We start from the raw sequence: 56,407 nt of genomic DNA on the forward strand, positions 1-56,407 counted from the left end.
CTTAGTCCTCCGTTTCCTGAACATAACGGTGGACCCGTTCAGTTGGGGAGGCTCAAGGATGGGCAACAGTGCGAAAGAATACTTGTATAAGAACTTGTATCTGCTAGCCCGCTTTTTTGACCTTAAGAACTCGCCGCTTACGACCAAAAAAACTTACAATTAAAAGAAGGATGCAGGAAATAGCCGAAACAAAAGATCCGATCTTCTCACTGATATGAAGTGGAAGGTAGACGAATATTTCTCCATCATCGAAACCATTTTCGGCTGCCAAGATATCCAGTGTCCCAAATTTCGGATTAGGCTCAATTTCAAGCGCAATGCCATTCTCAGTCTCGGCCCTCCACAAGCTCCAGTATTGTATAGGCAATACTACTCTGTAATCATCTTGCCTCGGCCTCACTCGCAAGTGTCTCGACGAACGAACAATTTCCAGTGGCCCGTTTTCTACGCCCTGCACTTCCTTGGCAAAGACCGATATTTCTTGAACAAGAACGTCAAAGTCTATCAACTCTAGGCTGTCTACTTCCAACCGGCTTTCAAGCGCAGAACGCAGCTCAGGACTTAGATATTCACGGGCTCCGTTCCAGGAAACCAGTTCCGCCTCAGCATCCAGACCTATCGAGTTTTGACTATTTTCGTTCTTTATGGCCAACAACAGAACTAAGTTCAACGCAACCATCGCTATCAAAGCACCAAGATGTGCCTTTGTGTTTTGAGAAAAATGAGCGGCAATGGCCGAAATGCTCAAAGCGACCGCGAGGTCCGAAAAGACGAGCAAACGCCATGGGAACTGAACTTTGGAAAACAATTCAATCTGCCAAAACAGTTCCGCCAACGACGTATTGAGCGCCAAAACCAATATGATAGGCGCAAAGGTCCAGGTTCGTAGAACGCCCCGCGTTATAGCATGTGAAGCAAGGACCAAGGGCAAATAAAAGAAAAATACGAAAACAACGTATTTGGTGTCTTGCCCACTTGGGGTTTCTCTTCCCCAACCTAAAAGCCAATTTTCGGGGCTGAAATACGCTTTGAATAAAATCGCAGATGAAACCGAATCCAAAAGCACTATAGATGGCAGCCAATAGAAGCAGGAAAGTAGCAGTCCCAATGCTGACCAAAAAATTACATTCGTTAGAAATTTTCCCGTTGAGGTGACTGTTGCAGCTCTAGAGAAGGATATCAGCAGAACAATTGTTCCAAAAACAGGAACTGCCAATACCGCAGTCGGTAAATGGCTAAGCGAAGTTCCGGCTACCCCTAGGGCCAGAACCCAACCAAACCCCTCATTTCTTCTTAGTTTCTCTACGCCAAGCGCAACTACAGGAATAAACAAAAAAGCTGTGAGCTCTCCGACGGCTTGCCTTATGAACCAGTCTCCCAAGAGGTGATAGGGCAATAGCGAATAGGCCACAGCTCCCACGGCCGAAGGCCATTTTCCAAAAAAACATCTCGCAAAAACGAAAAAGGTGAGCGAACTCAAAATTAGTATGAACACCATACCAACAGCAATTTGAGTTACCAAAGCGCACTCTGAACAAATGGCAGAGGTGGCGACTGAGATGGGCCAAAAGGGCAGTGGCGCATAAAAAAAGAAGTCGTGCCCTCCAAGCCCAGCCCACATTTCAGGTAAGTGTCTGGGCAGCCAGTTTCCTTGGTCAAACTGTTGAGAATATTGGGTGAACCACGCAAAATTATAGATTTCGCTGTGCCCCTGCGGAACTCCGACGAAAATCATGATAGCAGGCATGATCAACGCTATTGCAACTAGCACTACGACTTTTTGCAGTTTACTTAACAAAAACACTATATTCAAACGAGCTTGTTAGGCGGCGCAAAACCATTATCTTCAGGCGCATCGTGCCAAATATTCGGAATAAAGCAACACTTCATCGACGCCTCACAACTTTTTGGCTTGCACCAATGAAGCATCCGAAAGCGATTTTTGTCACTCCGATTCTCGCGGGTAGGCAACGCTCAAACACGCTCCTTCGCTGCGCAATCCACGCAAAAAGAAATTCTGTTGCATTCAAGGTTTGATGCGAATGACCATCCCAAAAGGGTCGCAAGTTTTCAGACTAAGCTGAAGGACGCTGAGATGGAAAGAGAACAAAGAAAAGGCGACAACATGTTCGTCCTTCTAGATGAAATCAATTCGAAACCTGGCGTATTCAGTTCCTACACCGCCAGTGCACTTTGGGCTGACGAGTACCGATCCAAACAGATGCTGGAGTTTCACCTGAATGAGGCCATCAATTTATCGTCTAGAAAAGCCGACTTCATTGAACGATCTTGTGACTGGATTATAGACCACTTTGAAATCGGAATGGGTAAATCGGTATGCGATTTCGGGTGTGGCCCAGGTTTGTATACGTCTCGCTTCGCAAAATCCGGTGCGCAAGTTACAGGTTTAGACTTCTCAAGAAATTCTATTCAATATGCCCGCCGACAGGCTGAACTCACCAAGCAAAATGTCGACTATGTTGAAATCAATTACCTCGATTTTGAAACGCCCAGTCGCTTTGATCTGATCACGATGATCATGTGCGATTTTTGCGCTCTTGGGCCCGAACAGCGGTCCCGGCTCCTGTCAAAGTTCAGCACCCTACTAAAGGACGGCGGATCTGTTCTATTGGATGTATATTCGATGGCAGCATTCGATCAGCGTGAAGAATCTAGAACTTATGAGAAAAACCAGTTGAACCACTTCAGGCACAAGGAAGATTACTACTGCTTTCTCAACACCTTCAAATACGACGCTGATTCCGTTGTGCTGGACAAATACAGCATCTTTCCTGAAAAGAGCGAACCGGAAACGGTCTATAACTGGTTGCAATATTTCAGCCCCAGAGCTTGTCGACAGAGCTTTCAGCAGCAGGGCTCGAAGTTACGAATTTCTACGGGGATGTGTCAGGTCAAGCTTTCTCGGGACAGCATCCCGAGTTCGCAGTTGTAGCATCAAGACATACAAAGGGAAGACGCCATTGGTGAATTGGCATGTCATAAGCCGCAATATAGCGACCCTTTCGCAAGTGCTTGGTATCCATTAGAGCCATGTGGAGCACTCACAAACTCCGCACCCTAGGCCGTCGATACAACCCCGCAGGCCCAACAACCAACTCATGCAGCGCCCAGACTAACGCGTCGACCCGGTCGGGCGAGCCCTGACCTTCGAATCCACGCGCGGTCATTTGGCACATCTGCTCCTCCAGCGCGTCCAGCCCGGCCAAATGGCCCACCCGCCCCTGCTCATAAAGCGCCGCCACAGGCTCGGCCCGCGCCACCTTGCCGCGTGAGGCCCGCACAGCGCGGAACGGGACTAGAGGGTCCACCTGCCGGACGACCTCTTCCACCAGTTGCCCGCCCTGATTGACCTCGGCCACCAGCCGTTCGGCCCCGAACTCATCCATCGCGTCAATCGCCGCCTGCGCCCAGCCCGCAGGACCAACGCCCTGCACAGTGCGGTCGGCCAGCACATAGGCGCACCATTCCTCAAGCGGCCCCTGTAGTTGCGCGCCGACCACTACGATACCACAGGCATCCGCATGCGCCCCCGCTGTCACCGCAGGGTCCAGTGCCACTACGATACGATCCAAACCGGGCACTTTATCTACCCGCGCCGCATCCAGCATCGAGCCTGTCCACAACGCGCCCTCAGCATCCGAGAGCAAAACCCCATCCAATTCCTGCCGCCCCAGCCGCGTACCAGCATAGCGCGCGCGTACCTCGGCCAGAAACGAGTCCGCCAGATTGGCCCGGTTCGCCTCGGTCGGCGCGTGGGTCTGCACGGTGGACGGAGAGGCCAGCAAATCCTTCAAAACCTTCACATTGCGCGGCGTGGTCGTCACGCAGACCCGCGGCCGCTCACCCAGACGCAAGGCAAACTGCAACATATCCCAGGTCTCTTCGGCCTTTTTCCACTTGGCCAGTTCGTCTACCCACGCGGCATCGAATTGCGGGCCGCGCAGCCCTTCGGGATCATGCGCCGAAAACGCCTGCGCCTCGGCTCCGTTGGGCCAGATCAACTTGCGTTCCGATGCCTTCCAAACAGGTCGACGATCCGAGGGCGAGCATTGCAAAATCCCGCTATCGCCAAAAATCATCACGTCGCGCACCTGATCAAATGTCTCGCCCACCAACGCCACCCGACTGGCCTCTCCCCTGTCCAGCGGCTTAGCCCCTTCGACCATCGCACGCACCCACTCGGACCCTGAGCGCGTCTTACCTGCCCCGCGTCCACCCATGATCACCCACGACCGCCAGTCCCCCTCGGGCGGCAATTGATGCGGCAGCGCCCAAAACTCGAACAGGAAAGGGAGGGCACACAGCCCCCCCTCCCCGATCTCACTCAGAAATCTGTCCCTCACCGCAGCATCGGCGGAGGCGAGCCAGCCTGCACCCGATTTCAAATCGAGCGCGCTCAAGGTCGAGCGCATAGCCCCCTTGGGCAATTCCGGCTTGTCTGTGATGTTGTTCGACAAAGCTTATCTCCACTTTCTGGCAACTTCGGATCAGCCCCTCTAACTGACCCAGTTGCTTGCCTGCTCCGGCAAAGTCTGCATCCTCCCCGGCACCGATCTGCCTGCGCAGTTCTTCCGCTGCTTCGCGCAGATCGCGAATGGATCGCTCAAGCGACTGCAACAAGTCAGCCGTCTGGGTAATCCGCTCTTCCGGGGTAATCAAAGTCATGTGTGCCTGTGACCTCATGCGTGAGTTTTCTCCGCACGAGAGAAGCAAAAATCGGCCACCGGGCTTACCCGCGGCCGATACCCACCTCTTCTAGCATGACACCAAGTCTAAGATAATAAGTTCGTAAAGTCAAATAGTTACGCAACACTCACGCAACAGGAACCGACCTGTAATTTAACTATTTCTCAAGACCTTCCACCTCTGGGTCACGACCCGCCATATCCTTGATAACCAGCACACCGATTGGGAAACTCGACAATTACACAGCGGTAAACTTGACATTCCCTCGCCAAACACGCATGTGCCCCGAAACACAGCGCTGCCGCGTGAGCATAGATGGTCGTATTCGACCTCACAGCGCCCAAACCTCTCCAGTTCCCCTTCACGCAGGGTTCTTGTTGCGATGGCCGGACGGCACAGGGCTCGCCTGTGCGTCCCGAGGCTTCGCGAAACCCTGTAGGCTCGTGCAGTGCGCACGTGTCGATGTATTTGTTCGTGGCTAATAGGCGGCCACGGATTGAAAAGGATGATTACTTGTTCGACTTTGACATGCTGGGCCTTGCCCCGGCCCTGAATGACGCGCTGAAACGCGCAAACTTTACGCAACCCACACCGATCCAGAATCAGGCCATTCCGATGGCGCTGCAGGGTCACGACATTATGGGGCTGGCGCAAACCGGCACCGGAAAAACTCTGGCCTTTGGGTTGCCGCTGATTGATCACCTGCTGGCGCAACCCGGCAAACCTGCCCCCAAGACAGCCAAGGCGTTGATCCTTGCGCCGACGCGTGAGCTGGTCAATCAGATCGCGGAAAGCCTGCGAACCCTGACAAAAAAAACAAAAATCCGCGTCGCAACCGTTGTGGGTGGTCAGTCCATCGGCAAGCAGATTTCCTTCCTTGCACGCGGAACCGATATCCTTGTCGCAACACCCGGTCGCCTGATTGATTTGATGGAACGCGGCGCAGTTGATCTCAACTCTGTCCGCCATCTGGTGTTGGACGAGGCTGACCAGATGCTGGACATGGGGTTCATTCACGCCTTGCGCCGTATCGCGCCCGAACTTGGCACACCGCGTCAAACCATGTTGTTTTCCGCCACGATGCCCAAGCAGATGGAGGAAATCAGCCAGACCTATCTGACGAACCCCCAGCGCATTCAGGTCTCTCCTCCGGGGAAGGCGGCTGACAAGATCACACAGTCGATCCACTTCCTGAGCCGGGCGGAAAAGCCCGCCAAGCTGCGCGAGATTCTGTCTGAAGACGCCGATGCTCTGACATTGGTATTTGCGCGCACCAAGCATGGCGCAGAGCGATTGATGAAAGACCTCGTCGCTGACGGCTTTAACGCGGCCTCCATTCACGGCAACAAAAGCCAAGGCCAACGCGACCGTGCAATCAAGGCGTTTCGCGCGGGTGAGATCAACGTGCTTGTGGCAACTGACGTGGCCGCGCGCGGCATCGACATTCCCGGAGTGGCATATGTAATTAACTATGACCTGCCCGAGGTGCCCGACAACTATGTGCACCGGATTGGCCGCACCGCGCGTGCAGGCCGCGAAGGTGAAGCTATTGCATTCTGCGCGCCGGATGAACTGGATCAGTTGAAGCAGATTCAAAAGCTGATGAAGATCGAAATCCCCGTCGCCAGCGGCACAATGCCCGAGTTTGCAGAGCCCAAAAAACCGCGCAAACGTGGCGGGTTCCGCCGTCGTGGGCCAAAGCCACAGGCAGCCAACGCGTCGGCCAAGCCCAGGTCAAACCAGCGTCGGCGGCAGAAAAGAAAACCGGCCGCATGAATTGAAAAAGGTGCCGCAACACGCGGCACCTTTTTTAGTTTCCTGAACTTTGGCGTTCGGCTTCTATCTCACGCCATTTGGCGACATTACGGTTATGCTCGTCCAACGTTTCCGCAAAAGCATGCCCGCCTGTACCGTCCGCAACAAAGAACACATAGTTCGTGTCTTCCGGGGCTACGGCGGCTTCCAGGCTTGCTAGACCTGGACTTGCAATCGGAGTTGGCGGCAAACCGTCAATTACATACGTATTCCAAGGCGTTGCGCGGCGAAGTTCGCTCCGACGCAAGCCGCGACCCAAGGTCCCTTGACCTTTCGTTACGCCGTAAATGACGGTCGGGTCTGTCTGCAACTTCATGCCACGCTCAAGGCGGTTCACGAAAACACTGGCCACCTGTCCACGCTCATGCGGAACGCCTGTTTCCTTTTCGATGATCGACGCGAGAATTAGCATTTCTTCCGGGCTGCTGATTGGCAGATCATCCTGTCGCTTTTCCCAGACCGCGTTGACGCGCAACTGCTGCCTGTCCTGCATACCCTGCAGAATGGCGTTCCTGTCAGCGCCGCGTACCACATCATAACTGTCGGGTGCCAACATTCCCTCTGCAGGAATTTCGGTAACTTCCCCGGTCAGCGCATCAATCTGCTTCAGCCCTTCGACCACCTGCCACGCGGTAACGCCTTCGGCCACCGAAACCCGATAGCGCGTATCAGCGTCATTGCGTTTCTCGGTATAGGCCGCGGGTGCCTCCTCTTCGGCGACATCGAATGACGCAATCTCATCAAAATCGAGCGTTGCGGGATTCAACTCACGCACCCGAGTCTGGATACGCGTCACACCAATGCGGTACTCAATTTCGGACCCGCAGGTACTGGCACCGCTACGCGTGATTTCGTCGATGATCTGCTCCATCGACGAGCCTTCGCGCACCAGGAAACTGCCCGCTTTCAACTGCGGGGCTTTGTCCGTGTAATCTGCCGCCATACGAAAGATCATCGCGCTACTGATCGCGCCCTGATCCTCCAGTTTCTGACTGACTTCGGTCATGTTGGACCCGCGCTCGACCTGAAGGCAGATCGCGGTTTCCAGTGGGCCTTCGTTTTTGTAGCGCGACTGCCCCCAAAGAATAAGTCCGCCCGACAAGAACAGGCCGACCACCAGAACGGTCAGCATATTGGACGCCAGAGCGCGCCACATTTAGCTGGCCTTTCCGAAGATCACGCTGGCATTCGTGCCACCAAACCCGAACGAGTTGGACAGTGCCACGTTGATCTCACGCTCTCGCTTGGCGTTCGGAGCCAAGTCGATAGGTGTTTCAACAGCGGGATTGTCCAGATTGATCGTCGGCGGGGCCACCTGATCCCGGATTGCCAGGATAGAAAAGATCGCCTCAATCGCGCCAGCAGCCCCAAGCAGGTGGCCTGTGGCGGATTTGGTCGAGGACATGGTCGCGTTTGCGGCGTGTTCGCCTAGCAAACGTTCAACTGCGCCCAGCTCAATTGTGTCCGCCATGGTCGACGTGCCGTGCGCGTTAATATAGTCCAGATCCTTTGGCTCCAGCCCGGCACTGCGCAGCGCGGCCTGCATTGAACGCTCTGCACCATCACCATCCTCGCTGGGGGCGGTGATATGGTAGGCGTCACCGGACATGCCGTATCCCAACACTTCGGCATAAATCTTCGCGCCACGCGCCTTGGCGTGCTCGTACTCTTCCAGAATGACGATTCCGGACCCCTCACCCATGACAAACCCGTCACGATCAACATCGTAAGGACGGCTCGCGGCTTTGGGGTTATCTGCATATTTGGTCGACAGCGCCTTACAGGCATTGAAGCCCGCGATGCCGATCTCGCAGATGCAGCCTTCGCCGCCACCTGCGACCATGACATCGGCGTCTCCTGCACGGATAATCCGGCTTGCGTCGCCGATTGCGTGGGCGCCTGTCGAACATGCAGTCACCACCGAATGGTTCGGCCCCTTGAAACCGTGGCGGATGGAAACCTGACCCGAGGCCAGGTTGATCAACGCGCCGGGAATAAAGAAGGGGGACACCCTGCGTGGCCCCTTGTCACGGATCAAGTTCGCCGTTTCCGCAATGGATCCCAGACCACCAATCCCCGAACCGATCAGAACACCGGTACGTAGGCGCGCCTCTTCATCTTCGGGAAGCCAATCCGCGTCCTTGCAGGCCATTTCAGCAGCCGCGATCGAATATAGAATGAAGTCTTCAACCTTACGCTGCTCTTTTGGCGACATCCATTCATCGGGGTTGAACGTCCCGTTTGTTCCATCGCCGCGGGGGACTTCGCAGGCATAGGTCGTCGTGACCCCACTTGCCTCGGCGTCGAACAGCGTGATTGGTCCCGCGCCGGATTCTCCATCCAACAGCCGTGACCAGGTTTCCTCGACCCCGCTGGCCAACGGAGTGACCAATCCCAGACCGGTTACAACGACTCTGCGCATGAAGTGCCTCTTGCCTGCTTCGTGTTTAAGAAACGCTCATACCCCGTGCCGGGGTGCGGGGGCAAGAGCAACAGCAAATTCTGCGTTGAACACCTGACGCTGCGAAAGGCAAAGAAATGCCGAAAGCGGTAACCCCAAGCCTAAAAAATAATCCGCCCCCTCAAAATAGATGAGGAGGCGGACAGAGGATTCGGACTTATCTTACTGAAATTCCGCCACGGGCTCATGAGCCGCGCTTGCGACGCTCAGGGCTTCTGACAAGTCAATTGTCTTGCGGAACAACGCCCGACCGACAAGTGCACCCGAGATATTGGGGATGTAGGCCAAACGAGAAATGTCATCCGCAGTACGCACAACGCCGCTTGCGATGATAGGCGTACGAGACTTTTCGGCCAGACCCGAGATCAAACCCAACTGCGCCTCAACGTCTTCCATATCGCTGTCGATATCGGTCACGAGAATGGCGGCGAAAGGCGTGTCGGCGAATGCCTCAATAAATGCCTCGGGGGTAAAGGCGCTCTGACTGCGCCAGCCCTCGGTCATGACCTGACCCTGCCAGACGTCCACGGCCAAAACGATCTGGTCCGGATGCAGCTTGGCAAGCTCTTTGACCAGATTGGGGTCCCAGGCCGCCAAGGTACCGATCACGATCCGCCCGGCGCCCTTGTCGATCCAATATTCAACTTGCTCGCGGGTCCGCATGCCACCCGCCAACTGCACGGGAATCTCTGCCGAACGGATAATCTCTTCGACCAGTTCCGAGTTCGTGTCGCGCCCTTCGATTGCGTCGAAATCCGTCAGGTGCATCCACTCAGCTCCGGCGGTGGCCCAGCCATGCGCCGTTTCTGAAGGATTCACATGCCAAATCATCGCCTCGTCCAAGCGGCCCTTGTCCAGCGTAACGCACCGGCCGCCCTGCAGTTCCATCGTGGGGTAAATCCTCATGAGCTTGCTCCTCCGCCCAATCAATCTGGAAATTCAGAATATCATAGTCAGAGAACAGGGGCCGCGTTCTTCCAGTTTCGGCAAACTACGGGCAATTTGCGGCATCGCACCTTGCGTTTCAGTGGCGCATAGGAGGTCCGTTTCGACGCAAAAGATGAACGGGTGAACCTTGGAACTCGCTTTCTCTGATCAACTTGTACCCCAGCTTTTCCGCCAGCTTCTGAGAAGACGAATTTGAAGAATTCACCAATGCAACCAATGGCCCAGGCATAATTCGATCAAACCAATCATGCGCGGCCTGCGCCGCCTCCAAGCCCAAACCCCGACCCTGCGCTTCGGGGGCCAGAACCCATCCAGCCTCAGGAAAACTGTCAAAGTCGTCGCCCAAGGCACGATTTCCATAGAAAAACCCCGCCTGCCCGATCATCTGACGATTCGATTGTTGAATGACCGCCCACTGGCCAAATCCGGCCATTTGCCAGTGCCCTGCGTTTCTAAGGAACGAATCCCACGCTTCGCCACGGGATCGAGGCGTGCCGCCGATATGGCGCACGACACAGGGGTTGCGCCAGATTTCGGCGAACCGGTTAAAATCCTCGGGCCGCATGCCGCAAAGCGTCAGACGTGCCGTGTTGATCATCGGGGTGGATCGTATCATGCCCTGCCCGCTCAGATATTTATGCCTCGCCCAAATGGTTGCGTAGGAATATCACGGCTGACAAGCAAGAATTCCGCTGGGGCACAAAAAACGGCGCCTCCGTTGCCCGGAAGCGCCGCTTTTTACTGAATTCGAAGGTCTTAGGACGCTTCAGAGATGAACTTGACGGCGTCGCCAAAGGTCTGGATGGTCTCGGCTGCGTCATCGGGGATTTCGATGCCGAACTCTTCTTCGAAGGCCATGACCAGTTCAACAGTGTCCAGGCTGTCCGCGCCCAGATCGTCGATGAAAGAAGCGTTTTCCGCTACTTTGTCTTCTTCGACACCCAGGTGCTCAACAACGATCTTTTTAACGCGATCTGCGACGTCGCTCATGTCTATTCCTCATTCCGTTTCAGGGCGTAGTGCCCGGTTCTGCCCTTGCCCGCTCAGGCTGGCTTTGATTTGCCCGATCCGGGCGGTTAAGGTCCCCGATTACCGGGAAAGTAGAAGGCCGACCATGTGGCCGACCCCTGCATTTATGCGCCGCCTATAGCACAGACAACGCCCGAGGCAAACGCTTTCGCACCTGCCCCGATCCGCGCTCACAACATGGCCATACCGCCGTTAACATGCAAGGTGGTTCCGGTAACATATCCAGCTTCGGGGCTGGCAAGATACAGAACCGCCGCCGCAATTTCCGAGGCATCCCCCATGCGACCTGCAGGAACCTGTCCCAGAATTCCCGCCTTCTGGTCGTCTGTCAGCTTGTCGGTCATTGCGGTCGTGATGAACCCCGGTGCCACAGCGTTCGCTGTAATCCCGCGGCTGGCAACCTCATAGGCCAGAGACTTGGTCATACCAACCATTCCCGCCTTGGACGCGGCATAGTTCGCCTGACCGGGGTTGCCCGTGGCCCCCACAACAGACGAGATGTTGATGATCCGGCCCCAACGCGCCTTCATCATGCCACGCAGCACGCCTTTGCACAGCTTCGCGGTCGAGGTCATGTTGACGTCGATCACACTCTGCCATTCCTCGTCCGACATACGCATAAACAGGTTGTCGCGGGTAATACCTGCGTTGTTGACCAGAATATCGACCGACCCCATTGCATCGGCCGCCTGCTTCGGCAGGGCTGCCACAGCCTCGGGGTCACTCAGATTACAGGGCAGCACATGGGCGCGACCACCCAGTTCGCCAGCAAGGGCTTCCAACGGCTCAACCCGAGTACCCGACAGCGCAACAGTCGCGCCCGCAGAATGCAAAACGCGCGCGATCTCACCGCCAATCCCGCCCGAGGCACCGGTGATCAGTGCGTTCTTACCTGTCAAATCAAACATTCGATTATCCTTTTCATACGCATCCAGCGATGCGCTGTGTCTTACGATTCGGCCTGGGTCACATTCTGCACGTCATCCGGCGTGCCAACAGCTTTACCCGCGATCGCGCGGTCGATTTTGCGGATCATGCCCGACAAGGCTTTGCCTGCCCCGATCTCCCACGTTTCGGTCACGCCCTGCGCGGCCATGTACTGAACGCTTTCGCGCCAGCGGACCGAGCCTGTGACCTGTTCGACCAGCAACTGGCGGATCAGATCCGGGTCACCAACGGCCTCGGCGCGGACATTGGCGATCAGCGGCACGGCAGGCGCCTTGATTTCAACCCCGGCCAGAGCTTCAGCCATCACATCCGCCGCAGGCTGCATCAACGCGCAGTGGAAAGGCGCGCTCACCGGCAACATCACGGCACGCTTGGCACCTTTTTCCTTGGCAATTTCAGCAGCGCGTTCCACAGCGGCCTTCGCGCCCGAAACCACAACTTGCGTCGGATCGTTGTCGTTTGCAGCCTGACAAACCTCACCCTGCGCGGCTTCGTCGGCCACAGCGCGGACGGCATCCAAATCCAGCCCAAGGATCGCGGCCATTGCGCCCTCGCCCACTGGAACAGCGCTTTGCATCGCTTGTCCCCGGGTGCGCAACAGGCGCGCCGTATCCGAAACAGACAACGCACCAGCCGCTGCCAGAGCAGAATACTCGCCCAGCGAATGACCCGCCACACATGCGGCATCCGTGACGGAAACGCCCTCAGCCTCCAATGCGCGCATCGCTGCGATCGACGTCGCCATCAATGCGGGCTGTGCATTCTGGGTCAGAGTCAGTTCAGCGATATCGCCTTCCCAGATCAGGCTGCTCAGCTTTTCGCCCAATGCCTCATCGACCTCGTCGAATACCGCCTGCGCGGTGGGATACGCCTCGGCCAGAGCCTTGCCCATTCCGATGGTCTGGGCGCCCTGCCCGGGGAAAACAAATGCGCGTGTCATTGCAACCTCTTGGATGACGTTAGGTTGCGGCGGGGTGTAAACCGTGTGACCGCGCGGCACAAGCACTGCCTTGGGTCTGCGCCTTGGCACCATAGCTGTGCGCGGCCCGCTATTGTGTCCTGACTGTATGGCGATAGGTTGATCAAAGCGATACTACCTCCGGAGCATCAGATGTCCGCGACGAATACCTTCTCCAGTTATGGCAGCGTCACAAAGACCTTTCATTGGCTGACCGCCCTGTTGATTTTGACCGCCCTACCGCTGGGCTGGATCGCAAACGACATTGCCCATGCCATTTATGATCCGACGGTCCCAACCACCGAGGACGACATCGCGCGGGCTGCTCGTCTGTTTTCAATGCACAAGACTGTGGGCATCACGGTTTTCTTCGTCGCGCTCGCCCGTATCCTTTGGGCTTTCTCACAAACCAAGCCCGGCCTCTTGAACGCCGATAACAAACCCGAAGCCTTCGCCGCCGAGACCGTTCATTGGCTTCTCTATGGGTCATTGGTTCTGGTCCCTCTGACCGGTTGGGTGCATCACGCAGCGGCGGAAGGTTTTGCGCCGATCCTGTGGCCGTTCGGGCAAAACTTGCCATTCGTTCCAAAATCCGCGCATCTGGCAGAGCTCACAGCCAGTCTGCATTGGCTGTTCGTCTGGACACTTGCGGGATCTCTGGTCCTGCACATTGCCGGGGCGCTCAAGCACCATGTCGTCGACAAGGACAGCACCCTTCGGCGAATGCTGCCGGGCAACGCAAAGGCACCTGAATCACCTGCGCAACATCACTCGGCCATTCCGGCTTTTACAGCACTGGCTGTCTGGGGCGCAGTTCTGATCAGCGGATGGAGCATCGGTGCATTCGACCATCATTCCCACGCCGACACCGACACCACCGAACTGGCCGAGGTACAATCCGACTGGCAAGTTCAAGAGGGCACCCTAGCCATAACGATCGCACAATTGGGCAGCCCCGTGACAGGTCAATTCGAGGAATGGACCGCCGCCATCGCGTTTGATGAGCCGGAACAGCCCGGGCTAGCCGGGTCAGCCGAGGTGACGATTGCTATCCCATCGCTCAGCCTTGGCACTGTCAGCGGTCAGGCCATGGGCGCGGATTTCTTTGACAGCGCGCAGTTTCCAACAGCCCAGTTCAAAGCAGACCTGTACAAAACCGAAACCGGGTATGAGGCACGAGGGCCCCTGTCAATCCGTGACAAATCCGTAGATGTCATTCTGCCATTCACGCTGGACCTTGAAGGCGATCGCGCAACCGTCAACGGGCAATTAGAGCTGAACCGTATGGATTTCGACATTGGCACATCACAGCCCACCGAAGAGTCCTTGGGCTTTGCAGTTGTTGTCTCGGTGGATCTGACCGCGACACGCGGCGAATAATGAAAAACCGCCGGAGCTTATGGCTCCGGCGGTTTCGCATTCGATATCTAAGGTCGCCTTAGTCGGCTTTCTGAGCCTCAACGGAAATGCGCACCTCAACCTCATCACCAACGAAAGGCGCGAATTGGCCAAGGTCGAACTCGCTGCGCACAAGTGTCGTTGTTGCGTCGAAACCCGCCCAAGGCTTGCCAGCCATCGGGTGTTCGCCAACCTGATTGAGCTTGGCGTCCAGTACAACCGACTTGGTCACGCCATTCATGGTCAGGTCACCTGTGATATTCGCAGTATTCTCGCCAGTGACCTCGATACCAGTCGAGGTGAATGTCACCAGATCACCTTCAGCTGCGCCAAAGAAATCCTCGGTCATGAAGTGATCTTCGCGCGGCTTCCAACCTGTGAACATCTCGACAACAGGCATGGACACGGTCACGCTCGAAGCTGCCGGGTTTTCCTGATCAAACATGATCTCGCCTTCAAAACCCGAGAACATGCCGTAAGTGGTCGAAAAGCCAAGGTGGTTATAGCTGAAGATGACTTGGCTGTGGCTGGGGTCCAGAACGTATTTTTCAGCGCTCGCAAACACCGAAGTCGCTGATACGGCCAGTGCAGCAGCAAGAAGTGTGGATTTCATGACAATCTCCGCAATGTTATGGATGCAAACCTGTTGGGTTGCTCGATAACGAAAATGTGCTGCCCAAGGGCGGCACACAAGTCTTATTCTCTCACAACATCTGTTCCTTTTTGAACAGAGTGGAAATCACGCGAAGATTGTTACACTTCCGCTCAATTGACCCTTGAGCGCTCGGCTGACATCCGCCGACTGCAGCGGCAACTTCATCAGCAGGCTGCCATCGACATCGAAAAGCTCAACCTGATCGTCGGAAAATTTGGCACCACCCAGTGTGTCATAGCTACGACGCAGTACGGTCTGAGGGCGTCCGTTTTCGTTCTTTTGCAACACCCGAACCTCGCGGCGGATTGGGTCGAAATAGGCATCAGGCCGCGCATCCAGAACCTGAATTGTCAGCAGACTGACCCCAACGATCAAGAAAGCAAGCGATGCAACCAGTTTGATTGGCCATACTTCCGCAGCCATGACCGAGCCCGGTGCCAGCCACATCGAAAAGGACATTACAATCAGAAAGGCGCCTACAACGCGGGCCAGAACCATCCGCACCTTCCAGTTGGGGGCGAAAGTGATGAGGACTGGAACTGATTTTTCAAAAGCCGCGTTGCTCGCGGACTGTTCAAACGTATTCGTATTAATCGCGGTCATTTTTCTCACCCTGTTTTCAGGTTGCCGACTTGGGTCCGGTGTGTGGTCCGGTTTTTGTCCCGGTATGCAATTCAATTTCGAATTGAAAAGCGTCAGGAATTGGGCAACCCAAAGGAAATAGCAGGACTTCACCATGGCATATGTGACGGGACTTGCCCCCCGGCCATAAACGTGTATACGGGGCCATCCTTCGCTAATCGTATGAATCGCGCAGCCTCTCGTGGCAGGGTCGCGAAGGGTTGAATGGCCCCGCCTTTGAAGTGCGCCTTGATATAAACAGGAGTGCACATGCCACTGTATGAGCATGTAGTGATCGCGCGTCAGGATCTGTCCAACGCGCAGGCAGAAAGCCTTGTCGAACATTTCGGCACCGTTCTGGCTGACAACGGCGGCAGCGTCGTCGACAGCGAGTACTGGGGCGTCAAGACGATGGCTTACAAGATCAACAAAAACCGCAAAGGCCATTACGCCTTCCTCAAGACTGACGCGCCTGTGGCTGCGAAAGACGAGATGGAGCGCCTGATGCAACTGCACGACGATGTTATGCGCGTTCTGACCATCAAGGTCGACGAGCATGCCGAGGGCCCTTCGGTCCAGATGCAGAAGCGCGATGAGCGCGAAGGCCGCCGCGAGCGCCGCTGATCAACGCCTGACGAAAGGACATAAACCATGGCCGCAAAACCATTTTTCCGCCGCCGCAAGGTCTGCCCGTTCTCGGGTGAGAACGCGCCGAAGATCGACTATAAAGACACCCGTCTGCTGCAGCGCTACATCTCTGAGCGTGGCAAGATCGTTCCCTCGCGCATCACCGCCGTTTCGGCCAAAAAGCAGCGTGAACTGGCCCGTGCTATCAAGCGCGCCCGCTTCCTCGCCCTGCTGCCCTACGCCGTGAAGTAAGGAGAGACTGACATGCAAGTTATCCTGCTGGAACGCGTTGCGAAACTGGGTCAGATGGGCGACGTCGTTGACGTAAAGCCCGGCTTTGCCCGCAACTTCCTGCTGCCCCAAGGCAAAGCCCTGAGCGCATCGGACGCCAACATCGCGTCGTTCGAAGCCCAGAAAGCACAGCTTGAAGCACGCAACCTGGAAACCAAGAAAGAAGCTGAAGCGCTGGCTGAAAAGCTGGACGGTCAGCAGTTCATCGTGATTCGCTCGGCATCGGATGCTGGCGCGCTGTACGGCTCGGTCACCCCGCGTGACGCCGCAGACGCCGCGACCGAAGCTGGCTTTACCGTCGACAAAAAACAGGTCGCTCTGGTCGCCCCGATCAAAGAGCTGGGCCTTCATGCGGTTGCAGTCAAACTGCACCCCGAGGTCGAAGTTGAGATCAAGATGAACGTCGCCCGCTCGGAAGAAGAAGCCGAACTGCAGGCTTCGGGCAAATCGATTCAAGAACTGGCGGCTGAAGAAGAAGCCGCCGCAGAGTTCGAGATCGCCGAGCTGTTTGATGATATTGGGTCCGCTGCGTCTGAAGACGAAGATCTGGTGGCCGAAGAAGCTCCGGCTGAGGAAGAAGACGAAACCAAAGCCTGATTTTGGTAGTCTAACCCATGAAAAGGCTGCACGGTTCGTGCGGCCTTTTTTTGTCGGCTCGTTTTACGGGCAAAATTCGGCCAGATTTTTCACCTACGCTTGCAGTCTGACGATTGATTCCTATCATCACGCCCAGAATGACCGGAGACCTTTTATGCCCCTCCTCCTACGACGCAGCGTTTTGGCCATGCTGCTTGCCGCCCCCCTAGCCGCTTGCGGTGGCCCTGAAACGCCAACCCGCGCCCAGTTCGATCCGCCGCTTTACCCCAACGAAACGCCCGAACTGCGTGCTTCGATCAACAAATGGGCCGATCATTATGAATTGCCGCGCGAGCTTGTCCACAAACTGGCAATCCGGGAAAGCACCCACCGCCCATGGGCGGTAAACCGGCCTTATTATGGCTTGCTCCAGATCCTTCCCGCGACTGCAAGGTCAATGGGATATACCGGTACCCCCAAAGGCTTGCTTGATGCGGATACCAATCTGGAGTTTGCAGGAAAATACCTGCGAGGCGCTTGGCTTTTGTCTGACGGCGATCAGCAGCGTGCAATCTTTTTGTACGCGAAAGGGTATTACCCCGAGGCGAAAGCGCGCGGGATGCTTGTTGAGACCGGCCTGAGGTCAGAATAGCGGCGTCGCGACAAGCAAAAATCCACCGACAGAATGTCACGTTGGCCCTTTGTTCGCAGCTAATTCACTGCGACACACCTGCCGAAGCCTCACAAATTGCTTGCCCTTCATGGCATAGGTGACACAACGTATGATTTAGTATGGACAGATATGGCTTTTCTTTGGGGAAAGAACTGCCGCCACAAAGGTTGGACAAGTGAAACTAATAGACTTGGCCGCGATCGACCATGAGGAGAAGTCGGCCGCCGACATATTAAATGCCGTCTGCCAGGAGCTCGGCTTTGACTATGCGTCTTACGCCACGTTCAATCCCGTCAAGGGGGATGTGCAGGGGTACGCGAACTATCCCGATGAATGGAAAATTCACTATGGGAACCAAGGTTTTCACCATTTTGACCCCACCCTACATCAATCCCTCCTCAGCATCGCACCTGTGGATTGGAGCCGGTTCCATCACGACGAAAAATTCCACACCGTATTTCGCGACGCGCATGATTTCGGGATTACGTCCCGCGGATTAACGGTGCCGGTGCGGGGGCCTTACGGCGATTGTGGGCTGCTAAATGTTACCCGGGACTGCTCGGATGACGAGTGGGAAAGGCTGAAAAGACATATCATGGGCGATTTGCAACTGGCCGCGGTGCAAGCCCATGACACGGTCATGCAATCCGGCCTGTTGGCCAAAGCGCTATACCTGCCCGCCTTGTCGACGCGGGAAAAAGAAATCCTGCAATGGGTCGCGGAAGGTAAGTCTCAGCAGGACATCGGCGACATCCTTTCAATTTCGCATCGTACCGTTGAAGTACACATGCGGTCTGGTCGAGAAAAGCTTGGGGCCTTGACGACTCCGCAGGCGATTGGGCGCGCAATTGGTCTTGGTTTGATAGCTCCTGGTTAACAAAACCACAAAACCCTACGGGATACCCCCAATAGCCTAAGATTCGAACATGGTTAATTTTGCCTCCACGGTAACCAGACTGTAGGGGGATGGATATGATCATCGTAATTGATGGTATCAACCAACATAAATTCAAAGATGTCCTTGATGAAATGTACCAATTGCGGGCGCGTGTATTCGGCGACCGGTTGGGATGGGATGTAAACATTGAAAACGGGCGCGAACGCGATCAGTTCGACGATTTGCACCCTGCACATGTTGTCAGCATCAACGACGATGGGGATGTCGTTGGCTGCATGCGGCTGTTGCAGACCACGGGGCCACACATGCTGTCCGATGTGTTTCATTCGATTTTGGACGGTGAACCTCCGATCCGCAGCGCGCAGGTCTGGGAAGCCACCCGGTTTTGCGTCGACACCAAAAAGTTATCGCATGGTCGTGGCAAGAACACCGTTTCATATGTCACCAGCGAAGTCATGATCGGCTCTTTCGAATATGCGATGGCCGCCGGGGTATTGGACTCTGTTGCCGTGATTGATCCCGTCATGAACCGGGTTCTGCAACGGTCCGGCAACGCACCATACGACTATGTCGGCACTGCCAAGCCGATGGGTAAAGTGGTCGCAATGGCGGCGTTGATGGATTGCTCCGAAGAGCGGATTTCAGGAATTCGGGACTACGCGGGTATCAAACATGATGTCTTTCTAAGCGACGAGGCTGCGCTGGATCTGTTCGCCGGAACGAAAATCAAGCCAAAGCAGGCTGCAAACTTCGACCGCAAGCCACTGACCCAATTGGAAAAATATTCTGTGGAACAGATGAAAGCCGCCACAACCAAAGCAGAGGTCAAATCCGTTCTGCAATTGATTGAAACGCTGTCCGCGAGTTTCACGCCAGAGCAAAAGATCGCTCTGCTGAATACCCCCCGTGCTTTAGCTTATGAGGCCTAACCCCCTTACCTCATTCAACTAAAGCCACTCAAGCGGAGCCGTCATTACCAGACGGCTCCGCGTTTTTCTTTGCCCACCCAAGATGGGCGGAAAAGGATTACTCCTCTTCCAGAGCCTCGACAGCTTTTTGCAGGTCGTCTTTGCTGACTTCTTTGTCAGCCACCTGAGCCAACTCGACAATGTAGTCGATGACTTTGTCTTCGAAGATCGGCGCGCGCAGTTGCTGCTGCATCTGGGCGTTCTGCTGAACGAATTCAAAGAACTGACGTTCCTGACCCGGGTACTGACGTGCCTGGTTCATAATCGCCTGAGTCATCTCGGCATCAGTCACCTCAACCTCGGCTTTCTGGCCCAGCTCCGCCAGCAGCAGGCCCAGACGTACGCGACGTTCAGCCAGCTTGTTGTGCTCGTCTGTAGGCTCGATCTCACCATGGTCGTGGCCTTCCACGTCCGGGTTTTCCTCATGCCAAAGCTGATGCGCGATCTGTTTAGCTTCGGCTTCCACCAGCGACGGTGGCAGGTCGAACGAAACCTTCTCGTCCAGCACGTCCAGCAGCGCACGTTTCATCACCGCGCGCGAAGCACCCGCATATTCAGCTTCCAGACGCTCGGCGATCTGTCCCTTCAGGGCTTCCAGATCTTCGGCACCGAACTTAGTGGCCAGCTCGTCGTTTACTTCGGCTGCGACAGGCTCTTTCACTTCTTTCACAGTGCAGGTAAAGACAGCCTCTTTGCCCGCCAGATGCTCGGCACCGTATTCTTCGGGGAAAGTGACGTTGACGTCTTTTTCTTCCTCGGCTTTCACACCAACCAGTTGATCTTCAAAACCAGGGATGAAGCTGTTGGAACCCAGAACCAGCGGGTAATCTTCGGCCGAGCCACCTTCGAATTCTTCGCCGTCCACTTTGCCGACAAAGTCGATCACGACCTGATCGCCATCCTTGGCTTTTGAACCCTTACGGCGCGCTTTGAAGTCTTGCGCGGTTTCGGCCAGATTGTTCAGTGCTTCTTCGATGGCCGCGTCGTCGGCTTTGACGACCAGCTTTTCCAATTCAACCGATTTCAGGTCAACTTCGGGGATCGCAGGCAGCGCCTCATAAGACATCTCGACATGGACGTCGTCGCCTTCTTTCCAGTCCTCGTTGGTCATCTTGACCTCGGGCTGCAGGGCAGGACGCTCACCGCTGTCTTCAAAGTGCTTGTTCATCGCACCGTCGATGCTTTCCTGCATCGCTTCGCCCAGCAGGCGCTGACCGAACTGCTTTTTCAGCAGCGCCATCGGCACCTTGCCTTTACGGAAGCCTTTCATTTCGACTTCCGGCTGCGCTTCGGTCAGCTTTTCGTTGACCTTTTCATCCAGCTCAGCGGCGGATACGACGATGTTGTAGCCGCGTTTCAGACCTTCGTTCAGCGTCTCGGTAACCTGCATTATGGTAGTCCCCATAGGATTCGGGGCGCGCAAAACGGCGCGCCGGGCAAATTTGACGCCTTCTATTTGTCCTGTAGCCCGCGTGCAAGAGGCAAAGCCGGGATCAACCTTGTTTTACCGCCGAAAAGGGCAAAAAAACGCCCCGAAATGCGCTGGGACGTTTCAGGCCGTTTTACAACAGATCAGAAGCGCCAGCGCGCACCCAAGGCCCAGGCTTCGTTGTTGTCAAAATCCACAGTTCCATCGAAATCATGGCTGCGATATTTCAGGTAAGCATCGGTATTGATGCTGTCGATCCGCTGAACGACCGCGATCCCCCAGGACTTGGTGCTGGACCCTTCATTATTGAAGTCAGAACCGTCGAAATAGTCGATGCCGATCCCGGTTTGCCCCCACGAAATCCAGTCGTCTTCATAGGCAACCTTGGCATACCAATAATCGGGGTCGCTTGCGCCTGCGGCTGTGTCATCACGTGTACCCAAGGCCGCCGTAAAGCTAAATCCGCTGGGCAACAGAACAGAGGCCGACCCGATCGTGTCCTTCCGCTCTCCGGAACTGTCATCGAAATCACGTACCGCGTAAGCAATGCTTGCGGCGAACTCTACCCCGTTGGCAAAGGTGTTCCCGTATGAGACCGCGAGATCGTAATAGTCATCATCATCGCTGTCGGACAGGATATTCTGGCCGTATGCGATGGCCGCAGAAAACCCGTTGAAATCCGGGGTGTCATAGCGAATTCTTCCCCTGCGACCACCGTCGAAGTTGCTGGCTGAATCGCCAACCGTGATCGCACTCAGCAGACCGTCAGGCTGCCTGTAGAAGAACGCCCCGTTTTCATCGTTTGTGAACGAATAGAGCGTCGTACCGACATAAGACAGATCAACTTCGGCAGCGCCGTCCGACGCCATGCTGCCCTGTCCTGCCGAGAATTTTCCATAGCTTCCCCGCAGCGCAAAATCCACGTGGCGCAGATCTTCTCGTGACCAACCATCGTTGTTGGTTCCATCCTGGTTGGCCGAACCTGTGCTGGGCAGGCCAAGGCCGGTTTCGAACCAGAACGTAAACTCGTTGCTGCCATAGGGTTGCATCAGACGCAGCCCAACGCGGCTGTTCGACAGATCGTTGTCAAGCAGGCGCGTTTCCGTTTCCTCGCCATCGTCAACAGAGACAATCACCGGGTGGAATTGCCCGTATAACTCGACATATCCACCACTGTTATTTTCATACTTAAGCTCTGCCACAGCAGGCGCTGCTGCAGACGCCGCCAAAACAGTTGCCACTGAACTAAGCACAATTCTCTGGGTCATTTCACTCACCATGAAAAATTCCGGTTTCCGGCACTGCCCAATCGCGCACCAATCCCCATTTTTTCACAAGCATCCAGCCATTCAGATCAAGTCGCGTAAGTCGAGCGCAACCGCTGCAACCAAACGCCTGTAATATTTATATTATTTAAAATCTCAAAAGGTGTTTCGTTTATTCCCTCCCTACGCTTAAAGAGTGCCGCCCAGCCACGCGTGTTGCAAACATTCGCTGCTGATCCGCAATGCTTCGGTAAGCCAATAGCCGCCGAGATTGATTACGCTCGGCCAAATACCGCCGAAACAATCACATATTCATTTTTTTAAAAACGCAAGGCAATTGTTCGGACAAATCCTCTGCAATCAGCCCGGGACCGAATGTCAGCGCGCATTCAACATGCAACCGGGCGGCAAATTCCGCTGCCTGCATCGGGTCAAATCCCCGCGCCAAAAGCCCTGCGATGAACCCTGACAGCACATCCCCCGACCCTGCCGTCGCCAGCCAGGGCGCCGCGCGCTCATAGAATGCCCCGTTGATCGAGCACCTCCCGTCCGGAGCAGCAATGACTGTATCCGGCCCTTTGAACAACACGACACATCCCGCCCTTTCGGCGGCTTCGCGGGTGGCGTCTACTTTGGAATAGGCCGGGCCTGTGGTCGGGGTGGCTGCCAGTTTCTCGGCAATATCCGGGAACAGCCGCGCGAACTCTCCCCCATGCGGGGTCAAAACGCAATTTTCATGCAGAAGGGTAAACAAGGCCGCCGGATCATCCGCAAAAGCCGTCAGCGCGTCAGCATCCAGCACCGTTCCCCGCCTTGCCTCAAGCGCAACCGGTACCAATTCCCGCGCTCGCTCAACCCCAATACCGGGACCAAGACACAAGGCATTCAGACGTTCATCCCTCAGCACATCGGACAATCCGTCCGCCCCTTCGACCCGCCGCAACATGATCGCCGTCACCTGCGCCGCCACTTCCATCTGAGCACCCGGAGGAACACCCAGCGTCACCAACCCCGCCCCAATCCGCAAAGCCCCCCGCGCAGCAAGCCGCGCCGCGCCAGTCTTGGCTGGACCACCTGAGAGAATAAGGGCGTGACCGTGGGTGTATTTGTGCTGTCCAGTCCACTTGCCGTGGAATCCCCTACTTGCAGGATCAGACGCCAACTGAACAATACTCTTGGCATAGGCGGGCTTTAGGCCGATATCGGAAATCACAAGTTTACCCGAAAGCCCCGGTCCTCCGCCATAATGACCATCTCCCATCAAGAAAAGTCCCAGTTTTGGAGAGTGAAACGAAACGGTCAAATCCGTTGGCAGAGCGCCGAAATTCATTCCGGAATCGCAGCACAGCCCGCTAGGGCAGTCCACTGCTACATATTTCGGCCTGCGATCCTTTGGATGAGTACCGGTGACCGTTGGAACGAACCCATTCCATGTTCGATATGTATCATCCGGCATTGATCTGGTTATTCCTGTCCCAAACAACGCATCGACAACTAGGTCATGCTCTTGCTCATCCAAAATGTCCTCGATTTCTTCATCATCCCAATCATGAACGACGTTGGAGACTGACCAATTTGCAAAATTCTTCTTTGCATCCGGCGGCAGCTTCTCGGCGTCCCCATACAAAAACACCTCAACCTGCCACCCCAGCCCATGCAACAGCCGCGCCACGACAAACCCGTCACCGCCGTTATTTCCCGGCCCGCACAGCACCACAGCGCGCAGCGGATCCTCTTCATCTGGCCCCAAATATCCCGGGGAGCGCGAGGGGCTGGCCCCTCGCCTGCCCAACTCCGGCCATTCCTCGAAAATTGCCTCGACAACACCCTGCCCGGCGCGCTCCATCAACTCCAGCCCGGTGACTTCACCAGACTCAATTGCTGCCTGTTCAATGGCCTTCATCTGCGCGGCGGTCAGTAATTCCGTCATCTCAATCCCCCAGTCGATTCAATACTGATTACTTTTTGTGCAAGTCGATCAAAATTTAACCGACGCACTATTTTCTCTTCACCCAAACAGGGGCAATTACGCAATCAGATTGCCGACCGATCTTAGACGTGGTCAGTCCCAATCTGACAAGAGTTAAAGGGAGCCCGGGATGAAGAAGATCGAAGCGATCATCAAACCGTTCAAACTCGATGAAGTGAAAGAGGCATTGCAGGACGTCGGCGTCCAGGGCCTCAGCGTGATCGAGGTGAAAGGGTTTGGTCGTCAGAAAGGTCACACCGAACTGTATCGCGGTGCGGAATACGTGGTCGACTTTCTGCCCAAGGTGAAGGTCGAAGTCGTTTTGGACGACGATCAGGTCGATGCTGCCATCGACGCCATCGTCTCAGCCGCTAAGACCGACAAGATCGGCGACGGCAAGATCTTTGTCTCGCCCGTTGAACAAGCCATTCGCATTCGGACCGGTGAGACCGGCTCGGAAGCACTGTAATCGAACGCACTCAAATCAGAGGAATAGAAAGTATGAGCAAGGACGCAGTTCTTCAGCTGATCCGTGATGAAGACGCAGAATACGTCGACATCCGCTTTACCGACCCGCGCGGCAAGCTTCAGCACGTCACCATCATGTCCGATCAGGTTGACGAAGACTTCCTGGAAGAAGGCTTCATGTTCGACGGTTCGTCGATCGCTGGCTGGAAGTCGATCGAAGCATCGGACATGAAACTGATGCCCGACACCGAAAGCGCTTATGTCGATCCGTTCTACGCGGAAAAGACCATCTGCCTGCACTGCTCGATTGTTGAGCCCGACACCGGCGAAGCCTATGAGCGTGACCCGCGTGGCACCGCCCAGAAAGCCGAAGCTTACTTGAAATCTTCGGGTATCGGCGATGTGGCTTACATGGGCCCCGAAGCTGAATTCTTCCTGTTTGACGACGTCCGTTTCTCGAACAGCATCAACAAGGTATCCTACGAAGTTGATGCAACCGACGCGTCGTGGAACACAGACACCGAGTACGAGATGGGCAACATGGGCCACCGTCCGGGCGTCAAGGGTGGCTACTTCCCGGTGAACCCGGTTGACGAAGCGCAGGACCTGCGTTCGGAAATGCTGTCGACCATGAAACGTCTGGGCATGAAAGTCGACAAGCACCACCACGAGGTTGCGTCCTGTCAGCACGAACTGGGCCTGATCTTTGACAGCCTGACCAAACAGGCCGACGAGCTGCAGAAGTACAAATACGTCATCCACAACGTTGCACATGCCTACGGCAAATCGGCCACCTTCATGCCGAAGCCGATCGCAGGGGACAACGGCACCGGTATGCACGTGAACATGTCGATCTGGAAAGACGGCAAACCGCTGTTCGCTGGCGACAAATATGCCGACCTGTCAGACGAAGCGATCTACTTCATCGGCGGCATCCTGAAGCACGCGAAGACGCTGAACGCCTTCACCAACCCGTCGACCAACAGCTACAAGCGTCTGATCCCGGGCTTTGAGGCCCCCGTTCTGCGCGCCTACTCGGCCCGTAACCGTTCGGGTTGTGTCCGTATTCCGTGGACCGAAAGCCCGAAAGCCAAGCGCGTCGAGGCCCGCTTCCCCGACCCAGCCGCGAATCCCTACCTGGCGTTTGCTGCGCTGCTGATGGCTGGTCTGGACGGCATCAAGAACAAGATCGATCCGGGCGAAGCCATGGACAAGAACCTGTACGATCTGCCTGCCGAAGAACTGGCCGACATCCCGACCGTTTGCGGTTCGCTGCGTGAGGCTCTGGAAGCTCTGGCATCCGATCACGACTTCCTGCTGCAGGGCGACGTGTTCACCAAAGACCAGATCGACGGCTACATCGCACTGAAGATGGAAGAGGTCGAAACCTACGAGCACACCCCGCACCCGGTAGAATACGGCATGTACTATAGCTGCTGATCCGGATTGGGTTTACATCTACAAGGGCGTCCGTTCGGGCGCCCTTGTTTCATTTGGGGCGATCTTCCAGACTGGGACGACAGGAGGAGATCGCATGGACACTGAATTTTCAGACTTCGTGACCACCACCGAAGAGTTAGAGCAGATAACCGGCGCTCCTCTGCCTCAGGTTATCGCCAAAGAGCTGCTTGCGCTGGATCAGATGTGTCGTGACTTTATCGCCATGTCTTCCTTCTGCGTGATCGCTTCGGCCAACCCCGACGGACATTTGGATGTTTCACCGCGCGGCGATCCGGCAGGTTTTGTTCACGTGTTGTCGGACAGTTTGATCGCAATTCCCGACCGGCCCGGCAACAAACGCGTGGATACGTTTCACAATGTTCTGAAAGACCCCCGCGTTAGCCTGATTTTGTTTGTTCCCGGCAAGATGGAAACACTGCGGATCCGCGGTACAGCCCGTATTTGCGCGGACCCTGCGTTACTAGGGAAAATGGCGGTGCAGGATCACCCACCCAAACTTGCCCTGCTGGTTGAGGTTCAGACCGTTTTTGCCCATTGCCCCAAATGCGTCATCCGATCAGGCATCTGGCAGCCAGACGCTTGGCCCGACTCGTCGGACCTGCCCAACATCAACGCGATGATGGTCAAACACGCGAAGATCAACAAAACGCCTGATGAGTGGTTTGAAAGCCTGAAGGGAACAGGTGAACTGGACCTGTATTAAACTTCTTTGCGCATCGGGGAATACGGCATAGGCTTGGATACAGTATTTCAGCCGACCGGATTTTGACCGTGCTTCGATTAGCCTTCATCCTTGCCATGTCGCTTCCAACGATTGGCGCAGCAGCGCCCTGCGGAAATACCGGCGCAGGTTTTGAGACGTGGAAGTCCGACTTTGCCCGGACAGCCAAACGCGCCGGAGTGAAAAAGCGGGGGCTGCAAGCCTTATCCCAGACAACTTACGCGACGCGCACCATCGCTGCTGATCGCAACCAAAAGAGCTTCAAGTACTCGCTGGACAAGTTCATGCAGGTGCGCGGCGCAAATGCGATCGTCGCACAAGGCCGCAAACGCAAAGCCCGGAACCCACAGTTTTATGCAGCTCTTGAGCGGCAATACGGGGTGCCGGCGGGTGTACTGATCGCGATCCACGGTATGGAAACCGGCTTTGGTAACTTTATGGGGGACAGTCAGGTAGTGTCAGCAATAACGACGCTTGCCTATGATTGTCGCCGATCCGAGTTCTTTGTTCCTCATGCCATCGGCGCCCTTAAACTGGTCGATCAAGGCAGCATTACGACAGCGACACAGGGGGCGAAACATGGCGAATTGGGGCACACGCAGTTCCTGCCCGGTAACGCTCTGACATATGGGGTCGACGCCACAGGCGACGGCAAGGTCGATTTCTACAATATGACTGACGCATTGGCCTCAACCGCCAATTTTTTGCGCAAGAAGGGTTGGAAACCTGGCCGGGGCTATCAGCCCGGACAACCTAATTTTGCCGTCATTCAACAGTGGAACGCGGCCACTGTGTATCAGCAATCTATTGCGATCATGGCCGCCCGAATCGACGGCTGAAGGCGCCACAATTTCAAGCCAGACCTCCTCAATTCCGCCACATTGCTGCCATATACATTAAAAGGCCCCTAAAATGCCTAGGTTTCCAGAGCGTAATCAATCTTGGCGTTTTCTGATTTTTTTCCATTTTCGCCTAAATCTGCCCAATATCGCTTGGTAAATTTGTTTGCACGACGGGATGCGACAAAGGAAAAAGCAGTGACACCGAAGCACAGCTACCATGGCGGTCTGCAATTCAACGGTAATACCGATGGCGCGATCGAGCGGTTCGCAGCAATCGTCGCGGCCACGCTGGAGGACTACGGTCATCTGGTCGAGCGCAAGACCGTTCGGGACACGACCGAAGCCAGCATCGTATCCAGCCAGTACCTCGTGCGCATGACTTTGGACACGCAGGTTGTTCAGACCGAAGACCGCTTTGAACGTATGGATCGTGCGGCGGGTTTGAAAACCATTGAAAGACCCGCTGTAACGCTGCCTGAAAACCGGCTTACAATCACGATCAGCCCGGTATCCGCCCTGTTGGACGACAGTGAGATCTCCGAGCTTATGCTGGTTGTGATCCTGTACCGTATGGTCGACATTTGTGCGACACAGCGGGTTGAATGGCTAACGCCCAATACCGTACTGACAATCGAACAGTTCCTGAGTGCCTTTGACACTCTACCGCCCGCAAAAAAGCGGAATAGAAAACAGATTTTCGAGGCAGTTTCCGGCCCTTTCGCGGGGCAGAAAATTAATGAAGAAGTCCTGGACGAGCCACAAAAAACGGCGCTGAAACCAGCAGCCCGGCCGATCCAGTTGTCGGATGAGCAGTTGCTCAGCATCGCTTTTCGGACAGAAACAGAAACAACCGAGCAGTCATCAGATCGGGACGACACGCCCCCCCTCGACCACGACCAACCCAGTGATATCCTCCGGCTTACAAGCTGGGGGCTCACGGGTGCCGTGGCTAGTGTGTCGGTCCCGATTGCGGCGTCCATGACCGCTGTGAACCTGATCAGGGGCGAAGACTTTCGTCTGAACACGCAGGTACTTGCCTATACGGTCGCGATATCCGCTCTCAGCACAAGCGGTGCGTTCGCCGGCGTTGCCAGCGCCTTGGGCATGTAGTTCACACTCCAAAGACCCTCCTAGGAGGCCCCGCCATCAGGCGGGGTTTTCCATTTTTGGCAGGCTGCTTGCCTCCAGAACATAGGTATGAATTGAAAACACCACCGCTCGGGTCTTGGGCAGTCGCAATAGGGTTTGCCGTTCACTGCGTAAATACCGGGCGTCGCCGGGCGTCGTTGTTTCGCGCCGTGCCTTTTCACTTCGGGGTTGGTGCAACTCGGCATCCTCATACCACAACGCATTGAACCGCCAGAGCGGGCGGTCAGGTTGAATCCCGTCGAACAAACGCTGGACACGACGCGCGATATTCTCGTCATAACTCGCAACCGGCACGTGGATATCGACCAAGGGACGCATGAACTTTTCGGACAAGCGCCAACTGGCAGGAAAACACAGAATTGCACCCGTCAGTACATGCTCATCCCCATGTTTTTGCAGAATGCAGATGTCCTCTTGAACCAGGCGGCACAAAGTATCCATCGGATTTTTATGGTCGACCGACACCTCTTTGCCATCCGGTCTAACGACGTGATCCGAACACCCCGGATAGGCGTGTTGCAGCACGAGGTCCAGAACCTCCTGCGCTGCGGGTTCGGCGGAAGTATCCAACGCCAGAACATCGTCGCGCCTTTCCCTTAGCAGGGCTTCCCGGTGCTGCATCTGGGCGGCAAAGGCGTCATCGCGGTGCAGCCAAGTGTCCAGCGACGTTGGCTGAATGCCCGGCAAAGGCCGGGGGGTCAGCGGGTCATAAGGGATCGCGTTTTGCAGTATGATCGTCATGAGATTCACCTATCACCAGAAGCCCTCCCTGTCGGTCAAAAAGCGACGAACAGGTCGTCGCATTTTTTCCAGACGAGACAGTAATGTTTCTCCACGGTTTACGAACAAGCAGGGAGGCCCAACATGAACGAACACTATCGGGACAACCGCAAGATCGACCCGACAAAAGGAGCCACTCTTGGGGACGGCACCCCGAACGATTTGGACCGGATCGAGATCGGCCCCACCCAACTCGCCTTCGCCGAGTGGGAGGCAGCGGGCCTGAGCCTACCCAACCTGAGCCAGATGCGAGAGTTTAGGTGGAAACGTTTGACGCAAGCAATCGTGGACCGGGGGTATGGCGGTTTGCTGATGTTTGACCCCCTCAACATCCGCTATGCGACCGACAGCACGAACATGCAACTTTGGAACACGCATAACCCGTTCCGCGCGGTTCTACTGTGCGCCGATGGCTACATGGTGATCTGGGACTACAAAAATTCACCGTTCCTTTCGACGTTCAACCCGCTGGTGCGCGAGCAACGATCCGGTGCTGATCTGTTCTACTTCGACCGAGGCGACAAGGTTGATATCGCAGCAGATGTGTTTTCAAACGAAGTACGTGTGTTGATCGAAGAGCATGGCGGCGGCAACAAGCGGCTGGCAGTCGACAAGATCATGCTGCACGGCCTGCGCGCGCTTGAGGCACAAGGGTTCGAGATCACGGAGGGCGAAGAGGTCACCGAGAAAACCCGCGCGATCAAAGGCCCTGATGAAATACTGGCCATGCGCTGCGCCAACCATGCCTGCCAAACCGCCGTGGCCGAGATGGAGAAATTCGCCCGCGCCAATGTGGGCGATGGAAAGACGTCCGAGGATGACATTTGGGCCATTCTGCACGCGGAAAACATCCGACGTGGCGGTGAATGGATTGAAACCCGCCTGTTGGCCTCGGGGCAACGCACGAACCCGTGGTTTCAGGAATGCGGGCCTCGGATCACGCAAAAGAACGAAATCATCGCCTTTGATACCGACCTGATTGGATCTTACGGCATCTGCATCGACATCTCGCGCACTTGGTGGGTTGGGGACAAGAAACCTCGGGCCGATATGGTCTATGCCATGCAGCACGCGCACGAGCACATCATGACCAACATGGAGATGCTGAAACCCGGCGTGATGATCCCCGACCTGACCGCCAACACCCACAGGTTGGACGACAAATTTCAGGCTCAGAAATATGGCTGCCTGATGCACGGGGTCGGACTGTGTGATGAATGGCCGCTGGTTGCTTACCCGGACAAGGCGGTGGAAGGCGCTTATGATTACCCACTGGAACCCGGCATGGTGCTATGCGTCGAAGCCGCAGTCGGAGAGGTTGGTGGTGACTTTTCAATCAAACTCGAAGATCAGGTTTTGATCACCGAGGATGGGTACGAAAACCTCACCACCTACCCGTTCGATCCGATGCTGATGGGACAAAGCTGACCCCTTAGCCAGGCCAGTTTGAACGCCGCACATTGCCGTGCCAGTCTTCGACTTCCGTGCCAACCGACGGGGTCACCAAAGGTTGCGACGAATACTGACCGGCAGCGAAGCCGATAATCCCGGTCAGGACAATCGCGATCAAAATGTCAGGACGCGGGGCAAATCCGCGTGATGCTGTGATGATATGCGCCATGATACCCTCCTTGGCTGCAAACTAATGACAGGCAAAAGATGAGGGTGAGAGATCAATTTTAAAAACGAATATTTATTCGCATCAACATCACAAGCATTGATACTTTAATTTACTCCCCAACATCAGGCGTCCCCGACCTCCCACTGTCGGCTCACCTTCCCGTGACGCTTCCTACATAGGGGTTGAGCAGCCTACTTGTTGACCACAATATTGACGGCATCAAGAAGTGTAAGGAGCCGCCATGCCTACGGAACGCATCACATTCGCCGGTCACGACGGCAACCAGCTGGCGGCTCGCCTTGATCTTCCGGACGGACCAGTTCTGGCAACAGCCTTGTTCGCGCATTGTTTTACCTGTTCCAAGGATATTCCTGCGGCCCGCCGGATTGCGGCGCGCTTGGCGGGTATGGGTATTGCCGTTCTGCGTTTCGACTTTACCGGCCTTGGCCATTCGGAAGGCGAGTTTGCAAACACCACTTTCACGTCGAATGTCGAGGACCTGATCGCCGCAGCCCAGTATCTGGCCGGACGCAACATGGCTCCGTCGTTGTTGATTGGTCATTCGCTGGGGGGCGCAGCCGTATTGCGCGCGCGCGCGGGCATTCCCACCGTCAAAGCCATCGCAACACTGGGTGCCCCGGCCGATCCGGGGCATGTGTCGCACCACTTTGAAAACGCCCTACCCGAGATTCAACAGCAAGGCTCTGCCGAGGTCACGCTGGGCGGGCGCCCTTTCCGTATTGGCAAAGCCTTCGTAGACGACATCTCGGAATCCGCTTTGACACCTGCCATTGCTAATCTGAAAGCCGCGCTTTTGGTTTTGCACGCCCCGTTGGATGAAACGGTCAGTGTAGACAACGCCAGCACGATCTTTCTAGCAGCCAAACATCCCAAAAGCTTTGTGACGCTGGACGATGCGGATCACCTGATCACTCGAGCAGCGGATGCTGAATATGCCGCTGACGTAATCGCGGCATGGGTCACACGTTATGTTCCTCTGTGTCCGCCAGCCCCTCCGCCGGGCGCGCCCGAAGGTGTCATGCGCGTGACCGAGGCTGATCCCGCGGGGTTTCTGCAGGATATCCAGTCCGGCCCCCGGCATCACGCCGTAGCCGACGAGCCCGCCTCGTACGGAGGCACCGATCAGGGCATGTCGCCCTACGGCTTTGTGTCGTCAGGGTTGGGTGCCTGCACCTCGATGACGATCCGCATGTATGCGCGACGCAAGGGTTGGCCGTTGACCGGCATCACTGTCGATGTCTGCCACGACAAGGTTCACGCGCAGGACGCTGGATTGGTCAGTGATGGCAAAGTCGACTTGTTTCGGCGGAAAATCCGTCTGGAGGGTCCGCTTGACGAAGCCCAACGCGCGCGCCTGCTAGAGATTGCCGACAAGTGTCCTGTACACCGGACACTTGAGGGCTCAGCTCAGATCACGACCGAGCTCCTGACCTGACGAACTCAGCGCCGTGGGGCCGGACGGTGAATTGGCGGTCGGGCTGCGGGTGGCCGCGCGACAGGCGGGCGGGGACGCGCCGGTGGTTTGGCCACGGGAGGTCTGGGGCGTGCGGGCGGCTTGGCCACGGGCGGTTTGGGACGCGCTGGTGGTTTGGCCACGGGCGGACTTGGACGACCTGGGCGGTCTACGTCAATGTCGATGTCCACGTCGTGATAATAGTCGTTCCACAGCATCGAGTCGTAGAACGGATCGTACCCGTACCCAACCCCGACCGTCACGCCATCACAAGCCGACAAGGTAAAACTTGCAGCACCAAGACCCAGCGCCAGAATAGACCGTTTCAACAGTTTATGTGTCATCCGAGCCTCCTTACTGCGCGGACCGGAACGATGCGAACACAGCGTTCAGATCGTCCACATAGGCCGGATCAGCGCCGTCGCGCAGTACGGCTATGATCACCGCGACACGGTCGCGCGGCAGGTCAATCACGGTAGCGGTAAAGTTCACGCCACGCCCCTCGCGCGTGCCTGTCCCTCGGATCACTCGGGCAGGCAAACCACCGATCTGCGTAGTGACGGTCTCGGAAACGTTGGGGTCTTTTACAAGGAACTTGTCTATATCCTGCAGGTAACGAAGCCCTCCGTCGATTGAGGCGACACCGGCAGGCGAAACAAACCCCATCCACGCGCCGTCATCGGTCACGGGGCGAACGCCAATCACGCGCGCAACGGCGCGCGGGTCGCCCAGTTCGGTATCCTCAATCTCGCGCGGGCCGCCGGTACGGACCGCCCAGAAATCAGGGACTGCAAAGCTGAACAGGGCACGCCCTTGGTCTGTGTAAGTGATCGGAGTATCCGCAACAGCCGGAGCACCGCCCAACAGCAATGCCGCGCACGTGGGCAAGACGGCAGCCAATCGAATATGCATGTCTCAAAAACCTTTTGTTTCAGTCAATTTAAACTGAACTGTGGCGGTGCGACTTGTCCAGTATCTGAATGCAACAAAAAACCCGCGCCGGGTCTTCCCGGCGCGGGTTCATTCATTGCGAATATGCCGTGGATCAGGTGCGGGCGTCGCCGATCAGCTTCCACAGGCCAGGGATCAACAGCGCAGCCAAAGCCAGCTTGATCGCGTCACCCACGAGGAACGGTGTCAGACCCCATTCCAGGATTGGCTTGTCCCAGCCATAAAGCTGACCCAGCCACAGCAGGCCGGGGACATAGATCAGGACGTTGGCCAGAACCAGTGCCAGCGCCAGCTTGCCAACCGAACGGTCCCAGCCGCGCGCAGCCAGAGCGCCCAGCAGGACGGTCGCCATCAGGTAACCCACCAGATAGCCGCCAGTGCCACCCATCATGTAAGTCAGGCCGAATTTTTCAGCCGAAGACCCGGCGAAAACGTCAAAGCCCAGCGCCCCAACCAGCAGGTAACCCAGCATCGTCACCAGACCCAAACGGGCGCCATAGGCGGTGCCGATGGTCAAAACAGCAAAGGTACCCATCGTGATCGGCACTGGCCACATCGGTACTTTGATTTTCGCGGCAACGGCCAGGGCAACGATGCCCAGCGCAACCAGAACAACCTGCTTGACGCGCAGCGCTGTTCCCTCGCGCGGACCAATCGCGTTGGCCAGAACATTTGCATTCATCTTCACTTCTCCCAATTCGGACCGAAATTCTGCGACAGCAATGCCCTGTCGTAGCTAATTCTGCAAGATGATTACGCTACCGCAGCATAAATTCCGTGTCCATTTCATAGGATTTTCGAGGTCCGGACACGATCCACCGCACCTTCCAATGCGGCCAGTTCGAGAAATCGTACTCTGCATCATAGCTGTCCGGCGGGCAGTCATGGTGATCCGACGCAAACGTCTTTCCTAGCTTTAGCGTGTGGAAAAAGCGGCCGTCGTCGAAATGCACGGCGATACCATCGCCGCCATCACGCCAAAGATAGCGACGCGTTCCCTTCATAGCTGGTTGCCCCGGAAGGCGCAAAGTAACGTCTTCATCATAGACCAGCCCATCGTCAGACCGGCTCAGGATCGCTGTTCCGTCTGCGCGCACGACGTGCCCTGCCCTGGCATCGCGAATGACACGGGTCAGGCTCCAGCGGCCCTCAAAGTCCGAAAGGCTTTGCGGCAAGGTCATTTAGCGTAAGTTCCGTCTGTTAGCTCGCCATTGCTGTCGACAAACCGAATGATATGCCCCGAACGGTGCACGTCATAACAGGCCCAAAGCTCTGACGGGGGCCAGACCGAGCAGTATTGGTCCCCCCGCACAACCCAACGCCCCGCGCTTGGACCGCCTGAGAAGTAGTTTGTCACCCCAGATGCGTCGAATGTCTGCCAGATGCCTTTGCCGTAGCCAAGCTTATGGCCGGTCAAAGCCTCCAGAATCTCATCTCCAGTCAGCGCGCGGAACTCCTCTGCGGCCAAAATACTAGGCCAGAGCAACAAAATCAGGGCAAACCGTCTCATACCTGCACTCGTACCTTGTTCCCACAGACCTGCACGGCTAAACCCCGCGCCAACGCCTCATCCCAATCACAAAAAGGTGCTGCCGCCAATGATTCCCCGCTATTCCCGCCCCGAGATGGTCGCCATCTGGTCGCCCGAGACCAAGTTCCGCATCTGGTACGAAATCGAAGCCCATGCCTGCGAAGCCATGGCCGATCTGGGCGTGATCCCGCGCGAAAACGCCGATGCTGTGTGGAAAGCCAAGGACGTGGAATTCGACGTGGCCCGCATTGACGAGATCGAGGCCGTCACCAAGCACGACGTCATCGCATTCCTGACCCACCTGGCCGAGCATGTGGGCAGCGAAGAGGCCCGCTTTGTGCATCAGGGCATGACGTCTTCGGATGTGCTGGACACCTGCTTCAACGTACAGCTTACCCGCGCGGCAGATATCCTGATCGCTGATCTCGAAGGTCTGCTGGCTGCCCTGAAACGCCGCGCTTACGAGCATAAGGAAACTGTTCGTATTGGCCGCAGCCACGGCATCCACGCCGAACCCACAACTATGGGCCTGACCTTTGCGCGTTTCTATGCTGAGATGGACCGCAACCTGTCCCGTATGCGCGACGCGCGTGCCGAGATCGCCACCGGCGCGATCAGTGGCGCGGTCGGTACATTCGCCAATATCGACCCGCGCGTCGAAGAACATGTCTGCGATCAACTGGGTCTGGTGCCCGAGCCGATCAGCACGCAGGTTATCCCCCGCGACCGCCACGCAGCCTTCTTTGCAACGCTGGGCGTCATCGCCAGCAGCATTGAAAACATCGCCATCGAAGTCCGCCACATGCAGCGGACCGAGGTTCTGGAGGCCGAAGAGTTCTTTTCGAAAGGTCAAAAAGGCTCGTCCGCGATGCCGCACAAGCGCAACCCGGTTCTGACCGAAAACCTGACTGGTCTGGCCCGACTGGTTCGTATGGCCGTAGTCCCCGCAATGGAAAACGTGGCCCTCTGGCACGAGCGTGATATCTCGCACAGCTCGGTCGAGCGCAACATCGGCCCTGATGCCACCGTTACGCTGGACTTTGCCCTGTCACGCCTGACCAGCGTGGTCGACAAACTCGTCGTCTACCCCGAAAACATGCTGGCCAACATGAACAAGTTCCGTGGTCTGGTCATGAGCCAGCGCGTGCTTCTTGCCCTGACCCAAGCTGGCGTCAGCCGCGAAGACGCCTATCGTCTGGTACAGCGCAACGCGATGAAGGTTTGGGAAGAAGGCAAGGACTTCAAAACCGAGCTTCTTGGGGATGCCGACGTTACCGCCGCCCTGAGCACTGATGAAATCGAAGAGAAATTCGACCTCGGCTACCACACAAAGCACGTCGATACGATCTTCGCCCGTGTTTTTGGAGAATAAGTAAGCCTATTCAAACAGCGAAAACGGCCCGGACCTCAAGATCAGGTCCGGGCCGTTCTTTTTGCCAGAACGTTCATTTTCGGGTAACATGTCGGTGTATTTCCGAACAGGAGACCCAAAGATGATCCGCATCCTTCTTTGCGCACTTGCACTTTCTTGCACAACTTCCGCCGCGTTGGCCTGCAGCGGCCATTCAAAGCAAACGCAATCCTGTGCGCCCGGCACCTATTGGGACGCCGATAGCCATAGTTGCGCAAAAATTGTGAATAGCTGAGAATATCTTTCCTACTTGTGAATAAAAGCGAGCGAACTGCTGGTAGCTTTTCGCCAGAACGCGCTAGTTTGGTCAGAACGGCCCAGATAACGGAGTAGGAAAATGCGCATCGTATTCGCTTCAGCTATTGTCCTTCAGGCATTCGCATTCGCACCTGCGTTGCACGCAGCAGGCGGGGACAGCGCAAGCCCTCCCAAGCCGACGAACACCACCAAGAAATGCCTGTTCGGACGCGTTTTTGACAAAGAACGCGGTCGCTGCGTCAAGCCTGACAAAACAAACTTCACCCAAGACGAACTTTATGAGGCCGTTCGCGAATTGGCTTATGACGGGCAGTTTGAGAATGCGCAAAGCATTCTGCAGGTCATGGATCAGAACGATGATCGCGTGATGACATACTGGGGCTTCACCTACCGTAAGATAGGCGAACTAGAGTTGGCGAATGCTTTCTACACCAACGCGATTCAGGCGAACCCGGACAACCTGCTGGCCCGGTCCTACATGGCACAGGGTTTTGTTTCAGAAGGAAAAACCGACCTCGCGATCGAGCAGTGGCGTGAAATCAAAGCACGCGGCGGCGAAGGTACATGGGCCGAAGCGTCGCTGCGCGAAGCGATCCGCACAGGCCTGACATATAGCTACTGAGGTTCAGTCTTTCTTTACCCGACTCTCGCTAACCTGACTGCGGAACAAAAGAGTGGCACCGCAGGCAGATGCAGGACTCGAATACTTTGGTACAGGTGGCATCGGGCGCAAACGCCCCGTTGCCCGAACAAAACCACGAAACGCCGCGTGTAGTTCCACGCAAGCTCAGCAACAGGCAAAAGGCTGCGGTCGTCGTGCGCCTTTTGTTGAACGATGGCGCGGATATACCCCTGGAAGAGCTTCCGGATGCGTTGCAGGAAACGCTGACCCACCAACTTGGCCAGATGGGCTTGGTGGACCGCGTAACACTTGACGCGGTCGCACAAGAGTTTGCTGAGGCTTTGGAAAGCGTCGGCCTGTCTTTTCCGCATGGACTTGCGGGGGCTCTGGACGCGGTGAACGGGAAAATTGCACCCACAACGGCAGCGCGCCTGCGCAAGGTCGCAGGTGTGCGTCAGGTTGGTGATCCATGGGAACGCCTGCGCCAGATCCCGCCCGAGGAATTGGCTGAGATGGTTCAAGCGGAAAGCACCGAAATCGCCGCTGTCATGCTGTCAAAACTTGAAACAGCAAAGGCCGCGCAGCTTCTGGGGCATCTTCCGGGTCCGGTCGCGCGACGTATTACCTATGCCATTTCAAAAACCGCCAATGTCACCCCCGAGGCCGTTGAACAGATCGGGTGGTCTCTTGCGGCGCAGCTCGATCAGCGCCCTGCCACAGCCTTCGCTGACGGGCCCGGGGAACGCGTAGGCGCCATCTTGAACCAATCTGCCGCCGCAATGCGAGACGGATTGCTTGTCGCGCTGGACGAAGAGGATTCGGATTTTGCCAGTATCGTAAGACAGTCGATCTTTACCTTCGCGCATATCCCTGCGCGCCTGATGCCTCGGGATGTACCTGCTGTTTTACGAGGGGTGGACCAGCCCGTATTGGTCGCAGCCCTCGCAGGCGCAGAAACCGACGGGGACAAGGCTGCTGTGGATTTTATGTTGTCCAACATGTCGTCGCGCATGGCTGAAAATCTGCGCGACGAAATCGGCGAACGCGGCAAGGTCAAACAGGCCGAGGCCGAAGACGCCATGGCACAAACCGTTGGCGCCGTTCGGGCCTTGGTGGAAGCCGAAACCATCACATTGATCGAGGAGGAGAAAGAAGAATAGGCCGACGCAACTGCGCAAACCACTGGCTCTGCGTTGAATGCTTGTGGTTACGGGTTCCGGCTTGTATGTCTGACCCGGCAATTTCAAATAGTCGCCGAGACCCCCTGATGCCCGTTGAAAAGTCTGAACTCAGCCGCTTTGAGCTTGGCAAATACTACCTGACAGGCCTGTTTCTCAAGGGCGTCGTGGGAACCATGCGGCTTTTGCCTTATGAACGGCGCATCGCTACGATGGGTGCTATTGTGCGCGGTCTTGCCCCTGTAGTGGGCTTCTCGAAACGGGTCCGCAACAACCTGAACCTGACCTGCCCCGAGCTTTCCGAAGCCGAAGTGGCGCGTATTTGCCGTGCCGTTCCCGACAATGCGGGCCGGGCGATCATGGAGCATTTTTCGCCCGAAGGGTTTACTGAGCGTCAGCGCACTGCAAAAATCTCGGGCCCCGGGGTCGAGGCATTTGATGCAGCCATTGCCGAGGGAAAGCCGATCATGATGATCACGGCGCATTTCGGGCACTATCTTGCAGCGCGCGTCGCGCTACAGGCACGAAGCGGAAAAGCAATCGGTTGCCTGTACCGCCGTATGGCGAACCCCTATTTCAACGACATGTATGTGGATGCCTTCTACAAAACCGGAGCTCCGATGTTCGAACAAGGACGCCGTGGCATGGTTGAAATGGTGCGCTCGTTGAAAAAGGGTGAGATCATCGCGATCGTTTCCGATCTCCATGCCCATGGCGGAGAGGAACTGATGTTCTTTGGCAAACCCGCAGTCACATCAGTGCTGAACGCGGAACTTGCGATGAAGTACAAGGCAGTCATGATCCCCTGTTACGCCGTACGGCAAGAAAATGGGCTGGATTTTGAAATTGTGCTCCACGATCCGGTGCCGCACACCGATGCCAAAACGATGACTCAGTACACCAATGACGATCTGGAATCCGTAGTCAGACAGCACATGGGACAGTGGTTCTGGATTCACCGACGCTGGAAACCATGGAACGGGCTTGGGGTTCAACCCCAAGACATGCCCTGATCATTCCACCCGAGCAGCGGCAATGATGGGGCCGTGCCCCACCCTCTGAACAAAAACAACGGCTGGCAGGTCGGATACCAATGAGACGGAAAACTCTTGCGGGGCATCGCCGGTCCACTGACCGGCGATCTGCCAGCTTTCGACCACGTTTGCGTAATCCAGTTCATGCCCGGCCAACTCACCGCGCCGTATCGACGCGTGACGCATCGGCGAATACTGGACAACCCGAATGTCAAACAGCGCGCCCTTTGGCACATCAACCGGGGTCACGTCGATTGTCACCTGATCCCCTGCATGTTTCGCCGTTACAGATGCCTCGGGCGCTGCCTTCAAATGCGCATCAATCAGTTTGTCCAATTCACGAGATTGCGCGCCAACGACGTCCTGCTGGCCATTGACCACCATCTGCGGCGTATAGATCATTGTCCGACCGCCCTCGCGGGCATAGGCTCTCTGCCGTGTTGTATGACCGGGGTCGGCGTATTCGTCTTTCCAACCAATGTAGTCCCAGTAATCCACGTGCAAGGCCAGGCCGATGACATCCTCTCGGCTTGCAAGATCGTGCATGATCCGATCCGCAGGCGGACACGACGAACACCCCTGAGATGTAAACAACTCGACCACCACCGGATCACTTTCAGCAGCGGCTGACGTAGCCAAAAGCAGGGAAACGAACGCAGTCAACTGAGCGATTCTGGACATTTTGGTCTCAAGATTTTGTACGGTGCCCAGTCGGTTTAAACGGATCGTCGTTCAACCTCCAATCAAGGTTTCTTGAGAGTCTGGAAATAGGCGCCGGGAAAAATGTGTGCAATGGTATACAAAAAACAGGGTGTTGAGCGCCTAGAACCTTGAACCGCGCGCTGTGGTAATGCAGATAACCATCAGCGAGTCCCAAAATCCAAGTCATTTGAGAGGGAGGCCAAAATTATGCCCATCAAAGTCGGACAGGATACCGCCAAGACACGTCGCAGCCTGAACGTGAATGGCAAGTCCATCTCTTATTATTCTATCCCCGCGGCGCAGGATGCCGGTCTGGGTGACTTTTCCAAATTGCCAGCCGCGCTGAAAGTGGTGCTAGAGAATATGCTGCGGTTCGAGGATGACGGGTTTTCCGTGTCCGTCGACGACATCAAAGCCTTTGCCGAATGGGGCGCGAATGGCGGTCAGAACCCGCGTGAGATCGCCTATCGCCCGGCCCGCGTGCTGATGCAGGATTTCACCGGCGTTCCGGCGGTGGTTGATCTGGCCGCGATGCGCGATGGCATCAAGGGATTGGGCGGCGACGCGCAAAAGATCAATCCGCTGAACCCGGTCGATCTGGTCATCGACCACTCGGTCATGATTGACGAGTTCGGCAATCCACGCGCGTTCCAGATGAACGTGGATCGCGAATATGAGCGCAACATGGAACGCTATCAGTTCCTGAAGTGGGGCCAGAACGCGTTCAACAACTTCCGCGTTGTCCCCCCCGGAACCGGCATCTGCCACCAGGTGAATCTGGAGTATCTGGCACAAACCGTCTGGACCGACACGGATCAGAGCGGCGAAGAAGTCGCCTATCCCGACACTTTGGTCGGCACCGACAGCCACACTACGATGGTCAACGGAATGGCAGTTCTGGGTTGGGGCGTCGGCGGAATCGAGGCCGAAGCCGCGATGCTGGGTCAACCAATCTCGATGCTGATCCCCGAGGTTGTGGGCTTTGAACTGACCGGCGAGATGGTCGAAGGCACAACCGGCACCGATCTGGTACTGAAAGTGGTCGAAATGCTGCGCGAGAAAGGCGTGGTAGGCAAATTCGTCGAGTTCTATGGCGAGGGTCTGGACCGTCTGCCGCTGGCCGACCGGGCGACCATTGCGAATATGGCCCCGGAATACGGTGCAACCTGCGGCTTCTTCCCAATCGACGGCGAAACGCTACGCTACATGCGTAATACCGGTCGCGACGAGGATCGTATTGCGCTGGTCGAAGCCTATGCCAAGGAAAACGGGTTCTGGCGCGGCGCGGATTATGCGCCGATCTATACCGACACCCTCTCGCTGAATATGGGGACTATTGTCCCCGCGATCTCGGGTCCGAAACGTCCTCAGGACTATGTGGCGTTGACGGATGCGAAGGCCGCGTTCACCAAAGAGATGGCCGAGACTTTCAAGCGCCCGATGGGCAAGCAGGTCGAGGTCAAAGGTGAAAACTATGGCATGGAATCGGGCAAGGTCGTGATCGCCTCGATCACTTCTTGCACCAACACGTCGAACCCCTACGTGATGATCGGCGCGGGGCTTGTGGCACGCAAAGCAGCGGCATTGGGTTTGGATCGCAAGCCGTGGGTCAAAACCTCACTGGCGCCGGGGTCGCAGGTCGTGTCCGCCTATCTGGAGGCCGCGGGTCTTCAGGAAGATCTGGACAAGATCGGATTCAACCTTGTTGGTTATGGCTGCACCACCTGCATCGGTAACTCAGGTCCAATCCAGAAAGAGATCTCGGAAGCCATTGCCGAAGGCGATCTGGTCGCCACTTCGGTTCTGTCGGGCAATCGCAACTTTGAAGGCCGCATTTCGCCCGATGTGCGCGCCAACTATCTAGCCTCGCCGCCGCTGGTCGTGGTCTACGCACTTGCCGGCACTCTGGACATTGACCTGACGTCGGAACCGATTGGCCAGGACATGAATGGCAACGATGTCTTCATGAAGGATATCTGGCCGTCGACCCAAGAGATTGCCGAACTGGTTGAACAGACGGTGACCCGCGAAGCGTTCCAGTCGAAATATGCCGACGTCTTCAAGGGCGACGAAAAGTGGCAGAGCGTTGAGGTTCCCCAGCAGGAAACCTATGACTGGCCACCCGCGTCGACCTACATTCAGAACCCACCTTATTTCCAAGGCATGGGCGCTGAGCCGGGCACCATCTCGAATATCGAAGGAGCCAAGGTTCTACTGATCCTGGGTGACATGATCACCACCGACCATATCTCACCCGCTGGGTCGTTTGCGACGACAACGCCAGCTGGAAAGTATCTGATCGACCGGCAGGTTCAGCCGCGCGAGTTCAATTCTTACGGGTCGCGCCGCGGCAACCACGAGATCATGATGCGTGGCACCTTCGCCAACATCCGCGTCAAGAATGAGATGTTAGATGGTGTTGAAGGCGGCTACACCAAAGGCCCCGATGGGCAGCAAACCTCGGTCTACGAGGCATCGATGGCTTATCAAGAACAAGGCACCCCGCTGGTTGTCTTTGGCGGTGAACAATATGGCGCGGGTTCTTCGCGGGATTGGGCCGCCAAAGGAACAGCATTGCTGGGCGTCAAGGCCGTAATTGCCGAAAGCTTTGAGCGCATTCACCGTTCGAACCTTGTTGGAATGGGCGTGATCCCGTTCGAATTCACCGGCGGTGACACCCGCAAGACGCTGGGCCTGAAGGGCGACGAGACTGTTTCGATTGAAGGATTGGACGCGGTCGAGCCCCTGCAAGAGGTGCCCTGCACAATCGTCTACGGTGACGGCACCGAGAAAACCATCACTCTGAAGTGCCGCATCGATACCGCGCCCGAGATCGAATACATCGAAAACGGCGGTGTGCTGCAATATGTTCTGCGGAACCTCGCCAAGGCGGGGTGATCGTTGGGTAAGCCCGAACAATAAAGGACGCCTGCGGGCGTCCTTTATTCTTGCGAGGCTCTGCCTCGCGCTCCGAAGTATTTTTCAACAGAAGAAGGGGCGAGGTTTAGTTGGCTGCCGCTTTTTCTAGGGCCGGTCGGATCGTGCTTTCGATCACGCGCTGCGTTATTGGTCCGGGAAACCGCAAGATGATCGTGCCCTGCCCGTCTATGACATAGGTTTCAGGCACGCCGTAAACGCCCCAGTCAAGGCCCAACCGCCCCTGTTCATCCCGACCAATCCCGGCATAGGGATCGCCCAGTTCGGACAGGAAACTTTCGGCATTGTTCAACTGATCTTTGTAGTTGATTCCATAAACCGGGATACCCTCATCCGACAGAGCTTGCAGATTAGGATGCTCGACCCGGCAAGGCGCGCACCAACTGGCCCAGTAGTTCACCAACTTGACCTCGCCATCGCGCAGCGTGGCGTCATCAAAGCTGGCTTTGCCGGGAAATTCGGTCAAAACGACGGGCGGCGCCGGATGCCCCTCCAAAGCCGATGGGAGTGTTTCATCAGACCCGCTTTGCAATTGCACCAAGGCTGTGATCGCGAAAATTCCAAAGATCACTGGCGGAGCGATCATCAACGGCGAGATTTTAGCCATTTCGGGTCATCCTGTCCTCGACCTTCTCAAGTTCGGCCCTGACCTTGCGCCCTCGCATTACGCTAAATGCGACCAGCACCACCAACAGGCCGACGGATACGACATAAGACCAGATAACCGTATCGGCGTATTTTCCAAGATCAGGGATCATCCGTTTACCCTTTCCCGTGCCAGCAGCGCCTTGATCCGGCGCGCGCGAATTTCCGTACCCGTGCGGTACAGCACCAGCGCAATGAACAGCAGGACAAACCCGATGATGCACAGAAGCAGCGGGTAGAAATAGATGTTGCTGACCTTTTCTTCTGTATCCGTTCCGGTAATCGCAGCAGCGCGCATTACCGAAGCCCCTTGATGCAGGCCCTGGTTCCAGAAATTCACCGCATAGCGGCTGAGGATCGCAAAGACCGAGCCCACCAGACACAGGACCGATGTCAGGTCGGCGGCTGTATCAGGGTCTTCGATCGCTTCCCAGAGGGCCACGTAGCCCAGGTAGAACAAGAACAGGATCAGGAACGAGGTCAGGCGCGGATCCCACGCCCACCAGGTACCCCACATGGGTTGGCCCCAGATTGCGCCCGTCGCCAATGCGATCAGTGTCATCACGATGCCGATGGGGGCAGCCGCGCGGGCCGCCAGCGCGCTGACATGGTGACGGCGTACCAGCCAGACCAACGAGGTTACCAGCATCATCAGCCAGCAGTTTATCGCCATCAGCGCCGCAGGAACGTGCAAGTAGATGATCTTGACGGTCGAGCCCTGTTTGTAGTCATCCGGCGTAAAGAAAAACCCCCACACCAGCCCCACCACGATGCTCGCGACAGAGGTGATCCAGAAAAACGGCATCACCCGTTCGCTGGTGGCAAGGAACTTGCGCGGGTTGGCGTATTCCCAGAGGGCGTTGGCTTTGGCTGCGATAGACATGGGCCTTATCTAGTCCGAGTCGGTTTCGTTCTCAATTGACCTTGGTCAATCTTTAAATGGGTCACCGAAGGTTGATACGCAAAACGGCGGCGCTGGCAAAGGGCAACAGCGCAATTGTCGCGGCGGTGATCCCGGCCAGCATGAGCAGTGGGGTCTGTGTCTCCATCCCCGTGGCACCACGCCGGGCGACTTCGGCGCCAAAGATCAGCGTGGGGACATAAAGCGGCAGGACCAGCAGCGACAGCAGCAAGCCGCCACGTTTCAGGCCCACGGTCAGGGCAGCGCCGAAGGTTCCGATAACGCTCATGGCCGGGGTGCCGATCAGCAGCGAGATGACCAGCCAGAAATACCCCGGCACCGGCAGGTTCAGCAGAACGCCCAAAAAGGGTGCGGCCAGAACCAGCGGCAGGCCAGTGGTCAGCCAATGGGCCAGAGCCTTGATCGTCACTACCGATTCCAGTGGCAGCGGCGCGGTGGCCAGCAGGTCAAGCGAGCCGTCCTCCCAATCCAATGCCAGCAGGCGGTCCAGCGATAGCAGGCAGGCAAGCAGCGCGCCTAGCCACAGGATACCCGGCGCGATGGTCGACAACAGCGAGGATTGCGGCCCGACCGAAAACGGCACCAGCACAGTGGCAATCAGGAAGAAGGCCAGTCCCAGGCCAAACCCTCCGCCCGCGCGGAAGGCCAGTTTCAGGTCACGCAGCAGCAGAGCGATCACAGGAAACCTCCGTCGAAATCGTCAATGGGTTTGGGTTTGGCCTTGTTGGGGCCGACATCCAAAACCTCTCCATCCAGGCCGAGGTCGATATGGGTGGCGATCAGGGCCGAGCCCCCCTGGCTCAGATGCGCACGTACGGCATCAGCGAACATTCTCACCGCATTTTTGTCCAGCGATACGGTGGGTTCGTCCAGCATCCAGATCGGCCGCCCCGTGACCAGCATCCGCGCCAACCCCAGCCGCCGCTTTTGTCCGGCCGACAGGTTGCCCGCATGCCGGTCCGATAGCTCATTCAGAGCAAATGCGTCCAATGCAGGCTGTATTCCCCTTGTGCCAAAAACCGATGCCCAAAACGCCAAATTCTCGACCACACTCAGAGTTGGCTTTATCCCGTCAGAATGCGACGCATAGGCAATCTGATCCTCGGCCCCCTCGATTTGACCTGCGATGGGAGGTTGCAGCCCCGCAAGTGTCCGAAGAAGGGTTGTCTTCCCGATCCCGTTCGGGCCGCGCAGGATCAGCGCCTTGCCGGGCTGAAGCGCAAAGTTGAGCCCTTCGAGCACGGGAACGCCCCCTCGGGCGATGGCAAATTCAGTTACAGTCAGTGTCATGTCCTTCGCTTAACGGATTGCACGAACGGACAAAAGGAAGGATTTACAGCAGAACTTGAATAGGGTTTGTAGTGACACTGGAGGAAGCGAGGGGCCTGCCCCGCCGCCAATGGCGCTTGAACCAAAGGCGCGCCTATGCCGGCTCCCCGGGATATTTTTGGCCAGATGAAGACGGATCCCTTAGACAGGGATTAGGGCCAGCGCGACGCGGCGCCCCTCGGACAGCAGTACATTATACGTGCGGCAGGCAGCGGGAGAGCTCATGATCTCGACCCCGATGCCCGCGCTTTCAAGTTTGGTCCGGAGATCGGCCGGAATATGGGCAAGTTCGGCCCCGGTACCGATGAACAGTACATCTATGTGATCGGCCAACGCCAACAATGCGGCTTCGTCCGAATAGCCATTCCAAACCGTTGTCCCCTGAGGGCTGGTCAGAACCGTCCCTTCGTGGACCTCACCGCCAATCCGGAAGAACCCCGGGCCATAGCCGTCAATGGGTACTGCGTTGTTATACGTGATCTCATTCAGGCGCATGGATGCGTTCTAGCCCCAAAGAGGCAGGCCGGACAAGGCCGCAAGCGCGATCGCAAGATAGGCAGCAATGCGATAGGCTTTTTCACGCGAGGGTCGAAACAGCCAGCCACCGAGCCAATTGCCCAAAAAGTTCGGAATCGCCAGCAGAAATCCCAATGCAGCCGCAGACAACGTGACCAATCCCATGCCGGACAAATAACCCAAGATCAGGAAATCGAAGGCAAACAGAAAAAGCAAAATAGTGGCGCGGATAACTTCAATCGGCAGAGGGCGAGACATGTAGAAAAGAATGACGGCTGGCCCTGGCAGCCCCGCCACACCGCCCAGAAAACCTGCCGCGGCACCGATGCTCATAACCATCTTTCGACCGACGTGACCGTGATAGCGCAGCCCCGAAATCAAGATCACCAGCATTGCAATCGCCAGAATACTGACCGTATAGCGAAAAACGTCCGGCTCAACTTGGGTCAGCAGCCACAATCCCACAGGCAGCAGTATCGCGCAGCCTCCGACAAGCCGAAGCAAGTCGCCTCGATCGACAGCCCCCCAAGCGCGGCGCAAATTCGGCAGGGGTCCGAAGATATCCATAATGGTCAGGCCGATCAGCGCCCCAAACGGGCCAAGGTAGGGTGTTGCGATCGGTAAAAAGATCAGCGCGGTTCCAAAGCCGGAAAAGCCGCGAACTATACCGCCCAGAAAGGCCGCGAAAATAATGACGGCCAGCCCCGTCGGGGACTGGCCGAAAACATCAGGCATCGACGTTGGCAAACTGGTTGCCCGCCGTGTTCGACGGCTTGGACCAGTCGCGTTTGACCCCCAGCCACAGCAGGATGGTCGACGCCACGAAGACCGAGGAATACGTCCCCACGATCACACCCCAGATCATCGCAAAGACAAAGCCTCGGATGACGTCCCCGCCCAGTACGTACAGCGATATCAGCGCAAGCAGGGTTGTGACCGAGGTCATGACCGTCCGGCTGAGGGTTTCGTTGATCGAGATATTCAGAACCTCTTTCAGCTCTTTCTTTTTGTATTTGCGCAGATTTTCACGGACGCGGTCGAAGACAACCACGGTGTCGTTCAGCGAATAGCCCACGATGGTCAGCAGTGCCGCGATGATGGCCAGATCGAAGCGGATTTGCAGTTCCGAGAAGATGCCGATGGTCAGGATCACGTCATGCACAAGCGCGGCCACCGCCCCCAGGGCGAACTGCCATTCGAAGCGCAGCCAGATATAGACCAGCACGGCCCCGATCGCGAGGACAACGGCGATCACAGCAGTCTGAATCAACTCACCCGAAACTTTGGGGCCGACGGATTCGACGGATACGAAAACAATGTCCGGGGCCGCCCCTTTTAGCGCTGCTTCTACGGCCGTGACGGTTGCGGCCGAAACAGCCTCGGCATCGGCTTGCGCCTGAATACGGATCATTGCGACGTTTTCGTCTTCACCGAAGGTCGGATCGAAAATCTCTGTGATAGTTACATCACCCAATTCCAGCGGCGCAATGGCATCGCGATAAGCGCCTACGTCGATTTCCTGCGCTGATTGGGTGCGGATCGTAGTGCCTCCTCGGAAGTCGATACCGAAGTTCAGCCCTTGCAACAGGAAAGACGTGAAGGCGATCACCATCATCAGCCCCGAGATGCCAAGCCAGATCTTCCAGCGACTGAAGAAATCGAACGAGGTGTTTTGCGGGACAAGTTTCAGTCTCATGATCAAACCTCGATCGTTTTCGGGCGGCGGCGTTCAAACCACATCACGATCATCAGGCGCGTCACGAAGATCGCGGTGAAGACCGAGGTGAGGATACCCAGACCCAGAGTGATGGCAAAGCCGCGCACCGGCCCGCTGCCCATGGCAAACAGGATCACGGCAGTGATGAAGGTGGTCACGTTTGCATCCAGAATGGCCGACAGCGCCTTTTCATAGCCCAGTTCGATGGCGCGGGCGGGGCCTTTGGCGGATTTCAGTTCCTCGCGGATACGTTCAAAGATCAGCACGTTGGCGTCCACCGCCATACCGACCGTCAGTACGATACCCGCGATCCCCGGCAGGGTCAGCGTGGCCCCGATCATAGACAGAAGGCCAAACAGTAGTCCCACGTTCAGGATCAACGCGATATTGGCAAAGACACCAAACAGACCATAGCTGAGCGCCATAAAGACCAGCACGGCGACGAATGCCACGATGGTTGCGACCTTACCGGCGTCGATGCTGTCTTGCCCCAGTTCCGGGCCGATGGTGCGTTCTTCCAGGAACTCCAACCCGGCTGGCAAAGCACCCGCACGCAACAGAACAGCCAAATTGGTGCTTTCTTCAACGGTGAAGTTACCGGTGATGATCCCCGATCCGCCCGGAATATGGCTTTGGATGACAGGGGCCGAGATGACCTCATCGTCCAGTACAATCGCAAAGGGCGCACCGATATTTTCCAGCGTATAGTCGCCGAATTTGCGGGCTCCGGACGTGTTGAACCGGAAGTTCACCGCAGGGCGACCGTTCTGGTCGAACGCAGGTTGCGCATCCACCAATTCTTCGCCCGTCACCACGGGCGCAGCGTCAAGCGTGTAATACACGCCATCTTCGTCGATGGACGGGACAACTTTCTCACCCACACCAGCAACCGCATCGGGGTTGGTGCCACGGCTGACAACCGGGTTAAACGTCAGTTGCGCGGTTGTGCCGATAATCTCTTTCAACTCACCCGCGCTGCCGATGCCCGGAACCTGAATCAAAATCCGGTCTGTGCCTTGACGCTGAATCGTCGGCTCTCGGGTGCCGACTTCGTCGATCCGGCGGCGAATGATCTCAAGCGACTGACGCACTGTGCGGTCGTCCGAGGCAAGCTGTTCAGCCTCGGACAATCGCACGATGATCGTGTCACCCTCGGCCCGCGCTTCGATATCCGTTGCGCCTACGCCGGTCAGCGTCTGCACCTGACGGGCCAGTCCGCGCACGACTTCCAGCGCGCGAGGCATGCCTTCTGGCTGGCTGATGCGCACCCGAATCTCGTCCGGAGCCGAATCCTGCCGGCGAATGGTGCCAACTGTGCCCCGCTCATCACGCAATGCATCGCGGATTTCCGGCCACATCGCATCCATGCGGGATTCGTAGACATCGCCAACCTGCACTTCGGCCAGCAGATGCGCGCCCCCACGAAGATCAAGGCCAAGATTGACCAGAGATGACGGCAACCAATTCGGCCATTGCCCCGCCTCGGCCTGCATCTCGGGGATGTCGATGCCAAGCTCAATTGCGGCCTTGGCATCGTTGGATTGCTCGACGCGCGTGTAAAACGCATTCGGCAGGGCCATCAGCAGACCGATCACACAGACCGCCCAGATCAGAACCCGCTTCCAGGTATCAATTTGCAGCATTACCCTGCCTTTTCAACGAGATGTCGGGCGAAGTTACTTCGCTGGCTCGGTCTTGTTCAGAACCTGCGCAATGGTCGATTTGACAACACGGACCTTGACGCCTTCTGCGATCTCAACCTCGATCTCGTTGTCGCCTTCCTTGACCTTTGACACCTTGCCGATCAGGCCACCCTGGGTGACCACCTGATCGCCCCGGCGCACGGCTTCGACCATGGCCTGATGTTCCTTCATCTTCTTCTGCTGCGGACGGATCAGCAGGAAATACATGATCGCGAAGATCAGGATCAGCGGGAGAAACTGGGCGATTGCGCCACCTTCCATGGGATATTCCTTTTGGTTTGGTCTTGCGGAAGCGCTCCGCAAATTTGGCGAGAACCTATTCTTTGAACCGCCTGTTTGCAAGGAATGGTGGCGCAGGTTTTTTCAATGATTGGCTCATATTAATCACAGTGGCAGGCCGAAGTTGCGACTGCGTTCTAGGAACACCGGATTGGATAGATATAGTTGAGCCGTGGGAGGGCGAATGACGCAATTAATCCATACCCTTGGCCTGTTTCGCCAACTGCTGATTGCAGTCTTATTCTTCGCGTTGCTGGCACCCTTGGCATTTGCGCAGGAAACGGACACGCAAACCGAAATTGCCGAAGAACAATCTGATACGTTCAAAGCCCCCGTGATCGTGGATGGCGATACGCTGTTTTTCCTAAGGGGTTCAAGCGCCCTTCCCGCGCAAGAGCGTGCCGAAACCGTTCAGGACAACATCGTCAAAGCGGCCGAATCCTCCGACAGCCCGACCGTGACGATTGCCTACGAGGAAACGGATCTTGGCACCCGCATCCTTGTTGACGGTTTTGCGGTTTCAGTGGTCACAGTCGCCGATTCCGAACTGGAACAAATGGAGCTGGACGTTCTCAGCTTCCTCCATGGTGAAGCGATCGAAGATGCAATCGTGGCATACAGGGCCAATCGGACCGACCAGGCGCGAGTGTCCGGCGCAATCGAAGCCATCGCGTGGACTGCCGGTTTTGCAGCATTCGTCGCCCTGATCCTTTGGATACATCGACGGATCAGACGCCGAACCGTAAAATTCGTGAAGCGTCATCTGAGAGATGTCGAGACCGCCACAGCCAAAAGCGTTCAGGCCGAAGCAATCGCAGCCTTAGTACGGTACGGGCTGAACTTCGTCCTGCTCGTGATTTTCTTCCTTGGGTTCTACTACTACCTGTCTTTCGTCCTGCTGGCCTTTGCCGAGACTCGTTATTTCGCCCAATTATTGCTGACGTACCTGACCGAGCCGGTTCTTCTGATCTTCAAGGGGATCATCAGCTATATCCCCAACCTGATCATGCTTGCGCTGATCTCGTGGGTGGCGATGTACATCATCAAGGGAATGCGCGTTTTCTTCGATGCCGTCGAGGCTGGCACATTCGAAATGGGCGATTTCGAGCGTCACTGGGTCAACCCGACCTTCAACATCGCCCGCGTCGTCGTCATCCTGATCGCGCTTGTGTTTGCCGTGCCTTACATCCCCGGTTCAGATTCTGCCGCCTTCCAAGGGCTGACCATTCTGGTCGGCGCGATGCTGTCACTGGGCGCAAACTCGGTCGTGTCAAACATGCTGGCCGGGTTGTTCGTGATCTATCGACGGTCAACCTCGATCGGGGATCGGATTCAAATCGGCGATCACATCGGTGATGTCGTCCAGATCAAGCTGATGGAGACACATCTGAAATCAATAAAGAACGAGCTGATCTCGATCCCCAACGCGCAGCTTATGAATTCGGATGTGGTGAACTTTTCCAAGAAAACCGACGGCAGCGGGTTGCTTTTGCACACCACCGTGGGCATCGGATACGAGGAACCGCCTGAAAAAGTTGAGGCCATGCTGATCGAAGCAGCAAGCCGCACCAAGGGGATCAAGGCCAAGCCGGAACCTTTTGTTTTATGGACGGCTTTGGCCGATTACGCGATCAACTATCAGATCAACGGATATTCGACGCGCGGCAGTATTATCCCAAAGATCCGCTCGGACCTGCATCGCAACATCGTCGCTGTGTTCAATGAGAACAACGTGCAGATCATGACGCCCTCTTACATGGCTGACCCGCCCGAACCGAAAATCCCGACCGAGGACTGGAACGGGCATCTGGCGCATGAAACCCACGAGGACACCGATAAGTCGTAACCGGTGCTACACCCCGCCTTTCAGATGGTGCATAAGCGGTTTCAGTGATTCACGCATTCAAGGACCTGAACCATGCACGACATCCGCGCCATTCGCGAAAACCCAGCCGCCTTCGACGCCGCACTTGCGCGCCGTGGGGACGCGCCGGTGTCGTCAGACCTGTTGCGGTTGGACGAAAGCCGCCGCGCCAAGATTTTGGCGGCTGAGACCGCGCAGGCCGAACAGAACAAGGCCAGCAAAGAAGTCGGCGCTGCCAAGGGTCGCGGTGATGAGGCCGAATTCGAGCGTTTGAGGGCTCTGGTCGCCGAAAAGAAGGCCGAAGTCGCCCGGATGCAGACCGAAGCTAAGGATCTGGACGCGCTGTTGACAGATCAATTGATCCGCATCGCCAACCTACCCGCCGAGGATGTGCCCGAAGGCGCAGATGAAAACGACAATGTCGAGGTGAACCGCTGGGGCACCCCGCGCGAACTGGATTTTGCTCCGAAAGAGCATTTTGAGGTTGAGGCCGTCCAAACCGGCATGGATTTCGAGACCGCTGCCAAACTGTCCGGCTCGCGCTTTGTATTGCTGTCGGGCGGCGTTGCACGCATCCACCGCGCGTTGGCGCAGTTCATGCTGGACACGCATATCAACGAAAACGAGTTGACCGAGGTCAACGGTCCCGTTCTGGTTCTGTCCGAGATGATGCAGGGCACTGGCCAGTTGCCGAAATTCGGCGAAGATAGCTATCAGACCCGTGAAGGTTGGTGGCTGATCCCGACCTCCGAAGTCTCGCTGACCAACATCGTGAACGATACGATGATCGAGGAAAGCTACCTGCCCCGCCGCTATACCGCGCATTCGCTGTGCTTCCGGTCCGAGGCAGGCAGCGCGGGCAAGGACACCCGCGGGATGTTGCGCCAGCACCAATTCGAGAAAGTTGAGATGGTCTCGGTCACGCACCCGGACAATTCCGACGATGAACAAAAGCGTATGTTGCGGTGCGCTGAAGGGATTCTTGAGAAACTGGGCGTCCCGTATCGCACCGTGATCCTGTGTACCGGCGATATGGGCTTCGGCGCACGCCGTACCTATGACATCGAAGCATGGCTGCCCGGTCAGGGCACGTATCGCGAGATCAGCTCGGTTTCGACCTGCGGCGATTTTCAGGCCCGCCGCATGAATGCGCGCTTCCGGCCCGAAGGTGGCGGCAAACCGGAATATGTCCACACGCTGAACGGCTCGGGCCTGGCGGTGGGGCGCTGCCTGATCGCGGTGCTGGAAAACGGCCAGAACGCCGATGGCACCGTCACCCTGCCCGAGGTGTTGGCCCCCTATCTGGGTGGCAAGCTGACGCTGCAACTGGACGGCACATTGGCATAAGAAAACCGACGCGCCACAGCCGCCGGTTTCTATTCGATCAAAGGCGAGGAAGGCCTACTTCTTCGCCTTTTTCTTATCCTTCTTCTTATCGCTCTTTTTGGCGTCTTTCTTCTTGTCGCCCTTTTTCTTATCGTTGTTTTTCTTATCGTCTTTCTTCTTACCGTCCTTTTTGGACTTTTTATCCTTTTTCGCCTTGGCCTTTACCTTGTCCTTGGCTTTCGAGAACACAGCCTCCATTTCGGCGCGCTTCTTGGCAGCTTTCTCAGCCTTGGCTTTGGCCTTTGCCTTCTTCTTGGCTTTAGCCTCTGCCATCGCAGCCGCTGCTTTTTCTTCGGCTGCTTTACGGGCCGCTTCCTCGGCTCGCTTTTCTGCTGCGGCGGCGGCCACGGTTTTGCGCGCGGCTGGCTTTCGGGCCGCAGGTTTTCGCGAAGGCGCACGGCGCGTCGCCGGTTTTGCGGCGGGTTTGGCTGCGAGCGCCTGTTTCGCGGCGGCGATCAGCACTGGCGCACGTGCCGCACCTATTCGAGGGACTTTGACCAGAGCGTCGGGGGTTGCCTTGGCGATGGCTTCAGCCGTTTTGAAGCCATTGGCGATCAGCAATTGGCCAAGCGCCTCACCTACTCCATTTACGTCGGTCACTGCGGTCATTTTTTGTCCTTTCAGTTTCTCCCTGCACATACGTATATACGCAGGATATACATATCCGCAAGACAGGGTAACACGTAGATCCCGCTCGGGCGTCAACTACTATGGGCAAGCCCGGCAGACCGATCCTTTTTGGGAAACGGAACAAGGCGCTTTGCGTCCTCATCCCACAATTTCAGGTTCAAGGCCGCGACCGCCTCGGGGAATTTGATACGCCGCGGAGTGTATTCCGTTGGCAGGTTATAATGACATGCACGCAGTCGATACGACGGAATACGTGCGTTGAAGTGGTGAATATCGTGTAACGTGATGCAGGCCACGGCATTGTCAAACCACCAGCCGAAATCCAGCGCCGACGATCCTTGCAACGCTGCCAGCTTGGGGTCCAAATCCGGGCGGCGGTCCCAATAAGTGTCCTCGAAATTGTGTTGCAGGTAGACAAGGAACACACCCAACATCCCGCCCAAAAGGGAAAATACAAGCCAGACCAGAATACCGGTCATTCCTGCGATCAAGTAAAGCAGCCCAAGGAACACAACAATTGACAGGTTGTGCAACAGGACACCCGTAACACCAAACCGGACTGTATTCTTGGGCCAGCGGTATCGGATGAAATAGGTAAACAGCGCGCCCACCGGGACAAGGATAAACGGGTTGCGGTAAAGGCGATAGAACAACCGCGCCTTCCAATCCGCCTCATTCCACTCGCGCACAGTCATCGTATGAATCTCGCCGGTCTCGCGATGTTCGAGGTTGCCGATTCCCGAATGATGAAGGTTATGGTTTTGCTTCATCACTTCAAACGGCGCAAACGTGAACGGAGACAGCCCATGCCCGGCCCATTCATTCTGTTGACGCGTTTCAAACAGGGAATGGTGCCCACAGTCATGTTGCAGAACGTAAAGACGCACAGCCGAGAACGCGAAGACGATTCCGGCGGGGACCATGATGTACCAGCGATCCACATAGATGATCGCCAAAGCCAGCGATGCAAAATACACCGCAAAAGTCCCGAAGTAACTTAGCGCGGCCAGACGATTATCTTGCACCGCATATTGCCTAGTGTATTCCCTCAAATCCATCACGTCCGCTCCCCACGATGGCCCGCTTCAATATGGGTTCGAAACTATGTGCGGAAACTCCGCAAACAAGCAGCGCGTGCGAAAACAAATGCACGCACCTGAATGCTAGCGCGGGGAACTCGGGCTGTCACGCCCCTGAGCCAAAAATGCTGAAAACTGGCGCAGTTACGCGCGGCCCTTGAGATGCTTTGCCAGCGCGCCCGCGTTTTTCTTGCGGCGTCCCTTATAGGGGTTCTTGTCGCCCTGCCCACGCAACGTCAGGCGGATCGGAGTGCCCGGCATATCAAAATCCTCGCGCAGTCCGTTGACCAGATACCGGTTATAGCTTTCGGGCATCTTGTCAGGGTGCGAGCACATGACGACAAATCCAGGTGGGCGGGTTTTGGCCTGAGTCATATAACGCAGCTTGATGCGACGGCCTTGCGGTGCTGGAGGTGGATGTTGTTCCAGCATTGCAGTCAGCCAGCGGTTTAGCGCAGCGGTCGGCACACGACGATTCCACACGTCATGGGCGCGCAGGATGGCGGCACGCAGACGTTCCAAACCCCTGCCCGTCTTGGCTGACACGGTAATCAACGGCGCGCCGCGCAGTTGCGGAAGAAGGCGTTCAAAGGATTCTTTGAGGTCGCGCAGCTTTTCTTGCTTGTCCTCTTCGATGTCCCATTTGTTCACGGCGACGACCACAGCACGCCCTTCGCGCTCTGCCAGATCCGCAATTCGCAGGTCTTGCTGTTCAAACGGAATAGCCGCATCCAGCAGGACCACCACGACCTCGGCAAACTTCACGGCACGCAGACCGTCCGAGACCGACAGTTTTTCCAGCTTTTCCTGCACCTTGGCCTTTTTGCGCATCCCGGCGGTGTCGAAAATGCGCATCGGGGTGCTGTTGCCATCTGGGTCGGCCCAGTCGATCCGAAGGCTGATCGCGTCGCGGGTGATCCCGGCCTCGGGGCCGGTCAGCAGGCGATCTTCACCCATGATC

Annotated in this window: 59 protein-coding genes (1 of these 59 cut by a window edge); 23 read left to right on the forward strand and 36 right to left on the reverse strand. The window is 56.6% G+C overall.

Annotated features, from left to right (window positions below):
• Positions 1-103: 103 nt before the first annotated feature.
• Positions 104-1,747 (reverse strand): hypothetical protein, encoded by a 1,644-nt coding sequence (locus tag GOV87_RS02540; RefSeq protein WP_171210730.1) that lies wholly within the window; start codon positions 1,745-1,747, stop codon positions 104-106.
• 348 nt (positions 1,748-2,095) lie between these two features.
• Here GOV87_RS02540 and GOV87_RS02545 point away from each other — a divergent pair, with 348 nt between their 5' ends.
• Positions 2,096-2,953: a class I SAM-dependent methyltransferase gene (locus GOV87_RS02545; protein WP_217360779.1), complete on the forward strand. Its 858-nt coding sequence runs from the start codon at positions 2,096-2,098 to the stop codon at positions 2,951-2,953.
• A 109-nt stretch (positions 2,954-3,062) separates the two neighbouring features.
• Here GOV87_RS02545 and GOV87_RS02550 read toward each other — a convergent pair whose 3' ends face one another.
• Both GOV87_RS02550 and GOV87_RS02555 read right to left on the reverse strand, forming a co-directional pair.
• Positions 3,063-4,289: a DNA-packaging protein gene (locus tag GOV87_RS02550; RefSeq protein ID WP_171211043.1), complete on the reverse strand. Its 1,227-nt coding sequence runs from the start codon at positions 4,287-4,289 to the stop codon at positions 3,063-3,065.
• 52 nt (positions 4,290-4,341) lie between these two features.
• Complete coding sequence (locus tag GOV87_RS02555; RefSeq protein ID WP_254447300.1) at positions 4,342-4,704, reverse strand: hypothetical protein; 363 nt, start codon at positions 4,702-4,704, stop codon at positions 4,342-4,344.
• Positions 4,705-5,220: 516 nt separating this feature from the next.
• Between GOV87_RS02555 and GOV87_RS02560 the strand changes: the two genes are divergently transcribed.
• Complete coding sequence (locus GOV87_RS02560; RefSeq protein WP_171210731.1) at positions 5,221-6,483, forward strand: DEAD/DEAH box helicase; 1,263 nt, start codon at positions 5,221-5,223, stop codon at positions 6,481-6,483.
• A 34-nt stretch (positions 6,484-6,517) separates the two neighbouring features.
• Here GOV87_RS02560 and mltG read toward each other — a convergent pair whose 3' ends face one another.
• The 7 genes from mltG to fabD form a co-directional block, all read right to left on the reverse strand.
• Positions 6,518-7,678, reverse strand: a complete 1,161-nt coding sequence (gene mltG, locus GOV87_RS02565) for an endolytic transglycosylase MltG (RefSeq protein ID WP_171210732.1) — start codon at positions 7,676-7,678, stop codon at positions 6,518-6,520.
• Positions 7,679-8,944, reverse strand: a complete 1,266-nt coding sequence (gene fabF / locus GOV87_RS02570; protein WP_171122176.1) for a beta-ketoacyl-ACP synthase II — start codon at positions 8,942-8,944, stop codon at positions 7,679-7,681.
• Between the two features lie 201 nt (positions 8,945-9,145).
• Positions 9,146-9,889 (reverse strand): HisA/HisF-related TIM barrel protein, encoded by a 744-nt coding sequence (locus GOV87_RS02575; RefSeq protein WP_171122175.1) that lies wholly within the window; start codon positions 9,887-9,889, stop codon positions 9,146-9,148.
• 118 nt (positions 9,890-10,007) lie between these two features.
• Positions 10,008-10,547: a GNAT family N-acetyltransferase gene (locus GOV87_RS02580; protein ID WP_171210733.1), complete on the reverse strand. Its 540-nt coding sequence runs from the start codon at positions 10,545-10,547 to the stop codon at positions 10,008-10,010.
• Positions 10,548-10,687: 140 nt separating this feature from the next.
• Positions 10,688-10,921 carry an acyl carrier protein gene (locus GOV87_RS02585; RefSeq protein ID WP_008756330.1) on the reverse strand — a complete coding sequence of 78 codons (234 nt, stop codon included), beginning with the start codon at positions 10,919-10,921 and terminating at the stop codon, positions 10,688-10,690.
• Between the two features lie 209 nt (positions 10,922-11,130).
• Positions 11,131-11,868, reverse strand: a complete 738-nt coding sequence (fabG, locus tag GOV87_RS02590; RefSeq protein WP_171122173.1) for a 3-oxoacyl-[acyl-carrier-protein] reductase — start codon at positions 11,866-11,868, stop codon at positions 11,131-11,133.
• A gap of 41 nt (positions 11,869-11,909) precedes the next feature.
• Positions 11,910-12,848 (reverse strand): ACP S-malonyltransferase, encoded by a 939-nt coding sequence (gene fabD, locus GOV87_RS02595; protein ID WP_171210734.1) that lies wholly within the window; start codon positions 12,846-12,848, stop codon positions 11,910-11,912.
• A gap of 171 nt (positions 12,849-13,019) precedes the next feature.
• Here fabD and GOV87_RS02600 point away from each other — a divergent pair, with 171 nt between their 5' ends.
• A complete protein-coding gene (locus tag GOV87_RS02600; protein ID WP_171210735.1) occupies positions 13,020-14,246 on the forward strand; it encodes a cytochrome b/b6 domain-containing protein in 1,227 nt (408 codons plus the stop codon).
• 58 nt (positions 14,247-14,304) lie between these two features.
• On the opposite strand, the gene GOV87_RS02605 is transcribed toward GOV87_RS02600, so the two are convergent.
• Positions 14,305-14,877 carry a YceI family protein gene (locus tag GOV87_RS02605; RefSeq protein WP_171126532.1) on the reverse strand — a complete coding sequence of 191 codons (573 nt, stop codon included), beginning with the start codon at positions 14,875-14,877 and terminating at the stop codon, positions 14,305-14,307.
• Positions 14,878-15,003: 126 nt separating this feature from the next.
• On the reverse strand, positions 15,004-15,522 hold the full coding sequence (locus tag GOV87_RS02610; protein ID WP_171122169.1) for a hypothetical protein: 519 nt from the start codon (positions 15,520-15,522) through the stop codon (positions 15,004-15,006).
• 288 nt (positions 15,523-15,810) lie between these two features.
• On the opposite strand from GOV87_RS02610, the gene rpsF reads away from it, so the two are divergent.
• The 6 genes from rpsF to GOV87_RS02640 all read left to right on the forward strand — a co-directional run bounded on the left by rpsF (position 15,811) and on the right by GOV87_RS02640 (position 19,534).
• A complete protein-coding gene (rpsF, locus tag GOV87_RS02615; RefSeq protein WP_171122168.1) occupies positions 15,811-16,164 on the forward strand; it encodes a 30S ribosomal protein S6 in 354 nt (117 codons plus the stop codon).
• Between the two features lie 27 nt (positions 16,165-16,191).
• Complete coding sequence (rpsR, locus tag GOV87_RS02620; RefSeq protein ID WP_005608650.1) at positions 16,192-16,419, forward strand: 30S ribosomal protein S18; 228 nt, start codon at positions 16,192-16,194, stop codon at positions 16,417-16,419.
• A gap of 12 nt (positions 16,420-16,431) precedes the next feature.
• Entirely contained in the window at positions 16,432-17,055 is a 624-nt protein-coding gene (gene rplI, locus GOV87_RS02625) for a 50S ribosomal protein L9 (RefSeq protein WP_171122167.1), read from the forward strand.
• 154 nt (positions 17,056-17,209) lie between these two features.
• The gene (locus tag GOV87_RS02630; RefSeq protein WP_171122166.1) at positions 17,210-17,686 is read left to right on the forward strand and encodes a lytic transglycosylase domain-containing protein; all 477 of its coding nucleotides are present in this window, start codon (positions 17,210-17,212) and stop codon (positions 17,684-17,686) included.
• Between the two features lie 196 nt (positions 17,687-17,882).
• The gene (locus tag GOV87_RS02635) at positions 17,883-18,584 is read left to right on the forward strand and encodes a LuxR family transcriptional regulator (protein ID WP_171122165.1); all 702 of its coding nucleotides are present in this window, start codon (positions 17,883-17,885) and stop codon (positions 18,582-18,584) included.
• Between the two features lie 95 nt (positions 18,585-18,679).
• The gene (locus tag GOV87_RS02640; protein ID WP_171210736.1) at positions 18,680-19,534 is read left to right on the forward strand and encodes an acyl-homoserine-lactone synthase; all 855 of its coding nucleotides are present in this window, start codon (positions 18,680-18,682) and stop codon (positions 19,532-19,534) included.
• 97 nt (positions 19,535-19,631) lie between these two features.
• On the opposite strand, the gene tig is transcribed toward GOV87_RS02640, so the two are convergent.
• The 3 genes from tig to GOV87_RS02655 all read right to left on the reverse strand — a co-directional run bounded on the left by tig (position 19,632) and on the right by GOV87_RS02655 (position 24,197).
• On the reverse strand, positions 19,632-20,963 hold the full coding sequence (gene tig, locus GOV87_RS02645; RefSeq protein WP_171210737.1) for a trigger factor: 1,332 nt from the start codon (positions 20,961-20,963) through the stop codon (positions 19,632-19,634).
• 182 nt (positions 20,964-21,145) lie between these two features.
• The gene (locus tag GOV87_RS02650) at positions 21,146-22,270 is read right to left on the reverse strand and encodes a porin (protein WP_171210738.1); all 1,125 of its coding nucleotides are present in this window, start codon (positions 22,268-22,270) and stop codon (positions 21,146-21,148) included.
• 301 nt (positions 22,271-22,571) lie between these two features.
• Positions 22,572-24,197 carry an NAD(P)H-hydrate dehydratase gene (locus GOV87_RS02655; protein ID WP_171210739.1) on the reverse strand — a complete coding sequence of 542 codons (1,626 nt, stop codon included), beginning with the start codon at positions 24,195-24,197 and terminating at the stop codon, positions 22,572-22,574.
• 169 nt (positions 24,198-24,366) lie between these two features.
• Here GOV87_RS02655 and GOV87_RS02660 point away from each other — a divergent pair, with 169 nt between their 5' ends.
• The 5 genes from GOV87_RS02660 to GOV87_RS02680 all read left to right on the forward strand — a co-directional run bounded on the left by GOV87_RS02660 (position 24,367) and on the right by GOV87_RS02680 (position 28,838).
• Positions 24,367-24,705: a P-II family nitrogen regulator gene (locus GOV87_RS02660; RefSeq protein ID WP_170354532.1), complete on the forward strand. Its 339-nt coding sequence runs from the start codon at positions 24,367-24,369 to the stop codon at positions 24,703-24,705.
• A 32-nt stretch (positions 24,706-24,737) separates the two neighbouring features.
• The gene (glnA, locus tag GOV87_RS02665; RefSeq protein WP_171122160.1) at positions 24,738-26,144 is read left to right on the forward strand and encodes a type I glutamate--ammonia ligase; all 1,407 of its coding nucleotides are present in this window, start codon (positions 24,738-24,740) and stop codon (positions 26,142-26,144) included.
• Positions 26,145-26,238: 94 nt separating this feature from the next.
• The gene (locus tag GOV87_RS02670) at positions 26,239-26,868 is read left to right on the forward strand and encodes an MSMEG_1061 family FMN-dependent PPOX-type flavoprotein (RefSeq protein ID WP_171210740.1); all 630 of its coding nucleotides are present in this window, start codon (positions 26,239-26,241) and stop codon (positions 26,866-26,868) included.
• A gap of 95 nt (positions 26,869-26,963) precedes the next feature.
• Positions 26,964-27,725, forward strand: a complete 762-nt coding sequence (locus GOV87_RS02675; protein ID WP_171211045.1) for a lytic transglycosylase domain-containing protein — start codon at positions 26,964-26,966, stop codon at positions 27,723-27,725.
• Between the two features lie 198 nt (positions 27,726-27,923).
• Positions 27,924-28,838 carry a hypothetical protein gene (locus tag GOV87_RS02680; protein WP_371813452.1) on the forward strand — a complete coding sequence of 305 codons (915 nt, stop codon included), beginning with the start codon at positions 27,924-27,926 and terminating at the stop codon, positions 28,836-28,838.
• 36 nt (positions 28,839-28,874) lie between these two features.
• Here the strand turns inward: GOV87_RS02680 and GOV87_RS02685 are convergent, their stop codons facing one another.
• Complete coding sequence (locus tag GOV87_RS02685) at positions 28,875-29,618, reverse strand: DUF3445 domain-containing protein (RefSeq protein ID WP_171210742.1); 744 nt, start codon at positions 29,616-29,618, stop codon at positions 28,875-28,877.
• A 123-nt stretch (positions 29,619-29,741) separates the two neighbouring features.
• On the opposite strand from GOV87_RS02685, the gene dddP reads away from it, so the two are divergent.
• Entirely contained in the window at positions 29,742-31,085 is a 1,344-nt protein-coding gene (gene dddP / locus GOV87_RS02690) for a dimethylsulfonioproprionate lyase DddP (RefSeq protein ID WP_171122156.1), read from the forward strand.
• Positions 31,086-31,089: 4 nt separating this feature from the next.
• On the opposite strand, the gene GOV87_RS02695 is transcribed toward dddP, so the two are convergent.
• Positions 31,090-31,278 carry a hypothetical protein gene (locus tag GOV87_RS02695; RefSeq protein WP_171122155.1) on the reverse strand — a complete coding sequence of 63 codons (189 nt, stop codon included), beginning with the start codon at positions 31,276-31,278 and terminating at the stop codon, positions 31,090-31,092.
• 241 nt (positions 31,279-31,519) lie between these two features.
• On the opposite strand from GOV87_RS02695, the gene GOV87_RS02700 reads away from it, so the two are divergent.
• A complete protein-coding gene (locus tag GOV87_RS02700) occupies positions 31,520-32,734 on the forward strand; it encodes a bifunctional alpha/beta hydrolase/OsmC family protein (RefSeq protein WP_171210743.1) in 1,215 nt (404 codons plus the stop codon).
• Positions 32,735-32,739: 5 nt separating this feature from the next.
• Here the strand turns inward: GOV87_RS02700 and GOV87_RS02705 are convergent, their stop codons facing one another.
• The 5 genes from GOV87_RS02705 to GOV87_RS02725 form a co-directional block, all read right to left on the reverse strand.
• Entirely contained in the window at positions 32,740-33,096 is a 357-nt protein-coding gene (locus GOV87_RS02705; protein WP_171210744.1) for a hypothetical protein, read from the reverse strand.
• A 10-nt stretch (positions 33,097-33,106) separates the two neighbouring features.
• Positions 33,107-33,664, reverse strand: coding sequence for a hypothetical protein (locus tag GOV87_RS02710; RefSeq protein ID WP_171210745.1), 558 nt, complete (start codon positions 33,662-33,664; stop codon positions 33,107-33,109).
• 133 nt (positions 33,665-33,797) lie between these two features.
• On the reverse strand, positions 33,798-34,385 hold the full coding sequence (locus tag GOV87_RS02715; protein WP_171210746.1) for a biotin transporter BioY: 588 nt from the start codon (positions 34,383-34,385) through the stop codon (positions 33,798-33,800).
• Positions 34,386-34,461: 76 nt separating this feature from the next.
• Complete coding sequence (locus GOV87_RS02720; RefSeq protein WP_171210747.1) at positions 34,462-34,884, reverse strand: DUF6314 family protein; 423 nt, start codon at positions 34,882-34,884, stop codon at positions 34,462-34,464.
• Positions 34,881-35,213 (reverse strand): hypothetical protein, encoded by a 333-nt coding sequence (locus tag GOV87_RS02725; RefSeq protein WP_171210748.1) that lies wholly within the window; start codon positions 35,211-35,213, stop codon positions 34,881-34,883. The genes GOV87_RS02720 and GOV87_RS02725 overlap by 4 nt, the downstream gene beginning before the upstream one ends.
• Before the next feature lie 88 nt (positions 35,214-35,301).
• Between GOV87_RS02725 and purB the strand changes: the two genes are divergently transcribed.
• The 4 genes from purB to GOV87_RS02745 all read left to right on the forward strand — a co-directional run bounded on the left by purB (position 35,302) and on the right by GOV87_RS02745 (position 39,716).
• Positions 35,302-36,606 (forward strand): adenylosuccinate lyase, encoded by a 1,305-nt coding sequence (purB, locus tag GOV87_RS02730; protein ID WP_171122148.1) that lies wholly within the window; start codon positions 35,302-35,304, stop codon positions 36,604-36,606.
• Positions 36,607-36,982: 376 nt separating this feature from the next.
• Entirely contained in the window at positions 36,983-37,525 is a 543-nt protein-coding gene (locus GOV87_RS02735; protein ID WP_171122147.1) for a hypothetical protein, read from the forward strand.
• A gap of 68 nt (positions 37,526-37,593) precedes the next feature.
• Positions 37,594-38,685: a flagellar motor switch protein FliG gene (locus GOV87_RS02740; RefSeq protein WP_171210749.1), complete on the forward strand. Its 1,092-nt coding sequence runs from the start codon at positions 37,594-37,596 to the stop codon at positions 38,683-38,685.
• A 107-nt stretch (positions 38,686-38,792) separates the two neighbouring features.
• A complete protein-coding gene (locus tag GOV87_RS02745; protein WP_171122145.1) occupies positions 38,793-39,716 on the forward strand; it encodes a lysophospholipid acyltransferase family protein in 924 nt (307 codons plus the stop codon).
• Here the strand turns inward: GOV87_RS02745 and GOV87_RS02750 are convergent, their stop codons facing one another.
• Entirely contained in the window at positions 39,717-40,418 is a 702-nt protein-coding gene (locus GOV87_RS02750; protein ID WP_171210750.1) for a thioredoxin family protein, read from the reverse strand.
• Positions 40,419-40,646: 228 nt separating this feature from the next.
• Here GOV87_RS02750 and acnA point away from each other — a divergent pair, with 228 nt between their 5' ends.
• Entirely contained in the window at positions 40,647-43,337 is a 2,691-nt protein-coding gene (gene acnA, locus GOV87_RS02755; protein WP_171210751.1) for an aconitate hydratase AcnA, read from the forward strand.
• A 106-nt stretch (positions 43,338-43,443) separates the two neighbouring features.
• On the opposite strand, the gene GOV87_RS02760 is transcribed toward acnA, so the two are convergent.
• From GOV87_RS02760 to yajC, 10 genes are all read right to left on the reverse strand, one after another.
• The gene (locus GOV87_RS02760) at positions 43,444-43,983 is read right to left on the reverse strand and encodes a DsbE family thiol:disulfide interchange protein (protein WP_171126513.1); all 540 of its coding nucleotides are present in this window, start codon (positions 43,981-43,983) and stop codon (positions 43,444-43,446) included.
• Positions 43,976-44,134 (reverse strand): heme exporter protein CcmD, encoded by a 159-nt coding sequence (gene ccmD / locus GOV87_RS02765; RefSeq protein WP_171210752.1) that lies wholly within the window; start codon positions 44,132-44,134, stop codon positions 43,976-43,978. The genes GOV87_RS02760 and ccmD overlap by 8 nt, the downstream gene beginning before the upstream one ends.
• Positions 44,131-44,904, reverse strand: coding sequence for a heme ABC transporter permease (locus tag GOV87_RS02770; protein ID WP_171210753.1), 774 nt, complete (start codon positions 44,902-44,904; stop codon positions 44,131-44,133). Before GOV87_RS02770 ends, ccmD begins: the two co-directional genes overlap by 4 nt.
• 61 nt (positions 44,905-44,965) lie before the next feature.
• Complete coding sequence (gene ccmB, locus GOV87_RS02775) at positions 44,966-45,622, reverse strand: heme exporter protein CcmB (protein WP_171210754.1); 657 nt, start codon at positions 45,620-45,622, stop codon at positions 44,966-44,968.
• Complete coding sequence (ccmA, locus tag GOV87_RS02780; protein WP_171210755.1) at positions 45,619-46,233, reverse strand: heme ABC exporter ATP-binding protein CcmA; 615 nt, start codon at positions 46,231-46,233, stop codon at positions 45,619-45,621. Before ccmA ends, ccmB begins: the two co-directional genes overlap by 4 nt.
• A gap of 180 nt (positions 46,234-46,413) precedes the next feature.
• Positions 46,414-46,767 carry an Mth938-like domain-containing protein gene (locus GOV87_RS02785; protein WP_171210756.1) on the reverse strand — a complete coding sequence of 118 codons (354 nt, stop codon included), beginning with the start codon at positions 46,765-46,767 and terminating at the stop codon, positions 46,414-46,416.
• Between the two features lie 9 nt (positions 46,768-46,776).
• Positions 46,777-47,523: a sulfite exporter TauE/SafE family protein gene (locus GOV87_RS02790; RefSeq protein WP_171122136.1), complete on the reverse strand. Its 747-nt coding sequence runs from the start codon at positions 47,521-47,523 to the stop codon at positions 46,777-46,779.
• Positions 47,516-48,484, reverse strand: coding sequence for a protein translocase subunit SecF (gene secF, locus GOV87_RS02795; RefSeq protein WP_171126506.1), 969 nt, complete (start codon positions 48,482-48,484; stop codon positions 47,516-47,518). Before secF ends, GOV87_RS02790 begins: the two co-directional genes overlap by 8 nt.
• A gap of 2 nt (positions 48,485-48,486) precedes the next feature.
• Positions 48,487-50,148 (reverse strand): protein translocase subunit SecD, encoded by a 1,662-nt coding sequence (gene secD / locus GOV87_RS02800; RefSeq protein ID WP_171210757.1) that lies wholly within the window; start codon positions 50,146-50,148, stop codon positions 48,487-48,489.
• A 33-nt stretch (positions 50,149-50,181) separates the two neighbouring features.
• Positions 50,182-50,469, reverse strand: a complete 288-nt coding sequence (gene yajC / locus GOV87_RS02805; RefSeq protein WP_155151194.1) for a preprotein translocase subunit YajC — start codon at positions 50,467-50,469, stop codon at positions 50,182-50,184.
• 202 nt (positions 50,470-50,671) lie between these two features.
• On the opposite strand from yajC, the gene GOV87_RS02810 reads away from it, so the two are divergent.
• Together GOV87_RS02810 and serS are read left to right on the forward strand one after the other, a co-directional pair.
• Positions 50,672-52,333 carry a mechanosensitive ion channel family protein gene (locus GOV87_RS02810; RefSeq protein ID WP_171210758.1) on the forward strand — a complete coding sequence of 554 codons (1,662 nt, stop codon included), beginning with the start codon at positions 50,672-50,674 and terminating at the stop codon, positions 52,331-52,333.
• A 72-nt stretch (positions 52,334-52,405) separates the two neighbouring features.
• Positions 52,406-53,698, forward strand: coding sequence for a serine--tRNA ligase (gene serS, locus GOV87_RS02815; RefSeq protein WP_171122132.1), 1,293 nt, complete (start codon positions 52,406-52,408; stop codon positions 53,696-53,698).
• A gap of 54 nt (positions 53,699-53,752) precedes the next feature.
• Here the strand turns inward: serS and GOV87_RS02820 are convergent, their stop codons facing one another.
• From GOV87_RS02820 to der, 3 genes are all read right to left on the reverse strand, one after another.
• The gene (locus GOV87_RS02820) at positions 53,753-54,346 is read right to left on the reverse strand and encodes a helix-hairpin-helix domain-containing protein (RefSeq protein WP_171210759.1); all 594 of its coding nucleotides are present in this window, start codon (positions 54,344-54,346) and stop codon (positions 53,753-53,755) included.
• A 92-nt stretch (positions 54,347-54,438) separates the two neighbouring features.
• Positions 54,439-55,425: a fatty acid desaturase gene (locus tag GOV87_RS02825; RefSeq protein ID WP_171210760.1), complete on the reverse strand. Its 987-nt coding sequence runs from the start codon at positions 55,423-55,425 to the stop codon at positions 54,439-54,441.
• A gap of 165 nt (positions 55,426-55,590) precedes the next feature.
• Positions 55,591-56,407, reverse strand: partial view of a ribosome biogenesis GTPase Der gene (der, locus tag GOV87_RS02830; protein ID WP_171210761.1) — the 3' portion only. It continues 647 nt past the right edge of the window; only the last 817 of its 1,464 coding nucleotides appear in the window; the start codon falls outside the window, past its right edge — the gene reads right to left on this strand; its stop codon occupies positions 55,591-55,593.

It is taken from the genome of Ruegeria sp. HKCCA5426, assembly GCF_013034585.1.
Classification (GTDB): domain Bacteria; phylum Pseudomonadota; class Alphaproteobacteria; order Rhodobacterales; family Rhodobacteraceae; genus Ruegeria.

Coding starts and splice junctions, on each gene's coding strand:
- GOV87_RS02685 (WP_171210742.1), bottom strand. CDS start 29,618: ATGACGATCATACTGCAAAACGCGATCCCTTATGACCCGCTGACCCCC.
- GOV87_RS02825 (WP_171210760.1), bottom strand. CDS start 55,425: ATGGATTTGAGGGAATACACTAGGCAATATGCGGTGCAAGATAATCGT.
- ccmD (WP_171210752.1), bottom strand. CDS start 44,134: ATGATCCCTGATCTTGGAAAATACGCCGATACGGTTATCTGGTCTTAT.
- GOV87_RS02660 (WP_170354532.1), top strand. CDS start 24,367: ATGAAGAAGATCGAAGCGATCATCAAACCGTTCAAACTCGATGAAGTG.
- GOV87_RS02715 (WP_171210746.1), bottom strand. CDS start 34,385: ATGAATGCAAATGTTCTGGCCAACGCGATTGGTCCGCGCGAGGGAACA.
- GOV87_RS02630 (WP_171122166.1), top strand. CDS start 17,210: ATGCCCCTCCTCCTACGACGCAGCGTTTTGGCCATGCTGCTTGCCGCC.
- ccmA (WP_171210755.1), bottom strand. CDS start 46,233: ATGACACTGACTGTAACTGAATTTGCCATCGCCCGAGGGGGCGTTCCC.
- GOV87_RS02740 (WP_171210749.1), top strand. CDS start 37,594: ATGCAGGACTCGAATACTTTGGTACAGGTGGCATCGGGCGCAAACGCC.
- GOV87_RS02790 (WP_171122136.1), bottom strand. CDS start 47,523: ATGCCTGATGTTTTCGGCCAGTCCCCGACGGGGCTGGCCGTCATTATT.
- secF (WP_171126506.1), bottom strand. CDS start 48,484: ATGAGACTGAAACTTGTCCCGCAAAACACCTCGTTCGATTTCTTCAGT.
- GOV87_RS02695 (WP_171122155.1), bottom strand. CDS start 31,278: ATGGCGCATATCATCACAGCATCACGCGGATTTGCCCCGCGTCCTGAC.
- GOV87_RS02750 (WP_171210750.1), bottom strand. CDS start 40,418: ATGTCCAGAATCGCTCAGTTGACTGCGTTCGTTTCCCTGCTTTTGGCT.
- GOV87_RS02555 (WP_254447300.1), bottom strand. CDS start 4,704: ATGAGGTCACAGGCACACATGACTTTGATTACCCCGGAAGAGCGGATT.
- GOV87_RS02710 (WP_171210745.1), bottom strand. CDS start 33,664: ATGCATATTCGATTGGCTGCCGTCTTGCCCACGTGCGCGGCATTGCTG.
- fabF (WP_171122176.1), bottom strand. CDS start 8,944: ATGCGCAGAGTCGTTGTAACCGGTCTGGGATTGGTCACTCCGTTGGCC.
- GOV87_RS02575 (WP_171122175.1), bottom strand. CDS start 9,889: ATGAGGATTTACCCCACGATGGAACTGCAGGGCGGCCGGTGCGTTACG.
- secD (WP_171210757.1), bottom strand. CDS start 50,148: ATGCTGCAAATTGATACCTGGAAGCGGGTTCTGATCTGGGCGGTCTGT.
- GOV87_RS02735 (WP_171122147.1), top strand. CDS start 36,983: ATGCGCATCGTATTCGCTTCAGCTATTGTCCTTCAGGCATTCGCATTC.
- rplI (WP_171122167.1), top strand. CDS start 16,432: ATGCAAGTTATCCTGCTGGAACGCGTTGCGAAACTGGGTCAGATGGGC.
- GOV87_RS02640 (WP_171210736.1), top strand. CDS start 18,680: ATGATCATCGTAATTGATGGTATCAACCAACATAAATTCAAAGATGTC.
- GOV87_RS02650 (WP_171210738.1), bottom strand. CDS start 22,270: ATGACCCAGAGAATTGTGCTTAGTTCAGTGGCAACTGTTTTGGCGGCG.
- GOV87_RS02770 (WP_171210753.1), bottom strand. CDS start 44,904: ATGTCTATCGCAGCCAAAGCCAACGCCCTCTGGGAATACGCCAACCCG.
- GOV87_RS02545 (WP_217360779.1), top strand. CDS start 2,096: ATGGAAAGAGAACAAAGAAAAGGCGACAACATGTTCGTCCTTCTAGAT.
- GOV87_RS02785 (WP_171210756.1), bottom strand. CDS start 46,767: ATGCGCCTGAATGAGATCACGTATAACAACGCAGTACCCATTGACGGC.
- rpsR (WP_005608650.1), top strand. CDS start 16,192: ATGGCCGCAAAACCATTTTTCCGCCGCCGCAAGGTCTGCCCGTTCTCG.
- GOV87_RS02700 (WP_171210743.1), top strand. CDS start 31,520: ATGCCTACGGAACGCATCACATTCGCCGGTCACGACGGCAACCAGCTG.
- fabD (WP_171210734.1), bottom strand. CDS start 12,848: ATGACACGCGCATTTGTTTTCCCCGGGCAGGGCGCCCAGACCATCGGA.
- GOV87_RS02675 (WP_171211045.1), top strand. CDS start 26,964: ATGTCGCTTCCAACGATTGGCGCAGCAGCGCCCTGCGGAAATACCGGC.
- mltG (WP_171210732.1), bottom strand. CDS start 7,678: ATGTGGCGCGCTCTGGCGTCCAATATGCTGACCGTTCTGGTGGTCGGC.
- GOV87_RS02600 (WP_171210735.1), top strand. CDS start 13,020: ATGTCCGCGACGAATACCTTCTCCAGTTATGGCAGCGTCACAAAGACC.
- tig (WP_171210737.1), bottom strand. CDS start 20,963: ATGCAGGTTACCGAGACGCTGAACGAAGGTCTGAAACGCGGCTACAAC.
- GOV87_RS02670 (WP_171210740.1), top strand. CDS start 26,239: ATGGACACTGAATTTTCAGACTTCGTGACCACCACCGAAGAGTTAGAG.
- purB (WP_171122148.1), top strand. CDS start 35,302: ATGATTCCCCGCTATTCCCGCCCCGAGATGGTCGCCATCTGGTCGCCC.
- GOV87_RS02720 (WP_171210747.1), bottom strand. CDS start 34,884: ATGACCTTGCCGCAAAGCCTTTCGGACTTTGAGGGCCGCTGGAGCCTG.
- dddP (WP_171122156.1), top strand. CDS start 29,742: ATGAACGAACACTATCGGGACAACCGCAAGATCGACCCGACAAAAGGA.
- GOV87_RS02725 (WP_171210748.1), bottom strand. CDS start 35,213: ATGAGACGGTTTGCCCTGATTTTGTTGCTCTGGCCTAGTATTTTGGCC.
- GOV87_RS02760 (WP_171126513.1), bottom strand. CDS start 43,983: ATGGCTAAAATCTCGCCGTTGATGATCGCTCCGCCAGTGATCTTTGGA.
- GOV87_RS02605 (WP_171126532.1), bottom strand. CDS start 14,877: ATGAAATCCACACTTCTTGCTGCTGCACTGGCCGTATCAGCGACTTCG.
- yajC (WP_155151194.1), bottom strand. CDS start 50,469: ATGGAAGGTGGCGCAATCGCCCAGTTTCTCCCGCTGATCCTGATCTTC.
- GOV87_RS02580 (WP_171210733.1), bottom strand. CDS start 10,547: ATGATACGATCCACCCCGATGATCAACACGGCACGTCTGACGCTTTGC.
- GOV87_RS02655 (WP_171210739.1), bottom strand. CDS start 24,197: ATGACGGAATTACTGACCGCCGCGCAGATGAAGGCCATTGAACAGGCA.
- acnA (WP_171210751.1), top strand. CDS start 40,647: ATGCCCATCAAAGTCGGACAGGATACCGCCAAGACACGTCGCAGCCTG.
- glnA (WP_171122160.1), top strand. CDS start 24,738: ATGAGCAAGGACGCAGTTCTTCAGCTGATCCGTGATGAAGACGCAGAA.
- fabG (WP_171122173.1), bottom strand. CDS start 11,868: ATGTTTGATTTGACAGGTAAGAACGCACTGATCACCGGTGCCTCGGGC.
- GOV87_RS02540 (WP_171210730.1), bottom strand. CDS start 1,747: ATGCCTGCTATCATGATTTTCGTCGGAGTTCCGCAGGGGCACAGCGAA.
- serS (WP_171122132.1), top strand. CDS start 52,406: ATGCACGACATCCGCGCCATTCGCGAAAACCCAGCCGCCTTCGACGCC.
- GOV87_RS02610 (WP_171122169.1), bottom strand. CDS start 15,522: ATGACCGCGATTAATACGAATACGTTTGAACAGTCCGCGAGCAACGCG.
- GOV87_RS02585 (WP_008756330.1), bottom strand. CDS start 10,921: ATGAGCGACGTCGCAGATCGCGTTAAAAAGATCGTTGTTGAGCACCTG.
- GOV87_RS02745 (WP_171122145.1), top strand. CDS start 38,793: ATGCCCGTTGAAAAGTCTGAACTCAGCCGCTTTGAGCTTGGCAAATAC.
- GOV87_RS02705 (WP_171210744.1), bottom strand. CDS start 33,096: ATGACACATAAACTGTTGAAACGGTCTATTCTGGCGCTGGGTCTTGGT.
- GOV87_RS02810 (WP_171210758.1), top strand. CDS start 50,672: ATGACGCAATTAATCCATACCCTTGGCCTGTTTCGCCAACTGCTGATT.
- rpsF (WP_171122168.1), top strand. CDS start 15,811: ATGCCACTGTATGAGCATGTAGTGATCGCGCGTCAGGATCTGTCCAAC.
- GOV87_RS02820 (WP_171210759.1), bottom strand. CDS start 54,346: ATGACCGCAGTGACCGACGTAAATGGAGTAGGTGAGGCGCTTGGCCAA.